This is a genomic window from Streptomyces zaehneri (genome assembly GCF_032248645.1).
In the GTDB taxonomy this organism is placed as follows: Bacteria; Actinomycetota; Actinomycetes; order Streptomycetales; family Streptomycetaceae; genus Streptomyces; species Streptomyces coriariae.
Genome location: NZ_JASTTJ010000008.1, coordinates 1 through 57671, shown reverse-complemented (window position 1 = coordinate 57671; position 57671 = coordinate 1). Strand labels below are relative to the sequence as shown.

General features: G+C 70.3%; 41 protein-coding genes and 2 tRNA genes (1 of these 43 running past the window's edge). 11 read left to right on the top strand and 32 right to left on the bottom strand.

Annotated features, from left to right (window positions below):
- Nucleotides 1–25, bottom strand: partial view of a 50S ribosomal protein L21 gene (rplU, locus tag QQM72_RS15410; RefSeq protein ID WP_007381993.1) — the beginning only. The gene continues 296 nt to the left of window position 1, outside the view; 25 of the gene's 321 nt are visible here — the first part of the coding sequence; the start codon lies at nucleotides 23–25; the stop codon falls past the left edge of the window.
- Between the two features lie 453 nt (nucleotides 26–478).
- Between rplU and QQM72_RS15405 the strand changes: the two genes are divergently transcribed.
- From QQM72_RS15405 to QQM72_RS15390, 4 genes are all read left to right on the top strand, one after another.
- Nucleotides 479–1081 (top strand): acyltransferase, encoded by a 603-nt coding sequence (locus QQM72_RS15405; RefSeq protein ID WP_314221442.1) that lies wholly within the window; start codon nucleotides 479–481, stop codon nucleotides 1079–1081.
- Between the two features lie 242 nt (nucleotides 1082–1323).
- Nucleotides 1324–2427, top strand: coding sequence for a non-hydrolyzing UDP-N-acetylglucosamine 2-epimerase (wecB, locus tag QQM72_RS15400; protein WP_314221441.1), 1104 nt, complete (start codon nucleotides 1324–1326; stop codon nucleotides 2425–2427).
- 200 nt (nucleotides 2428–2627) lie between these two features.
- Nucleotides 2628–3872, top strand: a complete 1245-nt coding sequence (locus QQM72_RS15395; protein ID WP_314221642.1) for a glycosyltransferase — start codon at nucleotides 2628–2630, stop codon at nucleotides 3870–3872.
- Nucleotides 3869–6013: a glycosyltransferase gene (locus tag QQM72_RS15390; protein ID WP_314221440.1), complete on the top strand. Its 2145-nt coding sequence runs from the start codon at nucleotides 3869–3871 to the stop codon at nucleotides 6011–6013. Before QQM72_RS15395 ends, QQM72_RS15390 begins: the two co-directional genes overlap by 4 nt.
- A gap of 81 nt (nucleotides 6014–6094) precedes the next feature.
- Here QQM72_RS15390 and galE read toward each other — a convergent pair whose 3' ends face one another.
- The 9 genes from galE to QQM72_RS15345 all read right to left on the bottom strand — a co-directional run bounded on the left by galE (nucleotide 6095) and on the right by QQM72_RS15345 (nucleotide 20481).
- Nucleotides 6095–7063 carry a UDP-glucose 4-epimerase GalE gene (gene galE, locus QQM72_RS15385; protein WP_314221439.1) on the bottom strand — a complete coding sequence of 323 codons (969 nt, stop codon included), beginning with the start codon at nucleotides 7061–7063 and terminating at the stop codon, nucleotides 6095–6097.
- Between the two features lie 72 nt (nucleotides 7064–7135).
- Nucleotides 7136–8419 carry a nucleotide sugar dehydrogenase gene (locus QQM72_RS15380; protein WP_020127806.1) on the bottom strand — a complete coding sequence of 428 codons (1284 nt, stop codon included), beginning with the start codon at nucleotides 8417–8419 and terminating at the stop codon, nucleotides 7136–7138.
- 9 nt (nucleotides 8420–8428) lie between these two features.
- Nucleotides 8429–10138 (bottom strand): glycosyltransferase family 2 protein, encoded by a 1710-nt coding sequence (locus tag QQM72_RS15375; protein ID WP_314221437.1) that lies wholly within the window; start codon nucleotides 10136–10138, stop codon nucleotides 8429–8431.
- Between the two features lie 110 nt (nucleotides 10139–10248).
- Nucleotides 10249–11274, bottom strand: coding sequence for a Gfo/Idh/MocA family protein (locus QQM72_RS15370; protein WP_314221436.1), 1026 nt, complete (start codon nucleotides 11272–11274; stop codon nucleotides 10249–10251).
- Entirely contained in the window at nucleotides 11271–12386 is a 1116-nt protein-coding gene (locus tag QQM72_RS15365) for a DegT/DnrJ/EryC1/StrS family aminotransferase (protein WP_314221435.1), read from the bottom strand. The genes QQM72_RS15370 and QQM72_RS15365 overlap by 4 nt, the downstream gene beginning before the upstream one ends.
- A 478-nt stretch (nucleotides 12387–12864) precedes the next feature.
- The gene (locus tag QQM72_RS15360; protein ID WP_314221434.1) at nucleotides 12865–17049 is read right to left on the bottom strand and encodes an Rne/Rng family ribonuclease; all 4185 of its coding nucleotides are present in this window, start codon (nucleotides 17047–17049) and stop codon (nucleotides 12865–12867) included.
- 275 nt (nucleotides 17050–17324) lie between these two features.
- Nucleotides 17325–18089 (bottom strand): TIGR03936 family radical SAM-associated protein, encoded by a 765-nt coding sequence (locus QQM72_RS15355; protein WP_314221433.1) that lies wholly within the window; start codon nucleotides 18087–18089, stop codon nucleotides 17325–17327.
- A gap of 48 nt (nucleotides 18090–18137) precedes the next feature.
- The gene (locus tag QQM72_RS15350; protein ID WP_314221432.1) at nucleotides 18138–19268 is read right to left on the bottom strand and encodes a hypothetical protein; all 1131 of its coding nucleotides are present in this window, start codon (nucleotides 19266–19268) and stop codon (nucleotides 18138–18140) included.
- Between the two features lie 61 nt (nucleotides 19269–19329).
- Nucleotides 19330–20481 carry a glycosyltransferase gene (locus QQM72_RS15345; RefSeq protein WP_314221431.1) on the bottom strand — a complete coding sequence of 384 codons (1152 nt, stop codon included), beginning with the start codon at nucleotides 20479–20481 and terminating at the stop codon, nucleotides 19330–19332.
- A 198-nt stretch (nucleotides 20482–20679) separates the two neighbouring features.
- Here QQM72_RS15345 and QQM72_RS15340 point away from each other — a divergent pair, with 198 nt between their 5' ends.
- Nucleotides 20680–21759, top strand: a complete 1080-nt coding sequence (locus QQM72_RS15340; RefSeq protein WP_314221430.1) for a hypothetical protein — start codon at nucleotides 20680–20682, stop codon at nucleotides 21757–21759.
- 93 nt (nucleotides 21760–21852) lie between these two features.
- Here QQM72_RS15340 and QQM72_RS15335 read toward each other — a convergent pair whose 3' ends face one another.
- The 11 genes from QQM72_RS15335 to QQM72_RS15285 form a co-directional block, all read right to left on the bottom strand.
- Nucleotides 21853–23805 (bottom strand): TIGR03960 family B12-binding radical SAM protein, encoded by a 1953-nt coding sequence (locus QQM72_RS15335; RefSeq protein ID WP_314221429.1) that lies wholly within the window; start codon nucleotides 23803–23805, stop codon nucleotides 21853–21855.
- Nucleotides 23806–24068: 263 nt separating this feature from the next.
- A complete protein-coding gene (locus tag QQM72_RS15330) occupies nucleotides 24069–25574 on the bottom strand; it encodes a CYTH and CHAD domain-containing protein (protein WP_314221428.1) in 1506 nt (501 codons plus the stop codon).
- A gap of 103 nt (nucleotides 25575–25677) precedes the next feature.
- The gene (gene rodA, locus QQM72_RS15325; protein ID WP_314221427.1) at nucleotides 25678–26877 is read right to left on the bottom strand and encodes a rod shape-determining protein RodA; all 1200 of its coding nucleotides are present in this window, start codon (nucleotides 26875–26877) and stop codon (nucleotides 25678–25680) included.
- A complete protein-coding gene (mrdA, locus tag QQM72_RS15320; protein ID WP_314221426.1) occupies nucleotides 26874–29123 on the bottom strand; it encodes a penicillin-binding protein 2 in 2250 nt (749 codons plus the stop codon). Before mrdA ends, rodA begins: the two co-directional genes overlap by 4 nt.
- 154 nt (nucleotides 29124–29277) lie before the next feature.
- Nucleotides 29278–29949, bottom strand: a complete 672-nt coding sequence (gene mreD / locus QQM72_RS15315) for a rod shape-determining protein MreD (RefSeq protein ID WP_314221425.1) — start codon at nucleotides 29947–29949, stop codon at nucleotides 29278–29280.
- A gap of 14 nt (nucleotides 29950–29963) precedes the next feature.
- Nucleotides 29964–30902: a rod shape-determining protein MreC gene (mreC, locus tag QQM72_RS15310; protein WP_054244924.1), complete on the bottom strand. Its 939-nt coding sequence runs from the start codon at nucleotides 30900–30902 to the stop codon at nucleotides 29964–29966.
- A 182-nt stretch (nucleotides 30903–31084) separates the two neighbouring features.
- Nucleotides 31085–32104, bottom strand: coding sequence for a rod shape-determining protein (locus QQM72_RS15305; protein WP_054244925.1), 1020 nt, complete (start codon nucleotides 32102–32104; stop codon nucleotides 31085–31087).
- A 231-nt stretch (nucleotides 32105–32335) separates the two neighbouring features.
- Nucleotides 32336–32749 carry a nucleoside-diphosphate kinase gene (ndk, locus tag QQM72_RS15300; protein ID WP_267019923.1) on the bottom strand — a complete coding sequence of 138 codons (414 nt, stop codon included), beginning with the start codon at nucleotides 32747–32749 and terminating at the stop codon, nucleotides 32336–32338.
- 83 nt (nucleotides 32750–32832) lie between these two features.
- Nucleotides 32833–33198, bottom strand: a complete 366-nt coding sequence (locus tag QQM72_RS15295; RefSeq protein WP_314221424.1) for a DUF4233 domain-containing protein — start codon at nucleotides 33196–33198, stop codon at nucleotides 32833–32835.
- A 9-nt stretch (nucleotides 33199–33207) separates the two neighbouring features.
- Nucleotides 33208–34731: a bifunctional tetrahydrofolate synthase/dihydrofolate synthase gene (gene folC / locus QQM72_RS15290; RefSeq protein ID WP_314221423.1), complete on the bottom strand. Its 1524-nt coding sequence runs from the start codon at nucleotides 34729–34731 to the stop codon at nucleotides 33208–33210.
- A 116-nt stretch (nucleotides 34732–34847) separates the two neighbouring features.
- The gene (locus QQM72_RS15285) at nucleotides 34848–37472 is read right to left on the bottom strand and encodes a valine--tRNA ligase (protein WP_314221422.1); all 2625 of its coding nucleotides are present in this window, start codon (nucleotides 37470–37472) and stop codon (nucleotides 34848–34850) included.
- Nucleotides 37473–37608: 136 nt separating this feature from the next.
- On the opposite strand from QQM72_RS15285, the gene QQM72_RS15280 reads away from it, so the two are divergent.
- Nucleotides 37609–38586, top strand: coding sequence for a hypothetical protein (locus tag QQM72_RS15280; RefSeq protein ID WP_314221421.1), 978 nt, complete (start codon nucleotides 37609–37611; stop codon nucleotides 38584–38586).
- A gap of 792 nt (nucleotides 38587–39378) precedes the next feature.
- Here QQM72_RS15280 and clpX read toward each other — a convergent pair.
- The 5 genes from clpX to QQM72_RS15255 form a co-directional block, all read right to left on the bottom strand.
- Complete coding sequence (clpX, locus tag QQM72_RS15275) at nucleotides 39379–40668, bottom strand: ATP-dependent Clp protease ATP-binding subunit ClpX (protein WP_020127826.1); 1290 nt, start codon at nucleotides 40666–40668, stop codon at nucleotides 39379–39381.
- A gap of 182 nt (nucleotides 40669–40850) precedes the next feature.
- Entirely contained in the window at nucleotides 40851–41531 is a 681-nt protein-coding gene (locus tag QQM72_RS15270; RefSeq protein ID WP_020127827.1) for an ATP-dependent Clp protease proteolytic subunit, read from the bottom strand.
- A 380-nt stretch (nucleotides 41532–41911) separates the two neighbouring features.
- The gene (locus QQM72_RS15265) at nucleotides 41912–42517 is read right to left on the bottom strand and encodes an ATP-dependent Clp protease proteolytic subunit (protein WP_028806515.1); all 606 of its coding nucleotides are present in this window, start codon (nucleotides 42515–42517) and stop codon (nucleotides 41912–41914) included.
- A gap of 791 nt (nucleotides 42518–43308) precedes the next feature.
- Complete coding sequence (tig, locus tag QQM72_RS15260; protein ID WP_314221420.1) at nucleotides 43309–44694, bottom strand: trigger factor; 1386 nt, start codon at nucleotides 44692–44694, stop codon at nucleotides 43309–43311.
- Between the two features lie 277 nt (nucleotides 44695–44971).
- A tRNA-Pro gene (locus QQM72_RS15255) sits at nucleotides 44972–45048 on the bottom strand.
- A gap of 165 nt (nucleotides 45049–45213) precedes the next feature.
- Here QQM72_RS15255 and QQM72_RS15250 point away from each other — a divergent pair.
- Nucleotides 45214–45284 (top strand) — tRNA-Gly (locus QQM72_RS15250).
- A gap of 88 nt (nucleotides 45285–45372) precedes the next feature.
- Here QQM72_RS15250 and QQM72_RS15245 read toward each other — a convergent pair.
- Nucleotides 45373–45567: a hypothetical protein gene (locus QQM72_RS15245; RefSeq protein ID WP_030779494.1), complete on the bottom strand. Its 195-nt coding sequence runs from the start codon at nucleotides 45565–45567 to the stop codon at nucleotides 45373–45375.
- Between the two features lie 403 nt (nucleotides 45568–45970).
- On the opposite strand from QQM72_RS15245, the gene QQM72_RS15240 reads away from it, so the two are divergent.
- A complete protein-coding gene (locus tag QQM72_RS15240) occupies nucleotides 45971–47206 on the top strand; it encodes an acyltransferase family protein (RefSeq protein ID WP_314221419.1) in 1236 nt (411 codons plus the stop codon).
- A gap of 173 nt (nucleotides 47207–47379) precedes the next feature.
- Here QQM72_RS15240 and QQM72_RS15235 read toward each other — a convergent pair whose 3' ends face one another.
- Nucleotides 47380–47838 carry an HD domain-containing protein gene (locus QQM72_RS15235; protein ID WP_314221418.1) on the bottom strand — a complete coding sequence of 153 codons (459 nt, stop codon included), beginning with the start codon at nucleotides 47836–47838 and terminating at the stop codon, nucleotides 47380–47382.
- 101 nt (nucleotides 47839–47939) lie between these two features.
- Nucleotides 47940–49124, bottom strand: a complete 1185-nt coding sequence (locus QQM72_RS15230; RefSeq protein WP_314221417.1) for a PP2C family protein-serine/threonine phosphatase — start codon at nucleotides 49122–49124, stop codon at nucleotides 47940–47942.
- Between the two features lie 235 nt (nucleotides 49125–49359).
- Between QQM72_RS15230 and QQM72_RS15225 the strand changes: the two genes are divergently transcribed.
- The gene (locus QQM72_RS15225) at nucleotides 49360–50595 is read left to right on the top strand and encodes a GNAT family N-acetyltransferase (protein WP_399077454.1); all 1236 of its coding nucleotides are present in this window, start codon (nucleotides 49360–49362) and stop codon (nucleotides 50593–50595) included.
- Nucleotides 50596–50774: 179 nt separating this feature from the next.
- Here QQM72_RS15225 and QQM72_RS15220 read toward each other — a convergent pair whose 3' ends face one another.
- On the bottom strand, nucleotides 50775–51581 hold the full coding sequence (locus tag QQM72_RS15220) for an Fpg/Nei family DNA glycosylase (protein WP_314221416.1): 807 nt from the start codon (nucleotides 51579–51581) through the stop codon (nucleotides 50775–50777).
- A gap of 495 nt (nucleotides 51582–52076) precedes the next feature.
- Nucleotides 52077–52562: a ribose-5-phosphate isomerase gene (locus QQM72_RS15215; protein ID WP_314221415.1), complete on the bottom strand. Its 486-nt coding sequence runs from the start codon at nucleotides 52560–52562 to the stop codon at nucleotides 52077–52079.
- A gap of 215 nt (nucleotides 52563–52777) precedes the next feature.
- Between QQM72_RS15215 and QQM72_RS15210 the strand changes: the two genes are divergently transcribed.
- On the top strand, nucleotides 52778–54343 hold the full coding sequence (locus QQM72_RS15210) for an amino acid permease (RefSeq protein ID WP_314221414.1): 1566 nt from the start codon (nucleotides 52778–52780) through the stop codon (nucleotides 54341–54343).
- A gap of 57 nt (nucleotides 54344–54400) precedes the next feature.
- On the opposite strand, the gene QQM72_RS15205 is transcribed toward QQM72_RS15210, so the two are convergent.
- The gene (locus QQM72_RS15205; protein WP_314221413.1) at nucleotides 54401–56593 is read right to left on the bottom strand and encodes a serine/threonine-protein kinase; all 2193 of its coding nucleotides are present in this window, start codon (nucleotides 56591–56593) and stop codon (nucleotides 54401–54403) included.
- Nucleotides 56594–56894: 301 nt separating this feature from the next.
- Here QQM72_RS15205 and QQM72_RS15200 point away from each other — a divergent pair, with 301 nt between their 5' ends.
- Nucleotides 56895–57617, top strand: a complete 723-nt coding sequence (locus QQM72_RS15200) for an LPXTG cell wall anchor domain-containing protein (RefSeq protein ID WP_314221412.1) — start codon at nucleotides 56895–56897, stop codon at nucleotides 57615–57617.
- The last annotated feature ends 54 nt before the right edge of the window (nucleotides 57618–57671 follow it).

Here is a 57671-nt window from a genome sequence, read left to right as displayed (position 1 = left end):
CACCGCTGCGCACGATGGCGTACACGCGGATCTCACTCTCTCGCTCTGGGACGGCATCCCCGCAGTCCAGCCACCCGGGATCGAACACGGACGGCCTCTCCCGACCACCGAGGTAACCGGCACCCGGGAGGAAGAGGGTTTACGGGGATGTGACATGTCAGCCGACACGCCGAGGGTCAAGGCTACGGGCCCCGGCTTGAGGGGTCAAACCGGGCCTGCGCCCGACATCATCCCTCTCGACGGTTCGCACGGCCGACCGGAGGGGGCGCCGCGGCAATGGCGGTCGTGGGGGCGGTGCCTTCACGGCGACGGCCACCGTCGTCCTCATACGACCGTCGTCCTCATACAAGGGGTCAACCGGGTCGCCGCCGACGGACACCCGGCGAACGCCCCCGTGCGGGCCGGGGCCGCCCTCGCCGGAGGCGCGGCCCCTGCCCGTATGCTCGCCGGGCGTAGCCAGACACCGGAAGGCGGAGAAGTGAACTACAGGGTCCAGCCCAGCGCCCAGGTCGACGCGGGTGCCGAGATCGGCGCCGGGAGCAGCGTGTGGGACCTCGCCCAGATCCGGGAGGGCGCGCGGCTCGGCGAGGGCTGCGTGGTCGGCCGTGGGGCGTACGTCGGTTCCGGTGTCCGCATGGGCGACAACTGCAAGCTCCAGAACTACGCGCTGGTCTACGAGCCGGCCGAACTCGGCGACGGCGTCTTCATCGGCCCCGCCGCCGTCCTCACCAACGACCACAACCCGCGCTCCGTGGACCCCGAGGGCAAGCAGAAGCGCGGCGGCGACTGGGAGGCCGTCGGCGTGCGCATCGCCGACGGGGCGTCCATCGGGGCGCGCGCGGTGTGTGTCGCTCCCCTGACCATCGGCCGCTGGGCGATGGTCGCCGCGGGCGCCGTCGTCACCAAGGACGTGCCGGACTTCGCGCTGGTCGTGGGCGTCCCGGCCCGCCGGGTCGGCTGGGTCGGGCGGGCCGGCGTCCGGCTGGTGGAGCGGGACGGGGAGCCCGGGGTGTGGGAGTGCCCGCAGACCGGCTCCCGCTACGACGAGAAGGACGGCACGCTGGTCGAGCGCACCGCGTAGACAACCCGTCCGCGTTGACCCGATTTACGTACCTGTAAACGCAAGGTTCACGAAATCGTTATGCGAGTGGGCCGAAGCCCGAAAGCCGTGTTCTGACCACGGCTTGGACGGACATGGACAGGACACGACAGGACCCGCTCCCCCGACAGGGCAACCCACTGCGGATCCGGCGCGTCCAACCCTTTGCCTACCATTTCCTTTGCTCGCCCCCCACCTGCCCGCCCCCAGAAGAAGAGTGCTCTGTGAAAGTCATCAGCATCGTCGGCGCCCGTCCCCAGTTGGTGAAGCTCGCCCCCATCGCGGCCGCCTTCGCCGAAACCGAGCACGAGCACGTCATCGTGCACACCGGGCAGCACTACGACGCCGACCTCTCGGACGTCTTCTTCTCCGGACTCGGCATCCCGGATCCCGATGTCCACCTCGGGGTCGGCTCGGGCAGCCACGGCGTGCAGACCGGCGCCGTCCTCTCCGCGCTCGACCCGGTCCTCGACCGTGAGCGGCCCGACTGGGTGCTCGTCTACGGCGACACCAACTCCACCATCGCCGGCGCGCTGTCGGCCGTGAAGATGCACCTGCCCGTGGCGCACCTGGAGGCGGGCCTGCGCTCCTTCAACCGGCGGATGCCGGAGGAGCACAACCGCGTCCTCACCGACCACAGCGCCGACCTGCTGCTCGCGCCCACCGAGGAGGCCATGCGCCACCTCGCGAACGAGGGCCTCGCCGACCGCGCCCGACTGGCCGGCGACGTGATGGTCGACATCTGCCTGCGCATCCGCGACCAGGTCCGTGCCGGCGAGTTCCCGGCGCCGGAGCTGCCCGAGGGCATCGACCCGACGCAGCCCTTCCTGCTGGCGACCCTGCACCGACCGGACAACACCGACGACCCCGAGCGGCTCGCCGCGATCGTCGACTCGCTCGCCAAGCTGCCGGTGCCGGTGGCGCTCGCCGCCCACCCGCGGCTCGTCGCCCGCGCCCACGAGCACGGCATCGACCTGGCCCAGGGCAACCTGCACGTCGGCCGCCCGCTGCCGTACGCGAGCCTGGTCGCCGCCGTGCTGGCCTCCGTGGGTGTGGTGACGGACTCCGGGGGGCTCCAGAAGGAGGCGTTCCTGCTGGAGCGCATCTGCACCACGATCCGCCCGGAGACCGAGTGGGTGGAAACCGTCAACACGGGCTGGAACGTCCTTGTACCCGACCCGCACACGCTGTCGCCCCAGGAATGGGCCGAGACCGTGACCCGCGCCGTGCCGACCGACGACCCCGGCATCCCGTACGGCGACGGCCGCGCGGCGCACAACGTCGTCCGTCTCATGGAGGAATGGAAGGGGGGCAGCCGGCACGCCTGACATGAGAAACGGAACAGGGGAGGGTGGCCGTCCGCCTGCGGACGGCCACATGTGACCCACAGTCCGTGCATGTCAGCGTGCTAGCGTCAACCGCTATGTCATCGTCTCCCCCGTCCGGGCCGCCTGCGGAAGGCAAGCGACCGCACGTCATCTATCTCGCCATCGGGTTCCCCCCCGCCGCCAAGAGCTCCACGTACCGGATGCGCGAGACCGCCAACCAGTTCGTGAAGGTCGGCTGGGACGTCACGGTCGTCAACATCGCCCGGGAGTCCTGGGAACTCGACTCGGGCATCGACCTCTCCCTGCTGGACCAGGTCGACCCCCGGGTGAAGATCGTCGAGCTGCCGCTGGCGCGCGAGGATCTCGAGACGGACATCCGCCTCTTCGACGAGGCGCGTGCCCTCGACCCCAACGGCTGGGTCGCCAAGCTCCGCAAGCGCCAGACCGAGAACTTCCCGGAGCCGAACTTCGGTGAGTGGCGCGGCGACCTCGAGCAGGCCGTGCTGCGCATCCACCGGGAGAACCCGGCGGACCTGCTGCTCGCCAGCTGCGTGCCGTACGTGAACCTCGCCGCGGCCTGGAAGCTGTGGGAGGAAGCGAAGGTGCCGTACGCGGTGGACTTCCGCGACGGCTGGTCCATCGACGTCATCGACGGCGTCGAGGCCTTCGCCCGCGACTCCGCCGAGGGTGTCTGGGAACAGAGGATCCTGGACCACGCGGTGTCGCTGTGGGTCGTCAACGACCCCATCGCCGAGCACTACCGGCGGCGCTACCCCGACTTCGCCGACCGCGTGCACGTCGTCCGCAACGGCTACGACGCGGACAGCTCGCCGGGCCGGGCGCACAACCCCGACGCCGAGGCGGGTCTCGTCTTCGGCTACCTCGGCACGGTCAACTTCACCGTCCCGCACCTGGAGACGGTGCTGAACGCCTGGCGCGCCGCCCGCGCCAAGGAGCCGCTGCTGGCGAACGCGCGCTTCGAGCTGCGCGGCCATCTCGGCAACGGCGCCACCCGCGGTGCGAACCGGCACGCCGAGGTCTTCAAGGAGGCCGAGGCCGACGGCGTCGTCTTCGGCGGTCCCGCGGCCAAGGCCGAGGTCTCCTCGATCTACGCCGGCTGGGACGCCATGGTGCTGATCCTCATCGGCGGCCGGTTCGTGACCTCCGGCAAGGTGTACGAGTACATGGCGACCGGCCTGCCGATCGTGTCGGCGCACGCCGTCGAGCACGACGCCTCCAACGTGCTGAGGGGCCACCCGCTGTGGACCGGCGCCCCCGGCATCGACGAGGCGGGCCTGACCGAGTCCTTCATCAAGGCCGCCCACATGGCGGTCGAGACCACCGACGAGGAGCACGCCGACGCGATGGCCCACGCCGACCAGTTCACTCGTGAGGCGCTGATGTCCGTCGCCGTCAAGAACCTTGTCGAGGAGCTCGCCAAGTGACCGAAGTCCTGCTCGTGGCGTCCGTCCGGCCGAATTTCGGCGTGCTCGCCGACACGGTGCGCAAGTTCAACGCCCAGGGCGCGCGCGTGCACCTGGCGGGCATGTTCCACCTGGAGGCCGAGGGCGTCCCGGAGGAACTCGCCCAGGTCGAGCTGGCCGGTGCGCACCAGCTGCCGCGCACCCTCAAGCACCGCAGCCAGGCCGTGCGCCGCCGGCTCGGCAAGGCCCCGCGCGGCCTGCGCAACTGGACGCAGGTGCGCAGCGACTCGTGGCTGCGCTCGCACGGCCGCAAGGCCGACGTGCTCGTCGCCCTGGACGTCGCCGCCGTGTACACGGTGTGGCGACTCGCCGAGTACAACCGCACCGCCGCGGCCAGGTTCGGGCTGGCGCCCGCGCTGAAGGCCGTCGAGGAACTCAAGGCGCAGGGCGGCGCCACGGCCCGCCACTCCACCGTCCTGCCGCCGCTGAGCGCCGTCGCCCGTGACGTGAAGCGCTCGGTCGACCGGCTGCCCGCGCAGCTGGTGCGCACCGTGACCCCGCGGCCCGTGATGCGTTCCGGCGTCGGCGCCCGCCTGTGGCGCTCGGCCGTGACCGCGCCCGGGATGCCCATAAAGGTGCGCGCCGCGACCTCGCGGTACGTCGCCGAGGGCATGCAGTGGGCGGGCCGCACCAGTGGTGCCGCGCTCACCCTCGCGGACGCCGCCTCCAAGATCCCGGACCTCCAGCTGCGGGCGGACCTCTACAACGAGGGCGTCATGCAGGAGCTGAAGAAGGGCATCAGCCCCCGCTTCCTGGGCAAGGCGGTAGCGGCCCAGCTCGCGAACGCCGACGCGCTCTTCGCCGAGGGCAAGACCGACGAGGCGGCCGAGGCGCTCAACCGCACCCTGTTCCTGCACTTCCACCGGGTGCTGCACATCGACCAGTTGTCGTCGCCGCTGGCGAAGGACGCCGAGGGCTTCGTCGCCCCGCTGCACCGCTCCAAGGCGTTCCAGGCGCTGAGCCGCCCCCGCGGCCGCAAGGTGCCCGCCGCGCCCGCCCCCACCGACCGCCCGCTGCGGCTGCTGGTGACGACGAGCGCCAACGACAACTTCCTGCACCTGATCAAGGAGCACTTCGCCGACCACCCGGGCGTCGAACTGCGCTACCTCGACCTGGCCGCGAACAAGCACCTGAAGCGGATCTCCTGGGCCGCCCCGCGCATGCTCAAGGACCGGCTGGCGGGCGACGCGAGCGACTACCAGGAAGAGGTGGAGCGCCTGATGCGCCCGCACCTCGACTGGGCCGACACCGTGTTCCTGGAGTGGGCTGCCGGTCCGGCCGGCATGCTCACCACGATCGACCCGGGCGACACCCGGATCGTCGTGCGCCTGCACAGCTACGAGGCGTTCACCCGCTGGCCGCACATGACGGACTTCTCCCGGATCGACGACCTCGTCTTCGTCGCCCCGCACGTGAAGGACCTGACGGCCTCGCTGGTGCCGACCCTGCGCGGCGAGCAGGCCCCGCGGTTCCACCTCATCGACAACGCTATGGACCTGTCGGGCTTCAACCGCACGAAGCCGGCCGACGCCCGCTTCAACCTCGGTCTGGTCGGCATCAGCCAGGTCGCCAAGGACCCGAAGTGGGCCCTGGACGTCCTGGAGCGGGTCCGCAGGCACGACGAGCGCTACCGGCTGCTCCTGGTCGGCGGCGACATGGACCCGAAGACCAGCCAGGCCACCAAGGACTACCTGGCGGAGTTCGAGGAGCTGCTGGCCCCGCTGGAGGAGTCCGGCGCGGTGGTCCGCCTCGGCCCGACGGACGACGTCCCGTCGAAGCTCGTCGAGATCGGCACGATCATCAGCTCCTCCGTGCGCGAGGGCTGCCACGTCGGTCTGATGGAGGGCGCGGCCAGCGGTGCCGTCCCCGTCGCCCGCGACTGGCCGTTCTACGCGGGCAAGCCCAACAGCGCCCGCACCCTCTACCCCGAGGGCTGGGTCGTGGCCTCCCCCGCCGAGGCGGCCGAGCGGATCCTGAAGATCACGGCCACGGAGGAGTCCTGGCGCGCGGCGGGCAAGCTCGCCACCGAGCACGCGCTGACCGTGTGGGACTGGCCCGTGGTGCGGAAGCACTTCGAGAAGCTGCTCCTCGAAGAGGGCTGACCGGCTCTTCGCCGTCTTCGCCGCATGAGTGAGGGCCCCCGGGATTCCCGGGGGCCCTCACTCATGCGCCTGCTCGTGCGCTCACGGGTGCCGCAGCCGCCACCCCGCCCACGCCGACTCCACCATCTCGCGCACGCCGCGCTCCGCGGTCCAGCCGAGCTCCTGGTGGATGAGGTCGGCGGAGGCCACGACCCGGGCCGGGTCGCCCGGACGGCGGCCAGACACGTCGGGCCCGGCCTCCGCGTGGCCGGTGACGTCCTGGATGACGCCGATCATCTCGGCGACCGAGACGCCCTCGCCACGGCCGATGTTGAGGACCAGCCGGGCCTCGGGATCGGCGGCCAGCCGTCGGGCGGCCGCGACATGCGCGGCGGCGATGTCCTCGACGTGGATGTAGTCGCGGACGCAGGTCCCGTCGGGCGTCGGATAGTCGTCACCGAAGATCCGCGGCGCCTCACCCGCCTCGAGCCGTTCGAAGACCATCGGAACGAGGTTGTAGACGCCGTCGTCGCCCAGCTCGGGCGTGGCCGCGCCCGCCACGTTGAAGTAGCGCAGCGAGGCGGTCGCCATGCCGTGCCGGGCACCTACCGCCCCGACCAGCCACTCGCCGGCGAGCTTGGTCTCGCCGTAGGGGTTGATCGGCGCGCACGGCGTCTTCTCGGTGACGAGGTCGACGTCGGGCATGCCGTACACGGCGGCGGACGAGGAGAACAGGAACCGGCCGACTCCCGCGGCGACGGCCGCGTCCAGCAGGACCCGCATGCCCTCGACGTTCTCGCGGTAGTAGTACAGCGGCCGGTCCACGGACTCGCCCACCTGCTTCTTGCCCGCGATGTGCACGATGCCGGTGATGCCGTGCTCGCGCAGCACCCGCTCGACGGTGTCGCCGTCGAGCACCGTGCCGACCTCCAGCACCACACCGTCCGGGAGGCGCTCGGCCCGGCCCGTGCTCAGGTCGTCGAGGACGACGACCGGCTCACCGGCGTCCGTCATCGCCTTCACGACATGCGAGCCGATGAAACCGGCGCCGCCCGTGATCAGCCAGGACATGGGAAAACCTTCCTGCACCAGGGCCCCGCCCCAGACTCGGGACGGGGCCATGAGGTTGTTCGCGTACGAGCGTCAGCCGCCGATGACGACGCGGCGGACGCCCTTCCAGGCCTCCGGGTCCGTCGTACGGCGACCGTCGACCAGGACCGTGACGTCCGGCAGGTCGGCCGGGGTCAGCGTGCGGTACTCGGCGTGGTCGGCCTGGAGGACCGCCGCGGTGACCTTCTCGCCCGCGTGCGGGGTGAGGCCGTGGGCGGCGAGCTCCTCGTCGGTGTACATCGGGTCCGAGACGAAGGGCACCGCGCCCCGCGCCTTGAGGGCCTCGACGGTCGGGAAGACGCCGGAGAAGGCGGTCTCCTTCACGCCACCGCGGTAGGCGGCGCCCAGCACCAGCACGTTCACGCCGGTCAGGTCGCCGTAGGCGGCGGCCAGCAGGTCGACGGCGTACTCGGGCATCGCGGCGTTCGCCTCACGGGCGGAGCGCACGACGGTCGCGGCCGGGTCGTTCCACAGGTACATCCGCGGGTAGATCGGGATGCAGTGACCGCCGACGGCGATGCCCGGCTGGTGGATGTGGCTGTAGGGCTGCGAGTTGCAGGCCTCGATGACCTTCTTGACGTCGATGCCGTTGCTGTCGGCGAAGCGAGCGAACTGGTTCGCCAGGCCGATGTTGACGTCCCGGTAGGTCGTCTCGGCGAGCTTGGCCAGCTCGGAGGCCTCGGCGGTGCCCAGGTCCCACACGCCGTTCGGCTGCGGCAGGTCGGCGCGCTCGTCGAAGTCCAGGACCTGCTCGTAGAACTCCACACCACGGGCGCTCGACGCCTCGTCGATGCCACCGACCAGCTTGGGGTAGCGGCGCAGGTCGGCGAAGACCCGGCCGGTCAGCACGCGCTCCGGGGAGAACACCAGGTGGAAGTCCTCGCCGGCGGTCAGGCCGGAGCCCTCGGCGAGCATCGGCGCCCAGCGGGTGCGGGTGGTGCCGACCGGGAGAGTCGTCTCGTACGAGACCAGCGTGCCGGGCTTGAGGCCCTGCGCGATCGCCTTCGTCGCCGAGTCCATCCAGCCGAAGTCCGGGGTGCCCTCGGCGTCCACGAACAGCGGGACGACCACGACGACGGCCTCGGACTCGGCGACGGCGGACGCGGTGTCCGTGGTCGCGCTCAGCAGCCCGGCGTCGACGGCCTGCTTCAGCTTGACGTCGAGGTCGTGCTCGCCGGGGAACGGCTCGACGCCGGCGTTGACCAGCTCGACGACCTTCTCGTTGACGTCCGCGCCGATGACCCGGTGGCCCTTGGAGGCGAACTGCACGGCGAGCGGCAGGCCGATCTTGCCGAGTGCTACTACACAGATGTTCATGGAGGGTCGCTACTTCCTTTTGGAACCGGTCGGCTTCTTGGAGCCGTTCGGCTTGGACTTCTTGGCGCCGACGGCCCGCTTCAGGCGGCCGGCCCCGGACTTCAGTTTCCGCACGAGTCTCGAGAACCCCCGGCGGAGCACCGTGATCTTCGGCGGGTACATCTGGGCCGTGTCGATCACGACACGCCCCTTGTCGTTCACCACGGCCGACGCCCGGTAGGGGTCCCCCTCCCGGCCCCACCGGCGCGCCAGTGGCATGGGCAGGTCCTTGCCCCGTACGGGAATCTCGTACGTCGAACCGGCCACGTCCAGGTATACCCGCACGCCGCGCTTCGCGGTGACGTACGCCAGCGGGACCCGGGCGTGCAGCACGGTGGCCGCGCCGTCCTCGGAAGGCTCGAGCGTGACCTCGCCCACCGGCGCCGGCAGCACGTGGTCCGCCTTCAGCCGGCGCGCGCCGGGCTTGTCGGCCGACTTGGGCATGGCCTTGTCGGCGAGCCGCAGCACCGCGCCGTCGACCTCGCCGAGCACCGGCACGCGCACGGACAGCGTGTACGTGAGCGCCTCGCCCTGCTGCTCCCAGGCGGAGGCCAGCAGCTCGGTGCCCTGGGCGAGACGGCCCGGCACCGACTCCCCGACCAGCTCGTAGACCCGGTCGGCCAGACCGATGCGCGGGTCTCGGAAACCGGCGTACCGGGCGTAGGCGCGCTCGCCCTCGAGGACGAACGGCGGCGCCCCGTGCTCCTTCTCCGAGCTGATCGCCTCGGCGAGCTCGTCGATCGCGCCGGCCCGGGCCAGGGCTATGCGCACCCGGCGCTTGACGTCCATCGCGTCACGGATGCCGTCGGTGAAGTAGACGTCGGCGAGCCGCGCGATGCCCGCGCAGATCTGCCGCTGGAGTTCACGGTCCAGGCCGGGGAAGTCGTCCTGGACGAGCTTGGCGAGCTCCCAGGTGAAGTGCCGGCGCAGCAGCGCGTCCCGCTCGGGGCCCGCCTCGACGAGACCGGCCGTGAAGTCCATGATCTCGGCGGCGGCCCGCAGCCGCGCCAGGTGGTCGGCGCGGTAGGTGATGTTGCTGGCGTCACCGCGCTTGACCGCGTAGTAGCAGGTGTAGTCGGCCACCACGGAGATCTTCTTCGCGCGGACGCACGCCTCGATGGTGAACGGCTGGTCGCTGCCCACGGGCAGGTGCTCGGGGAAGCGCAGCTTGTACTTCTCGACCAGGTCCCGCCGGAACAGCTTGGTGTTGGCCAGCGTGAAGGGCAGCGCGGAGTGGTACAGGCTGACGTCCGGGTCGTTCTGCTTGTACAGCGCCTGGTGCACGTAACGGCCGTTGGTGCCGACCATCTTGCCGACCACGACGTCGGAGCCGTGCTTGTCGGCGCAGTCCACCATCCGCTCCAGCGCCTCCTCGCCGAGGTAGTCGTCGGAGCCGATGAAGTACACGTAACGGCCGGTGGCCACCTCCAGCGCCCGGTTGCTGGGCGCGGCCGGGCCGCCGGAGTTCGGCTGGTGGAGCACCTTGACGGTGTCCGGGTACAGCGCCGCGAACCGGTCCAGCTCGCTGCCGCTGTCGTCGGTGGAGCCGTCGTCCACGGCGACGATCTCCAGGCGCTCACGGCCGATGCTCTGCCCGACGAGGGAGTTCAGGCACTCCGTCAGGTAGGGCATCGTGTTGTAGACGGCAACGATGACGCTGACGTCAGGCGCAGCAGACATGCTCCGACTCCTGGTCTCCGACAGCCGACGGCCGGCTGGGTCCTGCGGGGAAAGTCTCACAGAACATAGGAGTCCTGCCGAGCACGCACCGTTCCCCCGATGTGTGATGCTCAGCTGCCATCTGCGGCCAGGTCCTCCGGCTGAAGGGACACGCTGCGGTCGGTGTTCGCCGATTCGAGGACCGCGGCCGCCACCTCGACGGTGCGCATGCCCTGACGCAGGGTGCAGATGTCGGCGGCCTTGCCGAGCACCGCGTCCCGGAACAGCTCGTGCTCGACGAGCAGCGGCTCGCGCTTCGGGATGGCGTACCGGATCATGTCGCCCTCGGACACTCCGCGGAACGCCCGCAGGGCCTCCCACTCGGTGGTCACGGCGGCGTTGGAGTGGAACGTCAGGTCGGCGGTGAGGGTGTCGGCGATGAAGCAGCCGCGATCACCGGTGACCGAGGTGAACCGCTCCTTGAGCGGGCTCAGCCAGTTCACCAGGTGGTTGACCATGGTGCCGTCGTCGAGACGCCCCACCGCGGAGACCATGTCCTCGTGCTCACGGCCGCTCTTGGAGACGGTGTGCGCGGCGATGGACACGTACTGCCGTCCGGTCACCCAGCCGGTGAGGTCGATGTCGTGGGTGGCGAGGTCCTTGACGACGCCGACGTCCGCGATGCGGTGCGGGAAGGGGCCCTGGCGGCGGGTGACGACCTGGTAGACGTCACCGAGCTCACCGGCCTCCAGGCGGGCGCGCAGCGACATCAGCGCCGGGTTGCAGCGCTCGATGTGGCCCACGCCGGCCACCAGGCCGCGCGACTCGAAGGCCTCGACGAGACGACGGGCGCCCTCGACGGTGTCGGCGACCGGCTTCTCGACCAGCGCGCAGACGCCGGCCTCGGCGAGCGCCAGACCGACCGGCTCGTGCAGGGCGGTGGGGCAGGCCACGACGGCGTAGTCCACGCCGAGCGCGATGAGCTCCTCGACGGTGTTCAGGATCGGCGCGCCCTGGGCGGCACCGAACTTGTCGCCCATCGGGTCGACGACGCCGACGAGGTCGACGCCCTCCAGACCCGACAGGACGCGGGCGTGGTGACGCCCCATGGAACCGAGGCCGACGAGTCCCGCTCGCAGCGACTTCCCGGTACTCACAGCTGCTCCCCCAGAGCATTGACGGCGGTGACGATGCGCTCCAGGTCCTGGGCGGACAGGGCCGGGTGCACGGGCAGGGACACGACCTGGGCGGCCGCGCGGTCCGTTTCGGGCAGGTCCCAGTCACGGCCCGCCTTCTGGTCCGGCTCCCAGTACGGCTTCAGCCGGTGGATGGGAGTCGGGTAGTACACGGCGTTGCCGATGCCGGCCTCGGTCAGCTTGGCCATGGCGGCGTCGCGGTCGCCCAGGACGCGCACCGTGTACTGGTGGTAGATGTGCCGGGCGCCCTCGGCGACCTTCGGCGTGATCACGTTCGGCGCGGTGATGTGCTCGGTGAGGTACGCGGCGTTGGCGATGCGCTGCTCGGTCCAGCCGTTCAGCTTGCCGCGCTGGACGCGGCCGATGGCGGCGGACACGTCCGTCATGCGCACGTTGGCGCCGACGATCTCGTTGGCGTAGCGCTTCTCCATGCCCTGGTTGCGCAGCAGGCGCAGGGTGCGGGCGGTCTCCGCGTCGCCGGTGGAGATCATGCCGCCCTCGAGGCTGTGCATGTTCTTCGTCGGGTAGAAGCTGAAGGTGCCCGCGGCGCCGAAGGCGCCGACCGGGGTGCCGTTCAGCGCGGCCGCGTGGGCCTGGCAGGCGTCCTCGATCACGGCGAGCCCGTGCTGCTCGGCGATCGCCATGATCTTGTCCATGGCGGCCGGGTGACCGTACAGGTGCACCGGCATGATCGCGGAGGTCCGCGGCGACAGGGCGGCCTCGACGGCGGCCGGGTCGAGGCAGTACGTCTCCGGGTCGATGTCGACGAAGACCACGTCGGCGCCGACCAGCCGCACCGCGTTGGCGGAGGCGGCGAAGGAGAACGACGGCACGATGACCTCGTCGCCCGGGCCGAGGCCGAGGGCGAGGAGCGACAGGTGCAGCGCGGAGGTACCGGAGTTGACCGCGACGCAGTGACGTCCGTCGACGAGCTCCGAGAACTCCTCCTCGAAGGCGGCCACTTCGGGCCCCTGGACGACCATGCCGCTGCGCAGTACGCGCACCGCGGCCTCGATCTCCTCCTCGCCGATCACGGGCTTGGCGGCCGGTACGAACTCATGGGCGTCGGTCATCGACATCCCCTCCTCTACGGCGACCTCTAAGCCGCACCACGTCTTGCATGGTCGGGAAGAGACCGTGTCGATGCTCAGCACGGCCGCATCCCTGGTGTTGTCCGCCGATGCCGGTGAGCGGGGCGGACGGGTTGTACACAGGACCCCGCCCCCCTGAGGGCTCCTTGCGGGAAGTCAGCCGTGTCCGGTTGGAAGACCGGATGTGCTCATCGGCCGGGGTCACGGTGTGCATATCTTTGGCCACCGGGACCACAGTGCACGTTACCAGCACGCGGACAGCGATTTTCCCCAGGGTTACCACAGTGAAACTCACCGAGAGCGTGCGCTCCGTCACAGGCGAGACACAGGGTAACTCGCCGCCGAACGCGATGCGACGCGGGCACCCGGAGGATACCGGGTGCCCGCGTGACGGTCAGCCGGACTCGGTCGGCATCACGAGGAACCGGACAGAGTCGGAAGGAACCAGAAGGAACCGGAGTCACTCCTCCGTCGAGGCCGAGACCGTCGGCTGGCCCTGCTGGGCCGCCGCCGTGGTCTTCGACACCGTCTTCGCGGCCTTCTTCGCCGTCGTCTTCTTCGCGACGGTCTTCTTCGCGGCCGTCTTCTTCACCGCCGCCGTCTTCTTGGTGGCGGCCTTCTTCGCCGTGGCCTTCTTCGCCGTCTTGCGCGCGGCCGCCTTCTTCGCCGGAGCGGCCTCCGCCTCCTCGGCGGGCGCCTCGGTCTCCTCGGCGACGGTCCCCTCGACGGGGCTCTCCTCGACGGGGGTCTCCGCTGCCGAGGGCACGACCACGACGGCCGTCTCCTCGGAAGCGGTCGGCGCGGTGGCCTTGCGCACGGCACGGCGCCGCGGGCGGGCCGGAGCAGCGCTCTCGACGACGGGCTCGGCGGCCTGCTCCGCCTCCGGCTGCTCCACCGGAGCGGCCTCGGCGGCCGGGGCCGGCGCCACCGACGGCTCGGCGACCGTCAGCACGGCGGCCTCCGCCCCGGCGGGCGAACCGGCCGGCGCGGACACCTTACGGGTGGCGCGACGACGGGTGCGGCCCTTGGGCGCGGCCTCGTCGACGGGGGCCTCGGCGGCCGCGGCCTCGACGACCGGGTCCTCGACGGCGACCGGCTCGGCCTGCGCGGTGACCGCCTCGGCCGGCCGCACCGGACGCTCGGCCTCCGCCTCGGCGGTGACGTCCTGCGCGGTGGGCGCCTCGACGGACTCCTCGAGGGACTCCAGCGTGACCGGCTCGTCGGAGCCGCCCGCCCTGCGCGACGCGCCGCCCCTCGGCGCACCCGCCGGAGCGGACGCCCGACGGCTCGCCCGACGGCGACCCCGGCCACGCGTGGCAGAGGCTTCCGCCTCGGCGATGCTGCTGTACAGCTCCTCGTCCGGCGCGAACTCGGGGGCCGCGAGCGCGACCGGCTCGGCCACCTCCGCGGCGACCTCGGCCTCGCTCTCCGTCTCCTGCCCGGAGCCCACCGGCGACTCGGCGACGTCGACCGTCACCGTGTCGTGCTCGTGGTCGTGACCCTGTCCGTCGCCACCGCGGCCGCGCTTCTTGCGCTTGCCGCCGCCACCGACCGCGGTCGGCTGCTCCATGTGGACGATGACCCCGCGCCCGTTGCAGTGCACACAGGTCTCGGAGAACGACTCCAGCAGTCCCTGGCCGACCCGCTTACGGGTCATCTGCACGAGCCCCAGCGAGGTCACCTCCGCGACCTGGTGCTTCGTACGGTCGCGGCCCAGGCACTCCAGCAGGCGCCGCAGCACCAGGTCCCGGTTGGACTCCAGCACCATGTCGATGAAGTCGATCACGATGATGCCGCCGAGGTCGCGCAGCCGCAGCTGGCGCACGATCTCCTCGGCCGCCTCCAGGTTGTTCCTGGTGACCGTCTCCTCGAGGTTGCCGCCCTGACCGGTGAACTTGCCGGTGTTGACGTCGACGACGACCATCGCCTCGGTCCGGTCGATCACCAGCGAACCGCCGCTGGGCAGCCAGACCTTGCGGTCCAGCGCCTTGGCGAGCTGCTCGTCGATCCGGTACGTGGCGAAGACGTCGACCTCGGAGGTCCACCTGTTCAGGCGGTCGGCCAGGTCGGGCGCGACGTGCGAGACGTACCCGTGGATGGTCGACCAGGCCTCGTCACCGCTGACGATGACCTTGGTGAAGTCCTCGTTGAAGATGTCGCGCACGACCCGGACGGTCATGTCCGGCTCGCCGTACAGCAGCGTCGGCGCGTTGCCGCCGTTCTTCGCCTTCTTCTGGATGTCCTCCCACTGCCCCTGCAGTCGCTCGACATCGCGGCGCAGCTCGTCCTCGCTCGCGCCCTCGGCGGCGGTGCGCACGATGACGCCCGCGTCCTCGGGGACGATCTTCTTGAGGATCGTCTTCAGCCGGGCCCGCTCGGTGTCGGGCAGCTTGCGGCTGATGCCGGTCATCGAGCCCTCGGGCACGTACACGAGGTAGCGGCCCGGGAGCGAGACCTGGCTGGTCAGCCGGGCGCCCTTGTGGCCGATCGGGTCCTTCGTCACCTGGACGAGGACCGACTGACCCGACTTGAGGGCGGCCTCGATGCGACGCGGCCCGTTGGCCATGCCGAGCGCCTCGAAGTTGACCTCACCGGCGTACAGGACTGCGTTGCGCCCCTTGCCGATGTCGATGAAGGCGGCCTCCATCGACGGCAGCACGTTCTGGACCTTGCCCAGGTACACGTTGCCGACGTAGGAGGTGGCCTGCTCCTTGTTGACGTAGTGCTCGACGAGCACGTTGTCTTCCAGGACGCCGATCTGGGTGCGCTCGCCGCTCTGGCGGACGACCATCACCCGCTCGACGGCCTCGCGGCGGGCCAGGAACTCGGCCTCGGTGATGATCGGCACCCGTCGGCGGCCCTGCTCGCGGCCTTCCCGGCGGCGCTGCTTCTTGGCCTCGAGACGGGTCGAGCCCTTGATGGACTGCACCTCGTCGGACGGCTCGGAGGGCTTGCGCGGCTCACGGACCTTGACGACCGTGCGCTCCGGGTCCCCGTCGCTCTGCTCGGCGTCGGAAGAGGAGTCACCGGCACGACGCCGCCGGCGACGGCGACGACGGCTGCCTGCGGTGGAGCCGGCGGCGTCCTCGTCGGCGTCCTCCGCGTCCTCGTCCTCCTGCTCGGCGGTGTCCTCGGCGTCCTGCGCGGCCTGCTCGGCGGCGAAGTCGTCGGACTCGGCCTCCCCGGAGTCCCCCTCACCGTCGGCGGCATCGCCACGACGGCGGCGACGGCCACCACGGCGGCGACGGCGACGCGACCCGGTCTCCTCGGCGTCGTCGTCACTGTCGACGACGTCCTCGGCCTCGTCGGCCTCGTCGGCCTCGTCCGGCTCGGTCTCCGACTCGTCCGCGGCGGGGGCCGCGACGGGCGCGGCGGGCGCGACGGTCCGGCCGGTCTCGGCCTCCTCGCCGAAACCGGCGGCGCGGCGACGACGGCGACGACGCGACCCGGTCGGCTCCTCCGGAGCCTCCTGAGTGACCTCGGCCTCTTCGGGCTCCTCGGCCTCCGGCACCTCGGTCCCGGCGGCGGCGGCCTCGGCCGCGGCCCGCTGCGGGGTCTGGAACTGCGGCTCGGCGAACACGGGCGCCTGGAACACGGCGACCGCGGGCCGCGCCGGACGACGCGGCGCGTCGGCCTCCGCGCTCTCCTGCGAGGGTGCGGAGAAGCCTCCGGCGGCCCGGCGGACCACACGACGGCGCCCACGACGGGAACCGGCGTCCTCGTCGGCCTGGTCGGACTGCGCGGCCTGAGCGGTCTCGGCGGCGGGCGTGGCCTCGGCCGGGGCGGCGGGCGCCTCGGGAGCCTTCGCCTCTTCGACGGGGGCGACGGCGGAGACGACGGCCGGCTCGGCCGGCTCGGCCTCGGCGGGCGCGGTCACCCGACGGGTGGCGCGACGGCGGGTCCGGGGCGCGGGCTCGGCGGGCGCCTCGTCGGTCACGGCCGGGGCCTCCGCCTCGGCGGCGACGGCGGGCGTCTCGGCCTGCGCCTCGGCGGCGACGGCGGGCGTCTCGGCCTCCGGCGCACCGGCGGGCGCGGTCGCCCGACGGGTGGCACGGCGCCGCGTACGGGGCGCGGCCTCGGCGGGCGCCTCGTCCGCCACCTGCGCGACAGGCTCGGACGCGGGCTCGACGGTGGGCTCGACGACCTCGGCCACGGCTTCGGAGGGCGTCGCGACGCGACGCGTGGCCCGGCGACGGCTACGGCGAGGAGCGGCGTCCTCGGCGGCGGCCTCCTCGGCGGGAGCCTCCGCCACGGCGGGCACGCTCACCTCGGCGGCCACGGGCAGAACGGTCTCGGCGGCCTCGGCGGCGGCCGGAGCCCCGGCGGGCGCGGAGGCACGGCGGGTGGCACGGCGCCGGGCACGCGGCGCGGCCTCGACGGCTTCCTCGGCCTTGGTGTCGGCCGTGCCGACGTCCTGAGCGGCCTCGGTGACCTCGTCTTCGAGGTCCTCCTCCGCCAACTGCTCGGCGGACTCCACGGCCGGTATGGCCGGCGTGGTGATCTCGGCCGAGGTGTCGGCGGCGCTGACCGGCGGACCCGCCGGCCGGGAAGCGGCACGGCGTCGCCGACGCGGCGGCAGGGTGTCGCTGGGGGTGTTCGCTTCGGAGTCCGTGGCGGACTCTGCGGATTCGGTTGGCTCGAGCATGCGGGCGTTTCTCCCGTCAGGCTCCCGGGCGCCGCGCCTGGTCCGGCGTCGATCACGGGGGATCGATCGCCGTTGACGTCCGCGGCTCGCGCGATGCGCGGTGCCGCCGTCCGGGGCGCGGGCGCCGCACGGGAGCTCTCTGTGTCCTGTCTCGCCGGTTCCGTACGCCGAATGCGTACGGCCTGGCGAAAGTCTTCTGGTCGGTTGCCGCCCGACCCAGGTGGCTCCCGAGTCAGAGGGCGGCGCTACGACGTCCGTCCCTTCGCGGAACTTCCCTACGCGGGCGCCTTCGCGGCGGCAGCGGGTTCGGCCGTTGTGGGGGCCTGAGCTGCCTCGCGGTCGGGCGCGAGCGGGTCGGTCACCGTGCCGGTCTCTTCATCGAACAGCCCCTGCGCCAGCCTGGTCACCGCAGCGGGGACCGGCGGCGCCAGGTCGGCCACGGCGCGAAGACCGGACAGGACGTCGTCGGGTCGTACGGCAGGCGTCACGTGCCGAACAACCAGCCGCAGTATCGCACAGGGCTGGTCCGTCGGCCTATCAGCAGGTTCACTGTGCGTCTCGAGTTGTACGACGGCGGCGCGGGCGTCGAAGGTTCGGACGCCGTTCTTGGCCATCCGCTGGACCTCGACGGCGTCGGCCTTGTTGAAGGCCTCCACCGCGCGATCGGCGTCGGCCGGGTCCACCCCGTCCAGCCGCAGCTCCCATACGGAGGCCGTCAGCCGGTCGGCGAGGCCGGAGGTCCGGGCCTCGACCGCGTCGACGACGTCGAGCCCGGTGGGCAGCGACTCGTCGAGGAGGATTCTCAGCTTCTCCGGGTCACGCGCCGCGGTGAGCGCGATCTCCAGATACTCCGCCTCACTGCCCGTGCCGGTGGGTGCGGCATTGGCGTACGACACCTTCGGATGCGGCGTGAACCCCGCCGAGTACGCCATCGGCACCTCGGCACGGCGCAGCGCACGCTCGAAGGCGCGCTGGAAGTCACGGTGGCTGGTGAACCGGAGGCGGCCGCGCTTGGTGTAGCGCAGTCGGATGCGCTGCACCGCGGGTGCGGGCGGCGGGCCTTCGGGCTGTCGCTTGCCCAGTGTCGTTCAGTCCTTCGTGAGAGCGGTCGTACTCCTACCAAGAGTACGTGCCTCGGCCCCCGATGGTTCCCGCCGGCCGACCGCCTCCCGCTCCCGCGACTCCCCGAAGAGCATCCGGCGCACGTCCGCGCGGGCCTGCCGGGCGGTCTCCCGGGCGGCGGCCAGGGTCTGCCGGGCGGCCCGGCCCACGCCGCGCGCGGCGCGGGCGGCGGGACGCAAGCCGACGTCCCGGACGACATGCCCGACCGGTGTGAGGACGGTCCGGTACGCCCAGCGCACGGGCTTCACGAAGATCCAGCGGAAGAGGGTCCCGAGGAACCGTCCGAAGGCCCGCGAGATCCGTCCGGCGATCCGCCAGGCGTGCCCGAGGGCCTCCCCCGCCTCCCGCGCGACGACCGCCAGGAAACGGCCGACGGGGGCGAGCACCCAGCGCCACAGGACGAGGACCGGCAGCACGACCAGGATCCGGGCGGTCCAGTACAGGACCAGGCCGATCCCGGTGACGAGCAGGGTCAGGAGCCGCCACACCCCTCGTGCGCACCAGGCGATCACCCGACCGGCCGGCGCGAGGATCCACCGGTGGACCCAGCCGGCCGGAACGACGACGAGATACCGCACCAGCCACGCCACGACGGTGTACGCGCCGACGCCGACGGCCGCGAGGACGGCCCCGATCCCCTTCAGCAGCCACCGGCCCGCATGCCCGAGCGGCGTCAGCACGCGCGCGTACACCCACGCCAGCCCGGCCCCGATCCCGCGCGCCAGCCACGCGATACCGTGCCCGACCGGAGTCAGGACGTACCGGTAGAACCACACCACCGGCGCCACGAGCAGCACCTTGACGAGCCACCCGAGCGCCCTGCCCACCGGGACGACGACATACCGCCACAGCCCGATCGACGGCCAGACGAACAGCGCCTTCCCGAGCCACAGCAGGGCCCGTCCCAGCGGCCGGAGCACCGCGTCCCTCAGGAGCCGCCCCACGACGACGAGGGTGTCCCACACCATCCTCACCGGCACGACCAGCACGAGCACGACGATCCGCACGGGCAGCCGGATCGCCACCACGAGACACCCCTCGGGCGCCCGCACGGGCGGCTGCGCGGGCGGTCCGGCGGGCGGTTTCTCCAGGTCCATATCGACGTAGACGCTACAACCACCCCGGTGGATGCGCTGTTGAGGGTGCGTCAGGGGCGGGCTACTTCTTCCGGGGCCGCGCCGCCTTCCCCGCCCGGGACGCCTTCGGACGGCGTTCCGGGCCCCCCGGCCGGGGAACCGCCTGTACGTGGGGCGCGGAGAACCCGCGGTTGGTCTGCGTCTGATGGCGGACGGCATCGGGCAGGTCCGGCATCGCCAGCAGCGTGTCGCACGCCCGGACGGCGGCCTGGTGATCGCCGACCCAGTAGGCGCAGATGGCGAACTCGAAGAGCAGGCCCCACCGGTACACCCAGGACCTGGTGAACAGCAGGTCGTCGGGCTCGCTCCGGCCGACGACCGCGCCGAGCAGGGCGTACGCGGTGTGGTAGCGGCTCCGCAGGCGCAGCCGCGAGGCCAGTTCGTAGACGGCCTCGAGGCGGGCCGGGCGGGACTCCCAGGCGCGGGAGAACGCGTTCATGGCTCCGGGCCAGTCGTCCGCCTTCTCCGCCCGCAGGACCCCGGCCTCCAGCAGCGAGCAGTAGACCTCCTCGCCCCAGCCGCCGAGCTCTGCACGCCGCTCGTACAGTGCGATCGCCTCGTCCACATGGCCCAGGTCGCGTTCGGTGTTGGCGAGGTAGAAGACCGTGCGCGCGTTGGTGGGGTCGCGCTCCAACTCGCCCCGCAGCAGGCGCGCGTCGCGCTCGAACTTGTCGCTGCGACAGCCGCCGTCCGCGTGGTCCTCGATGACGAGCGCCTCCAGGTTCTCCTGCCGGTCGGGGCCGTCGGTGCACGGGTACTCGTGGGTGACGCCTTCGTAGCGCCAGGCCAGGTCGCCCCGCATGAGGTGCTTGAAGCGGTGCTGGGTGCCCGGGGTGTCGTAACGCAGCATGTACGAGCCCGCCGTCAGCCGGGGCAGCGGGGCGTCCTGGCGCATGACGTGGTCGGCGTCGAGAGTGAGCAGGTAGTCGGCCTTGCCGCGGGCGTGCCGGATGTTCAGTGTCCGGTTGTGCCCGAAGTCGACCCAGGGCTCCTCGTGGAGCTCGCCCGGAATGCCGTCGAGCACCTTGCGGATCAGGTCCTGAGTGCCGTCGGTCGAACCGGTGTCGGAGATCACCCAGTAGTCGATGAGGGACCGTACGGACTCCAGGCAGCGTTCGATCACGCGCGACTCGTCCTTGACGATCATGCACAGGCACAGGGTCTGGTTCGTCACGGGCGCCAAGGTGGCACAGGCCGGCCCCCCAGCCGCCCGCTCCACGCGGGGAGTACCCCATCAGCACGCATCTATTAGTCCGATAAGTCGATAAAAAATATCTTTTGGACCTTGTGCCTCGCGGGAACCGGTTCGCTCGGGTCAAGCTCCCCTCAGGTTCGGGAAGCGCCCCGGCCGCTCGAAGCAAGGAGCACTTGAATGCGCCCAGAGTTCGGACCGTACTCACTCCTCGGGCCGGTGGCCCGACACCGATGCAAGCGGGCCGGCATGGTGGCCTCGCTCGCCGTGATCGTGGCCGCCGGCGTGATCAGCCCGGCCGCCGCGGCGGCCCGCAGCGTCACCGACCGAGTACAGGCGGAGCTCCCCTCCGCCGGTGACAAGTGCAAGCCGGGGCACCACAAGCCGGATCACCACAAGCCGAGGGCGATCGAGGCCGGCGGCAAGGACAAGTGCAAGGGCCCGACGGGTCCCACCGGCCCCAAGGGTCCGAAGGGCCCCAAGGGCGACCACGGAGCCACCGGCGCGACCGGCCCCACGGGACCGACGGGCGCCACGGGAGCCACGGGCGCCACCGGTGCGGACGGGGTCGACGGGACCGACGGCGCGACAGGCGCGACGGGAGCCACGGGCACGGACGGCATCGACGGCGCGACGGGAGCCACGGGAGCCACGGGCACGCCGGGCGTCAACGGCGTGACCGGAGCCACGGGGGCCACCGGAGCCACCGGAGCCACGGGGGCCACAGGTGCCACCGGCACCGCGGGCACCAACGGCGTGACCGGAGCCACGGGCGCCACCGGCACCGCGGGAATCGACGGCGTTACGGGCCCCACGGGTGCCACCGGCTCGACCGGCGCGACCGGACCCTGTTCCGACATCGACGCGTTCCAGGACGCCAACGGCTTCGAGCTGAGGGTCGCGCTGACCGGCGGAGTGACGTACGGGGGCATCCACGACCTCCGCGGCGTTACGCCCCACCCGTTCCTGTGGACGGACCTCAGCACCCACCCGAACTACCCCGCCGGCGGTCTTGACCCCGACGGACGTGACGTGGGCTTCGTCTGCGGAGCCGCCGTCAACGGGCACAACGCCAACACCGGGAACCCCGTCAAGTTCGACGTCATGACCACCACCGGCCAGGTCTGGGAGACCACCTGCGTCGCGGTCGGCGTGACCAACCCGGCCACTTTGAACTGCAACGACGCCAACGGTCTGCCCAACCCCTGGACCAAGGTGACCCTCCAGCCGCTCGTCGGCGCCGTCAACGGCGGTTCTTGACGGATCCGGCACCACGCCGGAAGCGATGCCCGGAGGTCCGCCGACCGACCTCCGGGCACGTGGCACGACACCCCGCAGGGCCGCCGCGAATCCTCAGTGGCTGTGCGCCGCGCTCCCCGCCGGCTGATTCACCGTCAACGGCAGCAGCTTCTTGCCGGTCGGGCCGATCTGGATGTGGGTGTCCATCGCCGGGCACACCCCGCAGTCGAAGCAGGGCGTCCAGCGGCAGTCCTCGACCTCCGTCTCGTCGAGGGCGTCCTGCCAGTCCTCCCAGAGCCAGTCCTTGTCGAGGCCCGAGTCCAGGTGGTCCCAGGGCAGGACCTCCTCGTAGGACTTCTCGCGCGTCGTGTACCAGTCGACGTCCACGCCGAAGGCGGGCAGCGTCTTGTCCGCGCAGGCCATCCAGCGGTCGTAGGAGAAGTGCTCCCGCCAGCCGTCGAAACGGCCGCCGTCCTCGTAGACGGCGCGGATGACGGCTCCGATACGGCGGTCGCCGCGCGAGAGGAGACCCTCGACGATGCCCGGCTTGCCGTCGTGGTAGCGGAAGCCGATCGAGCGGCCGTACTTCTTGTCGCCCCGGATCTTGTCCCGGAGCTTCGTCAGACGCGCGTCGGTCTCCTCCGCGGAGAGCTGCGGCGCCCACTGGAACGGGGTGTGCGGCTTGGGCACGAACCCGCCGATAGAGACCGTGCAGCGGATGTCGTTCTGGCCGGATACCTTGCGGCCCTCGGCGATCACCTTCATCGCCATGTCGGCGATCTGGAGGACGTCCTCGTCCGTCTCCGTCGGCAGACCGCACATGAAGTACAGCTTCACCTGACGCCAGCCGTTGCCGTACGCGGTGGAGACCGTCCGGATCAGGTCCTCTTCGGAGACCATCTTGTTGATGACCTTGCGCATGCGCTCCGAGCCGCCCTCGGGAGCGAAGGTCAGGCCGGACCGGCGGCCGTTGCGGGTCAGCTCGTTCGCCAGGTCCACGTTGAAGGCGTCCACGCGGGTGGAGGGGAGGGACAGGCCGATCTTGTCCTCCTCGTAGCGGTCCGCGAGGCCCTTCGCGACCTCGCCGATCTCGCTGTGGTCGGCGCTGGACAGCGAGAGCAGGCCGACCTCCTCGAACCCGGTCGCCTTCAGGCCCTTCTCGACCATGTCACCGATACCGGTGATCGACCGCTCGCGCACCGGGCGCGTGATCATGCCGGCCTGGCAGAACCGGCAGCCGCGGGTGCAGCCGCGGAAGATCTCCACCGACATGCGCTCGTGCACCGTCTCGGCGAGCGGGACCAGCGGCTGCTTGGGGTAGGGCCACTCGTCCAGGTCCATGACCGTGTGCTTCGACACGCGCCACGGAACGCCCGACCTGTTCGGCACCACACGGGCGATCCGGCCGTCCGGGAGGTACTCCACGTCGTAGAACCGCGGGATGTACACCGCGCCCGTCTTCGCGAGACGGAAGAGGACCTCCTCGCGGCCGCCCGGCCGGCCCTCCGCCTTCCACTCACGGATGATCTTCGTCATGTCCAGCACGGCCTGCTCGCCGTCGCCGATGACCGCCGCGTCGATGAAGTCGGCGATCGGCTCGGGGTTGAAGGCCGCGTGGCCGCCCGCCAGCACGATCGGGTCGTCGAGACCGCGGTCCTCGGACGCCAGCGGGATACCCGCGAGGTCCAGCGCCGTGAGCATGTTCGTGTAGCCCAGCTCCGTGGAGAAGGACAGCCCGAACACGTCGAAGGCCTTCACCGGACGGTGGCCGTCCACGGTGAACTGCGGGACCGCGTGCTCCCGCATCAGCGCCTCCAGGTCCGGCCACACGCTGTACGTGCGCTCGGCCAGGACCCCCTCCTGCTCGTTCAGCACCTCGTAGAGGATCATGACGCCCTGGTTGGGCAGCCCGACTTCGTAGGCGTCCGGGTACATGAGCGCCCAGCGGACGTCGCAGGACTCCCAGGGCTTGACGGTGGAGTTGAGCTCGCCGCCCACGTACTGGATCGGCTTCTGCACATGCGGGAGCAAGGCTTCTAGCTGCGGGAAGACCGACTCGACAGACATCGCGGCATTACCTTCGTGAGCTGACGGGGACAGGGGTGACCATCAAGCGTAACCCGCTCGGAGGACTCCCCCGTCCGCGTAGCTCACGGCGCCAGGGCGCTTCTTTCGGATCAGCCCGGGTCCACGGCGCCCGGCACGGCACCTCGCGGCGTTGTCGCACGACCCGCGTACACCCCGTACGCGGATCATGCTCCGCCCTGCGACGCACCGCACCGGACACCGCGGCCTGATCCGACCCGATCCAAAAGAAGCGCCCTGGCTAGCTAGACCTCCATCGAACCGCTGGTCTTCTTCCACTCCGCCGGCAGGGCCTCCTCGACCCGCTCCGCGCGGCGCTCCTCACGGGCGTACAGCACGCCGTAGGTGAAGGCGCTCTCCCCCGCCGCGTGCGCCACGGCGGACAGCTCCCGCAGGGTGGTGCGGGCCATGACGCTGTCCTGGTGGTCGCCGAGCAGGCTCTGCAGCGACTTCATGGACTTGACCAGCGTCCTGGCCGTGCCACCGAGGGCCGGGCCGGCCGTCTCGGCCGCGTACCGCGTCCGCTTGGCCTTCTTGCGGGCCTCGTGCAGCGCGAGGTCGCGGTCGGTACCCGGTTCCTGCTCCATGGCCTCCTCGACCAGCGCGGACACCTTCCCGAAGTCCTTGCGTACGGCTTTGGAGAGCACCTTGTCCGGCTTCCTGCCGGCCGCCTTGAGCCTCGGCGGGTCGGCGACCACGGCGTCCAGGCTGTCGAGGAGCGTCAGATAGCGCTGGGAGTCGAGTACGCCGAGCAGCCGGCGGCGGGACCCGTGCTCCCCGGCCTTCGCCCAGGTGCGCAGCCGGTCGTGGATCGGTCCGGAGACCAGGGTGGCCGGCAGGTCACCGAGGGCCGCGTCCAGCCGTTCGGCCAGCACCTCGTGGTCGCGGCCCACGCCCAGCTCCCCGGCCAGCCATTTCAGTTCGGCGGCGATCGGGTCGGTGACCTCCCGGTCGAGGACGCTGCGGAAGGAGCGGAACGTGCTGCGCAGCCGGCGGGTGGCGACCCGCATGTCGTGGACCGACTCCTCGGTGTCCTGGCGCACGGCCGGGTCCAGCTCGACGATCGCGTCCCGCTGGGCACGGATGTACGCCAGGACGTGGTCGCCGGCGGTGACGGGCTCGGCGGGGCCCTCGTCCTTCGGCCGCGGGTGCCCGCCCTTCGTCTCCGCCAGCGCCCGCGCCAGCTTCGACGCCGACTTCGACGGCCGTACGCCCGCCTTGCGCAGCCGCTTCTCCACCTTGTCGAGCAGGACCGGATCGCCGCCGTCGGCGAGCTCCACCTCGATCTCGGTCCACTGGGCGCTGCCCTCGCCGCCGAACTGCCGGTCCGCCCGTACGGCGTCCACGCTCGCCTCGGCGAGCAGCCGGCCCTGTGCGTCGAGGAGTTCACGGATGTCCCGGCTGGAGCGCAGCCGCACCACGGGCACGAGCTGTCCCTCACGGATGCGGGAGCGGACCAGCCCGGCGAGCTCGTCGGGTACTGCGTCGGAGAGCGGGGCCCGGATCTCGTCCCGGACGCCGGGTCCCACCGGCAGCTTCAGGTGCCAGCCGGCGTCGGAGCCCCCGGTGCGGCGACGCAGGGTGATCGAGGCCGAGGCCAGGCGCAGGTCGGAGGTGTCGTAATAGGTCGCGTCCAGCTCGGTGACGCCCTTGTCGAGGACGGAGGCGACCCCGGCGACACCGGTCAGGTCGGGCAGCCCGCTCTCATCGGATTCGTACTTGCGCTCGATCTCGCGTTTCGTCTCCGTCATGAATCGAACCTAGTCGGAGTCGGGCCCGAACGGCAGGGCGCACCGGACCCGAATCACGACCCGACAGGGGGAAAACAGAAGGTCTGACGCTGTCTCGTGCCTCTCACGCCGACATGGGCCGCTGCACCCGGATGGACTGGAGCAACCCCAACGCCACCCAGACCGCGAACATCGACGTGCCGCCGTAGGAGACGAACGGCAGGGGCAGACCCGTCACCGGCATGATCCCCAGGGTCATCCCGATGTTCTCGAAGGACTGGAAGGCGAACCAGGCCACGATGCCCGCGGCGACGATCGTGCCGTACAGCTCCGTGGTCTCACGAGCTATGCGGCTGGCACGCCAGAGGATCACCCCGAGCAGGACGATGATCAGGCCCGCGCCCATGAAGCCCAGTTCCTCGCCCGCGACGGTGAAGACGAAGTCCGTCTGTTGTTCCGGGACGAACTGGCCCGTCGTCTGTGAGCCGTGGAACAGCCCGGCGCCGGTGAGGCCACCGGAGCCGATCGCGATCCGCGCCTGGTTGGTGTTGTAGCCGACGCCCGCAGGATCGAGGCTGGGGTTGGCGAAGGCGGCGAAGCGGGCGATCTGGTACTCGTCCAGGATGTGCAGCTGCCAGACGGCGATCGCGCCGGCCGCGCCCGCGCCGAGCAGTCCGAAGACCCATCGGTTGGAGGCGCCGGAGGCCAGCAGCACGCCCAGCACGATCATCACCATGACCATGACCGACCCGAGGTCGGGCATCAGCATCACGATCAGCATGGGGACGGCCGCGAGCCCGAGGGCCTGGAGCACCGTGCGGTGGTCGGGGTAGAGCTTGTCGCCCGCGTCCACCCGGGCCGCGAGCAGCATCGCCATGCCCAGGATGATCGTGATCTTCACGAACTCCGAGGGCTGGAGCGAGAAACCGCCGCCGACCACGATCCAGGAATGCGCGCCGTTGACCGTCGATCCCAGCGGTGTGAGCACCGCCAGGATCCCCATGAGCGAGAGGCCGTAGAGGACCGGCACCGCGTTGCGCAGGGTGCGGTGGCCGAGCCAGATCGTGCCGATCATCAGGCAGATGCCGATGCCGGCGTTCATGAGGTGCCGGACGAGGAAGTAGTACGGATCGCCCTGGTTGATCTCGGTGCGGTTGCGGGTCGCCGAGTAGACCAGGAGCGAGCCGATCAGCGACAGGGCGATCGCCGACATCAGTATCGGCCAGTCCAGCCGCCGGGCCAGCGAGTCACGGGCGAAGACCCGGGTCCAGCCGGCCCGCTCGGGCCCGTATCCGGAGACGGAGAAACCGTTCGCGCCGCTCATGTGCACATCCTCCGGCTGCCCCTCTTCCGCCGTCGCCTGCGGGTGTCGCGGTTGGTGCCCGTGTTCTGCTGCACGGTGGCCCCCGGCTGCGTCTCGTCCGGCTCCGGCGCGCCCTCCTGGCTGACGCGCTGCTCCTTCGCCGGGTCCTTGGAGACCTTCGGGGCCTTGATCGTGCCGTCCGCCTGGACCTTCGGCAGGCTGGTCTGCGGGGTGGGCAGCAGGGCGTTCTTCTTGTCGATCTTGCCGTCGTCGGCTACGCCGTACATCGCGTTGTAGATGTGCCGCACGGCCTCACCGGAGGCGCCGGAACCGGTACCGGCCTGCGCGATCGTCATCACGACCGTGTAGTCCTTGCTGTACGTGGCGAGCCAGGACGTCGTCTGCTTGCCGTAGACCTCCGCGGTACCGGTCTTGGCGTGCAGCGGGATCTCCTCCTGCGGCCAGCCGCCGAACTTCCAGGCGGCGGTACCGCGCGTGACCACGCCCTCCAGCGCGGCGTCCATGCCCTTGATCGTCGCCTTGTCGACCGGCAGCTTGCCCTGGACCTTGGGCTTGATCTCCTGGACGGTCTTGCCGTCGGCGCTGACGATCGCCTTGCCGATGGTCGGGGTGTACATCGTGCCGCCGTTGGCGAGCGCCCCGTAGATCACGGCCTCCTGGATCGGGGTGACGAGGGTGTCGCCCTGACCGATGGAGTAGTTGATCGAGTCGCCCTCGCGCATCTTGTTGCCCTCGAGGCAGTTCTCGTACGCGATCTTCTCGACGTAACTGCCGTCCTTCTTGCCGTACTTGCACCAGGAGTCCTTGTTGGCCTTCCAGTAGGACTCCTTCCACTGACGGTCCGGGACCCGGCCGGTGACCTCGTTGGGCAGGTCGATGCCGGTCTCCTTGCCGAGACCGAACTGGTGGGCGGCCTTGTAGAAGTAGTCCTTGGGCTCACCCTTGGCCGGGTTGATGCCGCCGTCCTTCTTCCACTCCCGGTCCGCGAGACCGTAGAAGACGGTGTCGCAGGAGACCTCCAGGGCCCGGCCGAGCGAGATCGGGCCGAAGCTCTCGCCCTCGAAGTTCTTGAAGACCTGGCCGCCCACCGAGTACGAGCTGGTGCACGGGTAGCCGCCGTCCCACTCGTAGCCCGCCTCGACCGCGGCGGCCGTGGAGACCACCTTGAAGGTCGAACCGGGCGCGGACTGACCCTGTATGGCCCGGTTCAGCAGCGGGTAGTCGGAGTTCTTCCCGGTGAGCTTCTTGTAGTCCTTGGCGGAGATGCCGCCGACCCAGACGTTCGGGTCGTAGGCCGGGGCGGACGCCATGGCGACGACACGGCCGGTCTTGGCCTCCATCACCACGACCGCTCCGGAGTCGGCCTTGTAGTTCTCGCCGGTGATCTTGTCGAACTGGGTGCGGGCGATCTTCATCGCGTTGTTCAGCTCGTACTCGGCGACCCGCTGGACGCGGGCGTCGATGCTGGTGACGAGGTTGGAGCCGGGCTGGGCCGCGTCCGCCTCGGCCTGGCCGATGACACGGCCGAGGTTGTCCACCTCGTAGCGGGTGACGCCGGCCTTCCCGCGCAGTTCCTTGTCGTACTGGCGCTCCAGGCCGCTGCGGCCGACCTGGTCGGAGCGCAGATACGGCGAGTCGGTGTCCTGGGCCTTGGTGATCTCGGCGTCCGTCACCGGGGAGAGGTAACCGAGGACCTGGGCCGTGTTGGCGTTCCCGGGGGCCGCGTAACGGCGTACGGCCTCGGGCTCGGCGGTGATGCCGGGGAAGTCCTCGGCACGCTCGCGGATCTGGAGGGCCTGCTTGGGGGTGGCCTCGTCGGTGATCGGGATCGGCTGGTAGGGCGAGCCGTTCCAACAGGGCTGCGGGGTCTTCGCGTCGCACAGCCGGACCTTCTGCTCGACGTCCTCGGGCTTCATGCCGAGGACACCCGCGAGCTTGGCCAGGACCGCCTTGCCGTCGTCCTTCTGCTTCAGCAGGTCGGTACGGGAGGCGGAGACCACGAGCCGCGTCTCGTTGTCGGCGAGGGCCACTCCGCGCGCGTCCAGGATCGAGCCGCGCACGGCGGGCTCGACGACCTGCTGGACGTGGTTGCCGGAGGCCTCCTTGGCGTACTCAGCGCCCTCCCGGATCTGGAGGTACCACAGGCGGCCGCCGAGGGTGCCGAGCAGGGAGAGGACGAGGATCTGGATCACGACGAGCCTGATCTGGACCCGTGGGGTCCGACCGGTCTCGGGAATGTTGGTCACTGCGGTGCCTCCCCCTCTCCGTACGCGGATGCGGTGCGCGATCTTGTGTGCGCGGACGAATGATGAACGATCAGCCTGTGAGGCCTCGTTCCGTCAGAACCTCCCCGTTCGGGTGATCCGTCCCCTGGCGCGCTCCGTGCGCCGACGCCCGCGCTCACAGCCGCTTGACCCCCTTGATCCGGCCGGCGCGCGCTCCGCGTGAGCGGGCCGCCTTGAGCTTCAGTCCGTTGCGCTGCCCGCCGATCCTGAGACCGGTCCCGGCGGAGAGCCAGCCGGACGAGATGTCCGGGCTGTTGGCGGCGGAGTTGGTCTCCGCCAGGGGATCGTTGTCGGCGCGCCGCGCCAGGAACATGACCGCGGGGACGACGAACGGGGCCAGCAGCAGGTCGTACAGACCGGCCGTGAACAGCAGCCCCGTGAGGCCGACATGGCGGGCGGCCGTGTCACCGACGAGGGCGCCCACCCCTGCGTACAGGAGGGTGGAGCCGATCGCGGCGCCGACGACCACGATCATCGGGCCGGTGGCCGACTTGATCTGCCCGCTCTCGGGCTTGACGAGCCCGGCGAGGTAGCCGATCACGCACAGCACGAGGGCGTACCGCCCGGCCGCGTGGTCGGCGGGCGGCGCGAGGTCGGCGAGCAGACCGGCGCCGAAGCCGATGAGGGCGCCGCCGACATGGCCGTAGACCATGGCGAGGCCCAGCACGGTGAGCAGGAGGAGGTCGGGGACGGCGCCGGGCAGGTGGAGGCGGGCGAGGACGCTCACCTGGATCACCAGGGCGACGACGACCAGCGGGACGGAGAGCAGGATCCGGTTGACGCGCATGGGGTTGTCAGCTCCTACTGCTGCTGGCCGTCTACGGGTGCGTTCGCGTTCGGAGTGACCGTCACGGTCACCGTCGGCGTGGGGACCGGTTTGGGCTTCGAGGGGAGCACGGTGTCGCGCGGATCCTTCTTCGGGGCCTCGACGACCACGCCCACGATGTCGAGCTTGGTGAAGCTGACGTACGGCGTGACGTAGAGGGTGCGGGTGAGGTCGCCGCCGGAGGGGTCGACACGGGAGACGACGCCGACGGGGACGCCGGGCACGAAGGGCTTGTCGGCCTGCGAGCCGAAGGTGACCAGCCGGTCGCCCTTCTTCACCTCGGCCTTGCCGTTGAGGAGTTCGACGCGCAGCGGCCGGTCGCCCTGTCCGGAGGCGAAGCCGAGTTCGTCGGACGCCTCCATGCGGGTGCCGACGGTGAAGTCGGGGTCGCTGGCCAGGAGGACGGTCGCGGTGTCGGGCCCGACGGTGGTGACCCGCCCGACCAGGCCGTCCCCGTTGAGGACCGTCATGTCGCGCTTGACGCCGTCGTTCGCGCCGACGTCGATGGTGATCGTCCAGGAGAAGCCCTGGGCCGCTCCTATCGCGATGACCTCGGCGCCCTTGATGCCGTACTGGCCGGTGCCGGCGATCTTCAGCATCTTGTCGAGCTGCGCCAGCCGGCTGCGGTTGCGGTCGTCGCTGCCGAGCTTCGCCTTGAGAGCCGCGTTCTCCTTCTCCAGGTCGGTGAGCCGGTCATGGCGTTCACCGGAGTCCCGGACGGCGGAGACGGCGTTGCCGACGGGATCCACCGCCGACGACACGCCGTTCTCGATCGGACCGAAGGCCGCGGCCGCGGCCTGCCGGGCACCGTCGACCGGGGAATCCTCCCCACCCCGGATGTCCACCGTGATCAGCGCGAACGCTACGGCGATCAGCAGCACCAGGAGCAGCCGGCTCTCTCGTGTGTCCCTCACGTGCGGCGGCCGTGCCCTTCCTCGAGAGAAAAACCAAGAACAGGAATCAGGAAGCAGGATCTGGAATTGGGGTAGCCCCGGGCCAAGATGACCAAGGGCGCTTTGTGGGAGCTTATGCCTCAATATCAACGATCCGCCGCACGAGAGGAGATCATCCCGTACGGCGGAATCGAAGCGTTACGTCATCTGCGGGGCGCGGCGTCCAGGACCTGCTGGAGCGCCTCGAACTCCTCGACGCACTTCCCGGAGCCGAGCGCCACGCTGTCCAGCGGGTCCTCGGCGATGTGGATGGGCATGCCGGTCTCCCGGCGCAGCCGCTCGTCCAGGCCGCGCAGCAGGGCTCCGCCGCCGGTCAGCACGATTCCTCGGTCCATGATGTCGCCGGACAGCTCCGGCGGGCACTTGTCGAGGGTGGTCTTCACGGCGTCGACGATCGCGTTGACCGGTTCCTCGATCGCCTTGCGGACTTCGGCGGCCGAGATGACGACCGTCTTGGGCAGTCCGGAGACGAGGTCCCGGCCGCGGATCTCGGTGTGCTGGTCGTCGTCGAGGTCGTACGCGGAACCGATCGTGATCTTGATCTGCTCGGCCGTCCGCTCACCGAGGAGGAGCGAGTACTCCTTCTTGATGTGCTGGATGATCGAGCTGTCCAGCTCGTCACCCGCGACACGGATCGACTGGGCGGTGACGATGCCGCCGAGCGAGATGACCGCGACCTCCGTGGTACCGCCGCCGATGTCCACCACCATGTTGCCCGTGGCCTCGTGGACCGGCAGGCCGGAGCCGATGGCCGCGGCCATGGGCTCCTCGATGATGTGCACCTGACGGGCGCCGGCCTGGGTCGACGCCTCGATGACGGCGCGGCGCTCGACGCCCGTGATGCCGGAGGGCACACAGACGACGACCCGCGGGCGAGCCAGATACCGCCGCTTGTGGATCTTCAGGATGAAGTAGCGGAGCATCCGCTCGGTGATCTCGAAGTCGGCGATCACGCCGTCCTTCAGCGGACGCACGGCAACGATGTTGCCGGGCGTGCGCCCGATCATCTTCTTCGCTTCGGCGCCGACCGCGAGGATGCCACCGGTGTTGGTGTTGATCGCGACGACGGACGGCTCGTTGAGTACGATCCCGCGACCCCTGACGTACACCAGCGTGTTGGCGGTCCCGAGGTCGACAGCCATGTCACGGCCGATGAACGACATTGAGTTCCCCATCAGGATTCGACTGGCCTTCCATGAGCTTTGAGGGCTTATCAGGTCGGCGAGGTGGGTGCTGTGACGTGAAGGCTTCCATCGTAAACGCGCCTGCACGAACACTGCGGAGCGGTCTCCGCCATTGTTTGCAGATGCTGTGAGGGTTCGCTTCTGGAGACGGGCGTTCGGGGACTCACGTTCCCTCGATCGCCCGCCTCAGGCGCTGCGGACTCCGTCGGATCAGGCGCGGCCGGGGAAGAAGATCTTCACCTCGCGCTCGGCGGACTCCTCGGAGTCGGACGCGTGGATCAGGTTCTCGCGGACGATCACACCGTAGTCGCCGCGGATGGAGCCGGGGGCCGCGGCGATCGGGTCGGTCGGACCCGCGAGCGCGCGCACGCCCTCGATGACCCGGTCCCCCTCGACGATCAGCGCGACGACCGGACCGGATGCCATGAACTCCACCAGCGGCTCGTAGAAGGGCTTGCCCTTGTGCTCGCCGTAGTGCTGCTCCAGCGTCTCCTGGTCCAGGGTCCGCAGCTCCAGCGCGGTGATCTGCCAGCCGGCCTTGCGCTCGATACGGCTGATGATCTCGCCGGTCAGGCCACGACGGACGGCGTCGGGCTTGAGCAGGACGAGGGTGCGCTGGCTCACGAGGTGACTCCTTCTACTGCCGGTGTGTTTCTCATGCCGGTGTGTGCGGTGGGATGAGGTTACAGGGCGTGTCCCGGCACCTGTTACGCAGCGTCAGCGGTACCCGGAGAGGCTGCGGCGGCCTGTGCGGCGAAGCGGGCCTTCGCCTCGTCGACCTTGCGCCCGAAGTGCACGGACGCCCACCACAGGGCCCCGAAGAGCACCCCCAGGAAGAACATGATCGGGACGAAGAAGCCGGACGCGACGAGGGCGATCTGGAGCGCCCAGCCGAGGGCGACGCCTCCGGGCCGGGTGACCATGCCGCACAGCAGCACGCTGAAGAACATGGCGATGCCGCACACCGTCCACACCGTGGCGGTGGACAGGTCGGCGTCCTTCATGGCGACCAGACCGGCGAAGCCGATGACGAAGAACTCGCCGATCAGAGTCGAGGAGCAGAGCGTACGCATGGTGGGACCTCAGCCCTTTCCTAGAAGCAGCCGGGCCTCGCCGACCGTGATGACGGAACCGGTGACCAGCACCGCGCCGCCCGCGAACTCGCCCTCCTCCTCGGCGAGCGTGACCGCCGCCTCCAGAGCGTCGGGCAGCCTCGGCTCGACCTGGACGCGGTCGTCGCCGAACACCTCGACGGCGATCGCGGCCAGTTCGTCGGCGTCCATCGCGCGATGGCTGGAGTTCTGGGTGACGACGACCTCCGCGAAGATCGGCTCGAAGGCCTCCAGGAGCCCCCGCACGTTCTTGTCGCCGCTGGCCCCGACCACACCGATCAGCCGGCTGAAGTCGAAGGCCTCACCGACGGCCTCGGCGGTGGCCCGCGCGCCGGCCGGATTGTGGGCGGCGTCGAGGACCACGGTCGGGGAACGCCGTACGACTTCGAGGCGGCCCGGCGAGGAGACGGCCGCGAAGGCCTTGCGGACCGTGTCGATGTCGAGCGGTTCGGGCCGCTGGGAGCCGACGCCGAAGAACGCCTCGACGGCGGCGAGCGCGACGGCCGCGTTGTGCGCCTGGTAGGGGCCGTGCAGGGGCAGGTACACCTCGGGGTACTCGCCGCCCAGACCACGCAGCGTCACCATTTGTCCGCCGACGGCGACCTGGCGGGCGACGACCCCGAACTCCAGCCCTTCGCGGGCCACGGTCGCGTCGACCTCGACGGCCCTCTTCAGCAGCACCTGGGCCGCGTCGACCGGCTGCTGGGCCAGGATGACGGTGGCGCCCTGCTTGATGATCCCGCCCTTCTCGGCGGCGATCTCGGCGGTCGTCTCCCCGAGCCGGTCGGTGTGGTCCAGGTCGATGGGCGTCACGACGGCGACATCACCGTCGATCACGTTGGTCGCGTCCCACGAGCCGCCCATCCCCACCTCCACGACGGCGACGTCGACCGGCGCGTCCGAGAAGGCGGCGTACGCCATGCCGGTGAGCACCTCGAAGAAGGACAGCCGGTACTCCTGCATGCCGTCGACCATCTCGACGTACGCCTTGATGTCGTCGTACGTCTCGATGAACCGCTCGGCGGAGATCGGCGCGCCGTCCAGGCTGATCCGCTCGGTGATCGACTGGACGTGCGGGGAGGTGTACCGGCCCGTGCGCAGGTCGAAGGCGCCCAGCAGGGCCTCGACCATGCGGGCGGTGGAGGTCTTGCCGTTGGTCCCGGTGATGTGGATCGAGGGGTACGACCGCTGCGGGTCCCCCAGCACGTCCATCAGCGCTGCGATGCGGTCGACCGAGGGCTCCAGCTTGGTCTCGCCCCAGCGGGTGGCCAGCTCCGCCTCGACCTCGCGCAGGGCCTTGTCGACCTCGGGGTCCTCGGGACGCGTGGGCACATCGGCCTGCGGCGCGCCGCCCAGGGTGCGCAGGGTGCGGCTGCCGGCTTCGATGACCGCGAGATCGGGGTCGCGGTCGGTCTCCTCCGCGATGATCTCGTCGAAGGGATCGAGGGGGTCGGGCAGGTCGTCTTGGTTGCCGTTCGGGGGGAGCTCGCTCACGGGGCCAGTCTACGGACGGCCGGTGACAGAGGTGGGCGAAGGCCCCCGGAACCGTAACGGTCCCGGAGGCCTTCGCGTCGGGCGTCGCCGGGCGTCGTCAGGGCGCCCCACGCCGCCTACGCCTGCGGCAGGCGCTCCAGCTGCGTCTCGATGCGGGCGATGTCCTCGTCCGCCTTGGCGAGGCGGGCGCGGATCTTCTCGACCACGTTGTCCGGGGCCTTCGCCAGGAACGCCTCGTTGCCGAGCTTGGCGTTGGCCTGGGCCTTCTCCTTCTCGGCGGCCGCCAGGTCCTTGGCGAGGCGCTTGCGCTCGGCGACCACGTCGATCGTGCCGGACAGGTCCAGCGCGACCGTGGCGCCCGCGACCGGCAGAGTCGCCGTCGCCGAGAAGGCGTCGCCCTCCGGCTGGAGGCGGAGGAGCTGACGGATGGCGGTCTCGTGGGACGCCAGCGCCGTGCCGTCGAGCGTCAGCCGGGCCGGGACCCGCTGGCCGGGCTGGAGGCCCTGGTCGGCGCGGAAGCGGCGGACCTCGGTGATCACGGACTGCAGGCTCCGGATCTCCTGCTCGGCGGCCGTGTCCCGGAAGCCGCTGTCCTCGGGCCACTCGGCGATGACGACGGACTCGCCACCGGTGAGCGTGGTCCACAGCGTCTCGGTGACGAACGGGACCACCGGGTGCAGCAGCCTGAGGGTGACGTCGAGGACCTCGCCGAGGACACGGCCGGAGACCTTCGCGGGCTCACCGCCGGCCATGAACGTCGTCTTGGACAGCTCGACGTACCAGTCGAAGACCTCGTCCCACGCGAAGTGGAACAGCGCGTCGGAGAGCTTCGCGAACTGGAAGTCCTCGTAGAGCGCGTCCACTTCGGCGACCGTCTGGTTCAGGCGGGAGAGGATCCAGCGGTCCGTCGCCCCCATCTCGGACGGGCTCGGGAGGGGACCCTCGACCGTCGCGCCGTTCATCAGCGCGAAGCGCGTGGCGTTCCAGATCTTGTTGGCGAAGTTCCGGGACGCCTGGACCCAGTCCTCGCCGATGGGGACGTCCGTACCGGGGTTGGCGCCGCGGGCCAGGGTGAAGCGGACGGCGTCGGAGCCGTACTTGTCCATCCAGTCGAGCGGGTCGACGACGTTGCCGAAGGACTTCGACATCTTCTTGCCACGCTCGTCGCGGACCAGGCCGGTGAGGGCGATGGTCTTGAAGGGGACCTCGCCGTCCATGGCGTACAGGCCGAACATCATCATCCGGGCGACCCAGAAGAAGATGATGTCGTGGCCGGTGAGCAGGACGTCCGTCGGATAGAACTTCCGCAGGTCCGCGGTCTGTTCGGGCCAGCCGAGGGTGGAGAACGGCCACAGGCCGGAGGAGAACCAGGTGTCGAGGACGTCGGTGTCCTGGCGCCAGCCCTCGCCCGTCGGCGGCTCCTCGTCGGGGCCGACGCAGACGACCTCGCCCTCGGGGCCGTACCAGACCGGGATGCGGTGGCCCCACCACAACTGGCGCGAGATGCACCAGTCGTGCATGTTGTCGACCCAGTCGAAGTACCGCTTCGACATGTCCTCGGGGTGGATCTTGACCCGGCCGTCGCGGACCGCGTCGCCGGCCTCCTTGGCCAGCGGGCCGACCTTGACCCACCACTGCAGGGACAGGCGCGGCTCGACTGTGGTCTTGCAGCGCGAGCAGTGGCCGACGCTGTGGGCGTACGGCCGCTTCTCCGCGACGATCCGGCCCTGGGAGCGCAGGGCCGCGACGATGGCGGAGCGTGCCTCGAAGCGGTCGAGTCCCTGGAACGGGCCGTGGACGGTGATGACCGCGCGCTCGTCCATGACCGTGATCGACTCCAGGCCGTGGCGCCGGCCGATCGCGAAGTCGTTGGGGTCGTGCGCCGGGGTGACCTTGACGGCACCCGTGCCGAACTCGGGGTCGACGTGGGTGTCGGCGACGACGGGGATGGCGCGGTCGGTCAGCGGCAGCTTGATGTGCTTGCCGACGAGGTGCCGGTAGCGCTCGTCGTCGGGGTGGACGGCGACGGCGGTGTCACCGAGCATCGTCTCGGCGCGGGTGGTGGCGACGACCAGCGTCTCCTCGCCCTCGCCGTACTTGATGGAGACGAGCTCGCCGTCGTCCTCCTGGTACTCGACCTCGATGTCCGAGATGGCCGTCAGACAGCGCGGACACCAGTTGATGATGCGCTCGGCGCGATAGATCAGCTCGTCGTCGTAGAGCTTCTTGAAGATGGTCTGGACGGCCTTGGACAGACCCTCGTCCATGGTGAAGCGCTCGCGGTCCCAGGCGACGCCGTCGCCGAGCCGGCGCATCTGGCCGAGGATCTTGCCGCCGTACTCTTCCTTCCACTGCCAGACCCGCTCGACGAACTCCTCGCGGCCCAGGTCGTGGCGGGACTTGCCCTCCTCGGCGAGCTGCTGCTCGACCTTGTTCTGGGTGGCGATGCCGGCGTGGTCCATGCCCGGCAGCCACAACGCCTCGTAGCCCTGCATGCGCTTGCGGCGGGTCAGGGCGTCCATGAGCGTGTGCTGGAAGGCGTGCCCGAGGTGCAGGCTGCCCGTGACGTTCGGCGGCGGGATGACGATCGTGTACGGAGGCTTCTCGCTCTTCGCGTCGGCCTCGAAGTAGCCCCGCTCTACCCAGCGCTCGTACAGCGGCCCCTCTACGTCGGCCGGCGCGTACTGGGTCGGCAGTTCGGTGTGGGGCGCTGATGGCTGCTGCTGAGCGTTCTCGGTCACGCGCCCAGTTTAGGGGTGTCACGGCGCCGTCCCGAAACGTGTTTGCTCTGTAACGGTAGGGGCCCCGCTGCCGTGCAGGTGTTGGCTTTGAGCCAGGATGTGAAAATCACATAAGCATCTGGAGGGGAACCCAGAAATGAGTCACAACCAGCCGGGCCCGTACGGCGGGCCGCCCCAGCAGCCCGGACCGTACGGCCAGCAAGGCCCGTACGGCCAGCCGCCGCAGGCGCCCCAGCCCGGCTACGGCTACCCCCAGCAGCCCCCCGCCCCGCAGCCCGGCTACGGCTACCCGCAGCAGCCCCCGCAGGGCGTCCCCCCGCAGACCCCGCCCTACGGCCAGCAGCCGACGCCTCCCTACGGCCAGCAGCCCGCCTACGGCCAGCAGCCGCCCTACGGCCAGGCCCCTTACGGCGTCCCGCAGCCCCCGGCCCCGAGCGGCGGCGGCAAGAAGGCGGGCATCGTCATCGGCGCGATCGCGGTCGTCGCCGCGATCGGCGTGGGCGCGTACTTCGTGATCGGCGGAGGCGGCGGCTCAGGCGGCCTTGAGGACGACGGGCCGCACAAGCTGACGGCTCCAGCCTCCCTGCTGGCGAGCAAGTACAAGCGGATGGGAGATGCCAAGGAGGAAAAGGCGAGCGCGAGCGACGAGAAGGACCTCGCCCAGGCCGGGGTCAGCAAGGCCACCTCCATCGGCGCCATCTACTCCACCATCGATCTGACGTCCATCGACACCACGGACCCGAGCGAGCTCGCAAAGACGGAGACGGCCGAGAACGTCACCTTCTTCGGCATCTACGGCACGGTGAAAGACCCCGAGCAGGCTCTCGACATCACCCTGACCCAGATGAAGTCGGGGTCCGACGACGACGTGAAGTTGATCGGCGACGCCGAGACGGTGACTCCCGACAGCCTCGACGGAGCCGTGATGAAGTGCCAACAGGCCGAGAGCTCGAACGAGGTCACCAAGAAGACCCAGAAAACCTACATGTGCATCTGGGCGGACTACAGCACCATGGGCGTGATCGAGCCGACCGCGGGCTCCAAGACGTATTCACTAGACGAGTCGGCGCAGATTGCAGCTGACGTTCGCAAGGAAGTCCGCGTCGGTTCCTGACAACCCCAGCGCGACAGCAAGACATCTCACAGCCGGGATTCCCGACATTCGGGGAGGGCTTCACTCAAGCCACGATGAGGTGACGCGCACCACAGTCTATGTAGGACGACTCAGGCCCGCGACGGATTTTCTACCATGGCCACGTCAATCGAACGTGCGAATGGGGACACTGTGCGCAATCGCTACTCCTTGCTCATCGCGGCATCCGTGGCGTCGCTTGCGATACCCGTCGCGGCCACTCCTGCAGCGGCTGCCAACTACGAAAGCTCGTGTCTCACCGGCGGCGTAGTCGTAGCTGGGGCAGATGGCGGAGGCAGGTGGAATTACGCCAGCCAGACCAAGCTGGACCCGATGACTCTGTTCGTCACAGACAAGAAGGCGGACGGACACAGCGTGGGGGTAAGGCTCGTCACCCGAAGGAGCAACGGCACAAACGCCTATTGGGCGTGGCACCGTCTCTACGCCGGCGCCGGAAACACTCAGAGCTGGGGGACCAACCTCACGGACTCGGCAGGTGTCCGGCAAGCCTGGACACAGGTGGCTGTGTTCGAGGGTGACGCCATCCTCCAACTTTGCGTGACGCCCACGGGGACCAACCTGCACTGGTAGCTCACAGAGCCGCTGAGCGAGGGCAAACCGCACAACATCGTGGCGTGTGGCATCAAGCTCCACCGGCGTTCTACAGCCTCCCGTGATGTGCTGGTCTTGGGGCAACAGGCGTCGCTACAAAGCAAACAAGCAGAGGGCGCCCGGTCGAGAATCACCGGGCGCCCTCTGCGATTGTCTGGCTGCCTACGCCGTCTTCTGCTCGCCCGGGCCGCGGCCGCCGCGGGCGTCGCGCGGGATCAGGGTCGGGTTGACGTTGGAGAGGACCACGTCCGCCGTGATGACCACGCGGGCCACGTCCTTGCGGGAGGGGACCTCGTACATGACCGCCTGGAGGACTTCCTCCATGATCGCGCGCAGGCCGCGGGCGCCGGTCTGGCGGAGGATGGCCTGGTCGGCGATGGCCTCCAGGGCCTCCCGCTCGAAGTCCAGCTCCACACCGTCGAGTTCGAAGAGCCGCTGGTACTGCTTCACCAGCGCGTTGCGCGGCTCGATCAGGATCTGGAGGAGCGCCTCGCGGTCCAGGTTGTGGACCGAGGTGATGACCGGGAGGCGGCCGATGAACTCCGGGATCATGCCGAACTTGACCAGGTCCTCCGGCATGACGGCCTCGAACTGGTCCTTGGACTCCAGCTCGCGCTTGGAGCGGATCGTCGCGCCGAACCCGATGCCCTTGGCGCCGGCCCGGGTCTCGATGATCTTCTCCAGGCCCGAGAAGGCACCGCCCACGATGAACAGCACGTTCGTCGTGTCGATCTGGATGAACTCCTGGTGCGGGTGCTTGCGGCCGCCCTGCGGCGGGACCGAGGCGGTGGTGCCCTCCAGGATCTTCAGCAGGGCCTGCTGCACGCCCTCGCCCGACACGTCACGGGTGATGGAGGGGTTCTCGCTCTTGCGCGCGACCTTGTCGATCTCATCGATGTAGATGATCCCGGTCTCGGCCTTCTTGACGTCGTAGTCCGCGGCCTGGATCAGCTTCAGCAGGATGTTCTCGACGTCCTCGCCGACATAGCCCGCCTCGGTCAGCGCCGTGGCGTCGGCGATCGCGAACGGGACGTTCAGCATGCGCGCCAGGGTCTGTGCCAGGAGCGTCTTGCCCGAGCCGGTGGGGCCGAGCAGGAGGATGTTGGACTTCGCCAACTCGATGGCGTCCTCGCGGCTTTGGCCGCCGCCGTTCTCACCGGCCTGGACGCGCTTGTAGTGGTTGTACACCGCTACCGACAGGGCCTTCTTGGCGGGCTCCTGGCCCACCACGTAGCCCTCGAGGAACTCGTAGATCTCGCGCGGCTTCGGGAGTTCCTCCCAGCGGACCTCGCTCGTCTCCGCGAGCTCTTCCTCGATGATCTCGTTGCAGAGGTCGATGCACTCGTCGCAGATGTACACACCGGGCCCTGCGATGAGCTTCTTGACCTGCTTCTGGCTCTTGCCGCAGAACGAGCACTTGAGCAGATCGCCGCCGTCACCGATGCGTGCCACGGTGTGCTTCCCCTTCGCCTGGGAGACGACTGGACGCTTACGAGTCCAGCGGCTCCTGGTGCTGCCTTATTCCGACGGTACCTTGCCTGGCCCCCCGTTCGGGCCCCCCTTGGCACGGTTCACTGTGACGTGGACCGTGTCACACCGCCCCGAGGGGGGCTCGAACGGGACGACCCCGTGTGTCAAACGAGCGAGTTGTTGTTCAGCTTGCGGGTGGAGATGATCTGGTCGATCAGGCCGTACGCCAGCGCGTCCTCGGCCGTGAGGATCTTGTCGCGCTCGATGTCCTCGCGGATCTTCTCGATCGGCGTGGTCGAGTGCTTGGCCAGCATGTCCTCCAGCTGCGCGCGCATCCGGAGGATCTCGTTGGCGGCGATCTCCAGGTCGGAGACCTGACCGCGGCCCGTCTCGCTGTACGGCTGGTGGATCAGCACGCGCGCGTTCGGCAGCGCCATGCGCTTGCCCGGCGTGCCGGCGGCCAGCAGGATCGCGGCGGCGGAGGCCGCCTGACCCATGCAGACCGTCTGGATGTCGGGCTTCACGAACTGCATCGTGTCGTAGATCGCGGTCAGCGCCGTGAAGGAGCCGCCCGGGCTGTTGATGTAGACCGAGATGTCCCGGTCCGGGTCCATCGACTCCAGGCACAGCAGCTGCGCCATGACGTCGTTGGCGGAGGCGTCGTCGATCTGGACGCCGAGGAAGATCACGCGCTCCTCGAAGAGCTTCGCGTACGGGTCGTACTCGCGGACGCCCTGCGAGGTGCGCTCGACGAAGCGCGGGATGACGTAGCGGGATTCGGCGCGAGGGCCGGTGTATTCGGCCTCGGTGCGGGCGTAGATGCCGCTGCCGGGGAAGTCGTTCACGGTGTCTCCTGGAAAGAGGACTGGGGCGGTGGACTGGAGGGGCTGGATGGGGCACTGACGGCTTCCGAGGCCCTCGACTACCCGGGAGGCCTCGCGGGACCCTGAGGGGCTCCGAGGGCCCTTCAGGGGCTTCCTCGGAACTCCTGGAGCTGCGGGGGCCGCCGAGGCGGCTTCCCGGAAGTCCGGGACTCCCGAAGGACCTCCGAGCCGCGGACCTCCGGGGGCCTCTGGGCGCTCCCGCGAGCTTTCGGAACTCCGGGGCCTTAGAGGGCTTTCGGATCTCCGCAGGGGTCCGGGGGCTCCCGGGAACCCCGGAAGTGGCTCAGGGATTCAGGGGGCTCCGCGGAGCGCCCTGCGTGGCCCTGCTGCCGTCAGTGGTCTCAGGCCGCCCCGGTACCGCCGCCGCCCGGCATGCCGGCGGCCGTCGGGATGACGTCGTCGATGAGGCCGTACTCCTTGGCCTCGAACGCGTCGAACCAGCGGTCGCGGTCCGAGTCGCGGGTGACCTGCTCGACCGTCTGACCGGTGTGCTGGGAGGTCAGCTCGGCCATGCGCTTCTTGGTGTGCAGCAGCCGCTCGGCGTGGATCTTGATGTCCGAGGCCGAGCCCGCCAGGCCCGCGGAGGGCTGGTGGATCAGGATCTCGGCGTTCGGCAGCGCGAAGCGCTTGCCGGGGGTGCCCGCGCTGAGCAGGAACTGGCCCATGGAGGCCGCGAGACCCATGGCGATGGTCACCACGTCGTTCTTGATGAACTGCATCGTGTCGTAGATCGCCATGCCGGCCGTGATCGAACCGCCGGGGCTGTTGATGTAAAGGTAGATGTCCTTGTCCGGATCGGCGGCAAGGAGCAGCAGCTGTGCGGTGATCTTGTTGGCGATGTCGTCGTCGACCGCCTGGCCGAGGAAGATGATCCGCTCGCCGAGCAGCCGGTTGTAGACCTGGTCGCCGAGGCCACCACCGATGGGGTCGCCGGCGGCTGTGGGCATCAGATTCGTCACGTATCCACCTGCTCGTCTTACGACGGCGCCGGGCCGTCTCACGTGTACTGCCGGGGGCAACGGAGAGTCCCCTGCCCTCGTACTCATGGACCCTAACGCGCGGGTCCCTTCGGGGAATCCCGGAGAGGAGAGTGTTCGCCGGGGGCGTAGACGTGGGGCTCTCGTCGGCGTCTCGTCCGTGGGCGGCCACGGGCCGTCCGCGGACGGTCGCGCCCCGCAACGGGACCGCGCCTTCGGGCCGCGCGGCCCGCACCGGCGCTGCCCGGGCCGCGCAGCACGGAGCGCACCCCGACCCCGGCCCGCACACCGGCCCCGCACCCCTGGACGGGCCGCCCTGCGGCCGCCGCCGCTGCCACCGCCGCCGCGAGCCCGCACCGGCGCTGCCCGGGCCGCAGCACGGAGCCACCCCGACCCCGGCCCGCACGCACACCGGCCCGCACCCCTCGGCGGACCACCTTGCGGCCGCCACCGCCACCGCCACCACCGCCGGCACCGCGAGGCCCGTACCGGCGCTGACCAGGCCACAGCACGGAGCCGGACCCTGACGCCCGGTTGTCCACCGGCCCGAGCCGCTGGGCGGTCTGCCGCCTCGGGTGGGCCGCCCTGCGGCCGGCCGGTGCGCTGTGGCAGCCCATGCGGCAGCTCGTTGACAGCCCGTGCCGCCCATGCCTGCGCGACCGCCGCCGACGGCCGGCCCTGCCGTCACATGACAGAGGGGCCCCGGAGCGCATACCGCTCCGGGGCCCCCCGTATCCGCGTCAGAGGTGACGCGAGGCCGATCAGGCCTCGGTGTTCTCCTCGGTGTTCTCCTCGGAGGTCGTCGCCTCGGCGGCGTCCTCCTCGGCCTCTTCCTCGTCGTCCAGGTCGATGACCTCGCCGTTGGTGTCCTTCACCGTGGCGGACTCGACGACCGTGGCCAGAGCCTTGCCGCGGGCGACCTCGCCGACCAGGAGCGGAACCTGGCCGCCCTCGACGACCGCCTGGGCGAACTGGTCGGGGGACATGCCGGAGGAGGCGGCACGGCGCATGAGGTGCTCGGTGAGCTCCTCCTGGTTGACGTTCAGCTTCTCGCGCTTGACGAGCTCGTCGAGCACGAACTGGGTCTTGATGCCCTTGACCGCGGCCTCACGGGTCTCGGTCTCGAACTCCTCGGCGGTCTTGCCCTGGATCTCCAGGTACTTGTCGAGGTCGAGGCCCATCTGGCCAAGCTGGTGGTGCTCCAGGTTGTGCTTGCGGGTGTTGACCTCGTCCTCGAGCAGCTTCTCGGGGACGGGCACCTCGACGAGCTCCAGCAGCTTCTCCAGGACGCGCTCCTGGGCCTGCGTGGCCTGGTCGTACTGCTTCGTGTTCTCGAGGCGCTTGCGGCTGTCGGCCTTGAGCTCCTCGAGGGTGTCGAACTCGGAGGCGAGCTGCGCGAACTCGTCGTCCAGCTCGGGAAGCTCACGGGCGGCGACCTGGGTGACCTTGACGGTGACCTCGGCCTCCTTGCCGGCCGCCGAGCCGCCCTTGAGCTCGGAGGTGAAGGTGGCCTCGCCACCGGCCTCCAGGCCCTTCACGGCCTCGTCGATGCCTTCCAGCAGCTCGCCCGAGCCGATGGTGTAGGAGACGCCGCTGGCGACGCCGTCCTCGAGGATCTCGCCGTCGACCTTGGCCTCCAGGTCGACGGTCACGACGTCGCCGTCCTCGGCGGCACGCTCGACCGGGGAGGTCGAGGCGAAGCGCTCACGGAGCTGCTCGACCGCCTTGTCGATGTCCTCCTCGGACACCTCGACGGCGTCGACCTCGACCTCGATGGAGGAGAAGTCCTCGGGGAGCTCGAGGGAGGGACGGATGTCGACCTCGGCGGTGAAGTTCAGCGTCTCGCCGTCCTTCAGCTCCGTGATGTCGACCTCGGGCTGGCCGAGGACGTCGATCTCGGCCTCGTTGACCGCCTCCGTGTAGAACTTCGGCAGCGCGTCGTTGACGGCCTCCTCCAGCACGGCGCCACGGCCGAAGCGCTGGTCGATCACCCGGGCGGGGATCTTGCCCTTGCGGAAGCCCTTCACCGTGACCTGCTGGTTGATCTTCTTGTACGCCGCGTCGAGGCTGTCCTTGAGCTCCTCGAAGGGCACCTCGATGCTGAGCCGAACCCGAGTCGGGTTCAGGGTCTCCACGGCGCTCTTCACGGTTCGGTCTCCTTGGGGGCTGACTTCTTGGTTTCTGCAGGAGCCAGACCGGCTCCCGCGGATTCGCCGCCCGGAGGACCTACCAGAGGATGAGGCACACGGGCGTGCAGCTTGCATAGTAACGGCAGCGGCGACACGCCCCAAAGGCGATCAAGCGAGGTGACCGCGCAGATGGCCGCTGACGGCCGGTGATGGCCGTTCGGTGGTCACCGATGGCCGGGTCGGTGGCCGGAGATGGCCGTTCCGGGCGTTTCGGTGGCCGCTCACGGCCGGTCGTTGGTCGGGGTGGCGGGATTTGAACCCACGGCCTTCCGCTCCCAAAGCGGACGCGCTACCAAGCTGCGCCACACCCCGTCTGGTGCGACACGTAGGGTACATGCCCGCAGGCCGCCTGACCGCCGCTTTTACCCAGCCTCGGGGCGCGCCGCGGCGGGCCCGGGGAACGGGGTGTGCGCGGCGGGGCGCCGACCCGCTACGATGCCTGCAGTGCCGCGGTCGCTGACCTGCGGCGCGTCATGTGCGGGCGTAGCTCAATGGTAGAGCACTAGTCTTCCAAACTAGCTACGCGGGTTCGATTCCCGTCGCCCGCTCTGTACGGCCCGGGCCGGGTCGGAGATCACTTCTCCGACCCGGCCCTCGTCGTGTTCCGGTGCACCCGCCCGCACGCGGGGGCGGGCCTCAGAAACTGATCGAGTTGATGGTGTCCGCGAGGGAGTCCAGGAAGCGGTTGATCGACGGGGCCATGCCGGTCGAGGCGAGGAAGAAGCCGAACAGGATCGCGACTATCGCCGGCCCCGCCTTGATCGACCCTCCCCGGATGAGCACCACCAGGATGATCGCCAACAGCAGCACCACTGACAGTGAAATGGCCACAACTGATCACACACCCTCGGTCGGTCCGCACTCCCGAGACCATCGTGCCACCAACGGGGCCTCCCCATGCGGCCCGTGACACATCATCGCGCGAACGCGTCCGGCCGGGGGTGCGCCGCACAGCAATTCGAGGCCGTACCCGGACAGGGAATTGGGGCAGTTCGTTGCCGTGTCCACACAACGCCTGCGCAGGTAATTCGAATTGTGGCCGCAGCCCGATCAACTACAGGTGCACAACCGGCGTTATGCACCTTTTAGTCGGGATGAATCGTGACATCAAGGCCGGATGCGTGCGGTAGCCACCACCTTCCGGGGTCAATACGGCGGGCAATCCGGAGGGCAATAACAAGGAATGACCTGGGGCGTTTTACGAATACGCGCGCGCGACGCTAGGGTGCCTCAAATGTTCCACGCCGCCTCGTCTCTCGTTCAGAGCCCCCGCTCGCCCCGGAACCGGAACGATCAGCACGACCAGCACGACCAGTCCAGGGACAGATCCGTCGGACGGCCGTCCCCGCGGCCCGCCGCGAAGCGCGACGCGTTCTTCGACAACGCGAAGTACCTGGCGATCGTGCTGGTGGCCATGGGACACGCCTGGGAGCCGCTGAAGGGCGACAGCCGGGTGCTCACGGCGGCGTACGTGCTGGTGTACACCTTCCACATGCCGGCCTTCATCGTCATCTCCGGCTACTTCTCCCGCAGTTTCGACGGCAGCCCCGCCAAGCTCAAGCGGCTGGTGACGGGCATCGTCGTGCCGTACGTCGTCTTCGAGACCGCCTACCCGCTCCTGAAGACGTACGTCGACGGCTCCCCCCAGGACATCAGCCTGCTCGACCCCTACTACCTGACCTGGTTCCTGTGCGCACTGTTCATCTGGCGGCTGACCACACCCATCTGGAAACTGGTCCGGTATCCACTGCCGCTCGCGCTGGGCATCGCCATGGCGGCCTCCGCCACCCCGAACATCGGTGGTGACCTGGACCTCCCGCGCGTGCTTCAGTTCCTGCCGTTCTTCGTGCTGGGACTGATCCTGAAGCCGGAGCACTTCGCGCTGGTGCGCAGGCGCTCGTTCCGGATCGCGGCGGTGCCGGTGTTCGCCTTCTCGCTGGCCTTCGCCTGGTGGGCGGTACCGCGGATGAACAGCGGATGGCTTTACCACCGCAACTCCGCGCAGGAGCTGGGCGTCCCGTGGTGGGTCGGTCCCGTCATGCAGCTCGCCCTGTTCGGCTGCTCCCTGCTGCTGACGGCCTGCTTCCTTTCCTGGGTTCCGGGTCGCACGATGTGGTTCACGGCACTCGGCGCGGGCACGCTCTACGGCTATCTGACGCACGGCCTGCTGCTCAAGACCGCCGACTACCGCGGCTGGTTCGATCACCGCGCGCTGCACCGCCCGCTCGGGGAGATCGCCGTCACGGTCGTCGTGGCCGTACTCGTCACCCTGTTGTGCACCGCGCCCGTTCGGCGGGTGCTGCGGTTCGTGGTGGAACCGAGGATGGACTGGGCCTTCAAGCGGGACGCCGCCGAACTCGCCCGCGAGCGCGAGAAGGCCGAGACCGCCGCGAAGGCCGAGCAGGCCGAGCAGCGGCAGAAGCCCGGCGTGCGGGGACAGCAGGAGCAGCCGGCGGACGTCGTGGGCTAGGGCGTTGCCTTTGGATCAGCCCGGGTCCGGGGAGCCCGGCGCGGCACCTCGCGGCGTTGTCGCACGACCCGCGTACGACCCGCGTACGACCAGCACGCGGGTCATGCTCCGGCTTGCGAAGCACCGCTCCGGACACCGCGGCCTGATCCGGCCCGATCCAGAACAAGCGCCCTCTAGACGCCCTCGTCCCGCCGGGCCGTGAGACCGAGGAGCGCGTGCATCCGTGCGTACTTCTCCGTCAGTCGCGCCCGGGTCGGTGCGTCCAGGACCGCGAGCCGCGCCGGGTCCGCGTTGTGCGCCAGGTCCGCCTCCTTCACCAGCAAGGCGCCCGGCGTGGCCAGGATGCGCCCCGCGTACGCCTCCGGCGTCTCTCCCGCCCGTTTGGTGACCGCCAGGACGACGGCCTTCGTACGGTCGCTCAGCGCCGCCGAGTCCAGCCAGGTCCCGGACAGGGCGTCGTCCTCGACGGCGTCGTGCAGCCAGGCTGCCGCGATCTGATCGGCGTCGCCGCCCCGCGCCCGTACGCCCTCCGCGACCGCCTGGAGATGCTCGGCGTAGGGCCGGCCCGCCTTGTCGGTCTGTCCCTGGTGGGCGGCGCGGGCGAGGCTCTCGACCTCGGACAGGGTGAGCATCGTGGGTGGCCCCCTCGGGGGTGTCGGGAGCCCCGGCGGAGCACAGGACGGTACGGGCGAGCTCGGAGGCTTCAGGGGAGTTCAGGACGGTACGGGAGAGCTCAGGACAGGGGGGCCGACTGGGACGTCGGGCCCTCGCGGCAGACCAGCAGCAGGGCGCGGTCGTCGTTGACGTCCTTCGCCACCGCCTCGATCAGGTGCCAGGCGGCGCCCTGGAAGCCGCCGGCCACATACCGGTCGGCCTCGCCGGTGAGGCGGTCGATGCCCTCGACGATGTCCCGGTCGGAGGTCTCCACCAGGCCGTCGGTGAAGAGCATCAGCACATCGCCGGGGCGCAGTGAACCCTTCACAGGGTCGAACTGGGCGCCGTCGTACACCCCGAGGAGGGGGCCCTCGGCGGCCTTCTCCTCCCAGCGGCCGCTGCCCGCGCTGAGCTGGAGGCCCGGCGGATGGCCGGCCGAGTAGAGCTCGTAGTCACCGGAGTCGAGGTCGAGGACCAGGTGGATGGAGGTCGCGAAGCCCTCGTCCCAGTCCTGGCGGAGCAGATAGCCGTTGGCGGCCGGGAGGAAGGCGTGCGGCGGCAGCGAGCCCAGCAGGCCGCCGAAGGCGCCCGACAGCAGCAGCGCTCGTGAACCTGCGTCCATGCCCTTGCCGGAGACGTCCGTGAGGACGACCTCCATGGTGCGGCCGCCGTTCGTCCGGGCCGCGACGACGAAGTCACCGGAGAACGACTGGCCCCCCGCGGGCCGCAGCGCCATCTCGCGGTGCCAGCCGTGCGGCAGGCTCGGCAGCTTGCTCTGCACCCGGATGCGTTCGCGCAGGTCGAAGAGCATGGTGCCGCCGCGCCGCCAGGGCACGCCGACCCGGCTGCGGAACTGGGCGATGAGCAGTCCGAAGAAACCGCATGCTGCGACGACCAGGACCACGCCGGGGGTGACTCTGGACGGGCCCTGCGTGTACGGGCCCAGTTGCACCGACTCCACGATGAGGGCCGTGGCCGCCGCGGCGTACAGGCCGAGCAGACTCGACGGGCGCAGCAGCAGTCCGCCGGCGACGATCGGCAGGACCAGGGCGGCCGGTGAGCACCACACCGAGTTGGCGAGCGTGGTGACCGCGATCAGCGGGACCGTGAGCAGCAGGAACGCCAGCGCGATCCAGTCCGAACCGTCGCCGCGGAAGTAGTCCACGGCGCTTCTGCGCAGGCCGGTGCGGACCCGGTGCATCAAGTGCTTCAACCGGGCCGTCAACGTCTCGGCTTCCGCGCGCCGCTGCCGTCCTACTGCCATTAGTTCGGGACCCTATCCATCGAACCCGCCGCTTGGCACGGGAGGTCCCACTTGTCCCCCCTCCGAGGCTCAACTTCACAGTCAACTTCACGGAAAGCGCTCGCGCCCCGAGGAGGGAGAAATTGGCTGGCTCGTCCCGCATTGGACTGCTAGGCATGAGTCCATGACGAGTGAGGCGACGGGCCGTGCGACCTCTTCCGCGGCCGAACGCCGGGAAATGCGGAAGGTGCGGGAGATGCGGGAGTCGCGGGAACCACGAGTGCTGCGCCGGGACGAATGGGATGAGTGGTACGAAACCCTGCTCCGCGCCTTCGGCGGGATCGGGGAGTCGACCGAGGAACGGGAGCTTTTCAGGGCGCTCACCTCGTACGAGCGCTCCCTGGGCGTGTGGGACGGCGACCAGTGCGTGGCCACGGCGGGGGCTTACGACTTCCGGCTGACCGTACCGGGCGGGGCCTCGGTGCCGGCGGCGGGCGTGACGATGGTCGGCGTGAGCGCGACCCACCGGCGGCGCGGGGTGCTGACGTCGATGATGCGGCGGCAGTTGGACGACGTGCGGGAGTGGGGCGAGCCGCTCGCGATCCTCACCGCCTCCGAACCGGACATCTACGGACGGTTCGGGTACGCCGCCGCAGCCTTCGGACTGCACGCCGAGATCGACACCAGTCGGGTACGGCTGTCCGTCCCGGCCGGCACGGACGACGTACGCCTGCGCTACGTCGACCCCGGCGCGGAGCTCGAGGTGTGCGAGGCGCTGTACGCCCGGACCGTGCCCATCCGGGCCGGGATGCTCGCGCGCCGGCCCGGATGGGAGCAGCTGGGGCTGCTCGATCCGGCGAGCGAGCGGAACGGGGCGTCACCGCTGCAGTGCGTGCTCGCCGAGCGGGACGGAGAGGTCACCGGGTACGTCCGCTTCCGGGTGCGGCCCGAGTGGCGGGACAGCGGGCACAACGGGCAGGTGCGGCTCCAGGACCTGGTCGGGGTCGATCCGGTGTCGGAGGCGGCGCTGTGGCGGTTCCTGTTCGGGATCGACCTCACGACCTCGCTGAAGGTGCGGGCGCGGCCGATGGACGAGGCGTGGCAGCATCTCGTCTCCGACATCCGGCGGTGCGAGCTGCGGGTGCGGGACTCGTTGTACGTGCGGCCGGTGGACGTGGGCGCGGCGCTCGAGGCGCGGACGTATCAGGCGCCGGTCGACGTGGTGTTGGACGTCCAGGACGCCTTCTGCCCCTGGAACTCGGGGCGTTGGCGGCTGTCGGGGGACGCCAAGGGCGCGGTGTGCGGGCGCACCTCCGACGCCGCCGATCTCGCGCTGTCCGTAAGGGAGTTGGGGGCGGCGTATCTCGGGGGTGTCAGTCTGGCCTCGCTGGCGGGGGCCGGGCGGGTACGGGAGCTGCGCCAGGGCGCGCTCGCGGAGGCCTCCGTCGGGTTCGGGGCGACCACGGCCCCTTGGCTGCCGCACGGGTTCTGACGGGTCCGCCTATGGCGGGTCCGCTGCTGGCGGGTCCGCCGCTGACGTGTCCGCTGCTGACGTGTCCGCTGCTGGCGGGTCCGCCGCTGACGTATCCGCTACTGGCGGGTCCGCTACTGACGGGTCCGCTACTGACGTGTCCGCGCGGTCGGCTCCGTCGGCAGGCGGGGCACCGGCGGTCAGTTCTGCTGACAGGTCGGGCACCAGAAGAGGTTGCGGGCGGCGAGGTCGGCGGTGCGGACGGCGTCGCCGCAGAGGTGGCAGGGCTGGTGGGTACGGCGGTAGACGTACACCTCGCCGCCGTGGTCGTCGACGCGCGGGGGGCGGCCCATCGCTTCCGGGGTGTGCTGCGGGCGGACCGTGTCGATGCGGTTGTTGCGGACCCCCTCGCGCATCAGGACGACCAGATCGGCCCAGATGGCGTCCCACTCGGTGGGGGTGATGTCCCTGCCCGCGCGGTACGGGTCGATGCGGTGCCGGAAGAGGACCTCTGCCCGGTAGACGTTGCCGACGCCGGCGATGATCTTCTGGTCCATGAGGAGGGCGGCGATCGTCGTACGGCTGCGGGAGAGGCGGGTGTACGCGGCCTGGGGGTCGGCGTCGGCACGGAGGGGGTCGGCCCCGAGGCGGGCGTGTATCGCCTGCTTCTCGTCACTCGTGATCAGGGCGCAGGTGGTGGGCCCTCGGAGGTCCACGTACGAGGTGGCGTCGGCGAGGCGGAGGCGGACGGTGTCCGTGGGAGGCGGCGCGGGGGCCTGGCCGAAGGTGACCTTGCCGAAGAGGCCCAGGTGGATGTGGATCCACCGGTCACCGGTGAAGCCGAGGAAGAGGTGTTTGCCGTGGGCCTCGGTACGGGTGAGGGGGACGCCGGTGAGGAGGGCGGCGGCATCGGTGAACTTGCCCTGAGGGCTGGTTACTTGGAGGGGATGGTGGGTGAAGCGGGCGTAGTCCTGCGCCAGTCGGTGAATCGTGTGCCCTTCCGGCACCGGGGTCTCCTTCTCTTTCCCACCCGCCCACCTGACTCGGTCAGGTGACAGGTCACCCACGCCGGGGCACCGCCCCGACCCCTCTCCCGCCCGCCACCCGACCCGGCCTGGTGACGGTTGGAGGTCCAGGGCTCCGCCCCGGGCCCCGCGGGAGCTCCGCCCACCGCACCCCCGACGGGGCTTCACCCCTGCACCCCCGCTGGGCTTCACCCCTGCACCCCCGGTGGGGCTTGGCCTCTCCACCCCGGCGGCGCTTCGCTCTCCGTCCGGCGGAGCCTCGCGCCCCCGGTGGAGCTCTACTCTCCGACCCCGACGGGACTTCGCCCTCCGTGCAGACGGAGCCTCGCATCTTCGCCCCGGCGGAGCCTCACTGACGCCGGCACGCCCGGCGGAACCTCGCTGCCGCCTCCACGCCCCGGCGGAACCTCACTGACGCCTCCACGCCCCGGCGGAGCCTCGCTGACGTTTCGCTGTCGGCGAGGCTCCGTCCGCGGCCTACTGCTGCGGGTGGTGGGGCGGGATCGCCGGGAGGTCGCCCGTGGTCTCGTACGACGACAGCATGTCGATGCGGCGGATGTGGCGTTCGTCCTCGGAGAACGGGGTGGCGAGGAAGGTCTCGACGAACTTCGTCGCCTCGTCCTGGGTGTGCATGCGGGAGCCGACCGCGACGACGTTGGCGTTGTTGTGCTGGCGGCCGAGGGACGCGGTCTCCTCGCTCCAGGCCAGGGCGGCACGGACGCCCTTCACCTTGTTCGCCGCGATCTGCTCGCCGTTGCCGGAGCCGCCGATCACGACGCCGAGGGACTCGGGGTCCGCGGCCGTCCGCTCCGCGGCGCGGAGGCAGAAGGGCGGGTAGTCGTCCTGGGCGTCGTAGATGTGGGGCCCGCAGTCGACCGGGTCGTGACCCGCCGCCTTGAGCCATTCGACGAGGTGGTTCTTGAGTTCGAAGCCGGCATGGTCCGAGCCGAGATACACGCGCATGGGTCGAGTGTGACACGAGTCTTGCGGGGTAGCAGCGCCGGGTGCCGCGTCCGAAATCCCTGAGCAATCCCATAGAAGCTCAGGAAAAGCTCAAGTAACGATCTGGAATCAAAGGTTCCCGAATTCAGTGGCCTCGGATTCACTGGACCGGCTCGTACGCCCCCCACGCACGACGCACTGATTCCCCTCACGCGGCGCAAAGGAAAACCATCCTCATGACTTCGCAGCCGACCCTCACCAAGGCCGACCACGGCCCCGGAGGTTCCGGAGAACCCGGAAGCGGACCCGGATCCGGGCTTCAGGCAGGGCTCAAGAACCGGCATCTGTCGATGATCGCCATCGGCGGGGTCATCGGAGCCGGATTGTTCGTCGGTTCCAGTTCCGGTATCGCCACCGCCGGGCCGGGCATTCTGCTGTCCTACGCTCTCGTCGGCACGCTCGTGGTGCTGGTGATGCGGATGCTCGGCGAGATGTCCGCGGCCAATCCGACCTCCGGTTCGTTCTCCGCGCACGCCGACCGGGCGCTCGGCCGCTGGGCCGGATTCTCCATCGGCTGGCTTTACTGGTTCTTCTGGGTCGTCGTGCTCGCGGTGGAGGCCACCGCCGGGGCCAAGATCCTCGAAGGGTGGATGCCGGGCGTACCGCAGTGGGGGTGGGCGCTCATCGTGATGGTGGTGCTGACCGCCACCAACCTCGTCTCCGTCGGGTCCTACGGCGAGTTCGAGTTCTGGTTCGCCGGGATCAAGGTCGTCGCGATCGGCGCCTTCATCGTCGTCGGTGGGCTCGCCGTCTTCGGCGTGCTGCCCGGTGTCGACAGCGACAAGGCGGGACTCGGCAACCTCACCGAACACGGCGGCTTCCTGCCCAACGGACCGGGCGCCATCCTCACCGGTGTGCTGCTCGTCGTCTTCTCCTTCATGGGCAGCGAGATCGCCACCCTCGCGGCCGGCGAGTCCGAGAACCCGCAGCGGGCCGTGACGAAGTCCACGAACAGCATCATCTGGCGTATCGGCGTCTTCTACCTCGGTTCGATCTTCGTCGTCGTGACACTGCTGCCCTGGGACGACGCGTCCATCAAGGAGCAGGGCTCCTACGTGGCCGCCCTCGACTCCCTCGGGATCGCGCACGCCGGTCAGATCATGAACTTCATCGTGCTGACGTCGGTGCTGTCCTGTCTCAACTCCGGCCTCTACACGGCCTCCCGCATGGCCTTCTCGCTCGGCGAGCGAGGTGACGCGCCGAAGATCTTCGCGCGGACGACGAACCGTGGTGTTCCTCTCGCCGCGATCGTCGCCTCGGTCACGTTCGGGTTCGTCGCCGTCTTCTTCAACTACAGGTTCCCGGACTCCGTCTTCCTCTTCCTCGTGAACTCCAGCGGCGCCGTGGCCCTGTTCGTCTGGCTCGTGATCTGCTTCTCGCAACTGCGGATGCGGAAGATCATCCAGGCCGAGTCGCCGGAGAAGCTGGTCGTGAAGATGTGGCTGTACCCGTATCTGACCTGGGCGACGGCCGCGCTGATCGTCTTCGTCCTCGGTTACATGCTGACCGACACCGAGGGGGAGAGCAGCGGGCGGACGACCGTGCTGCTGTCGCTGCTCGTCGCCGCCCTCGTGGTCGGCGTCGCCTTCCTGAAGGAGAGCCGGGTCAAGGCCAGGGCCGGGGCCGGGGCTGCTACTGCCCCTGTCTCTGGCTCTGACTCGGCCGCCGACCCGGTCTCTGGCGCGGTCTCTGGCGCCGGCACTGGCTCCGGCACTGGCACTGGCGGGCGCGAAGTCGAGTAGCTCCGCTCGGAGGTCGATGAAGGGGGTCCGCTTCGGCGGGCCCCTTTTTTCGCCGGGTCACATCACGGTGAAACTGTCCTTCACCTTCTCGTACGTCTTCAGGGCCGCCGCCTCGGCCGCGGGCTGGTACCAGGTGTTGATCTGGTACGACTTCCCGCTCTCGTCGAAGCCCAGGAGCCGGGCGTGCCAGGGGGTGCCCTGGAGCGTGAAGGTGTACTCCCAGACGACCGCCGGCCGGCCTCGGAACGTCGTCTCCTCGAGGCGGATCTTGCTGTAGTCCCGGCCCTGGTGGGCGTTCCGTTCGGAGGTCCGCCAGGTGTCCATCAGGTCGCCGCGGGCCAAGGAGGACTTGGCGACGAGCTCCTGGCTGCCGTCGGGTGACGTGTAGTGCACCTCCGCTCCCGTCTTCACATCCCGCCGCCAGCCCTTGGGTGTCGCCCACGCGAAGCCTCCGGCTTCCTGGTGCGTGCCCGGGGGCAGGCTCGGGGGCCTGAACGTCCCCTCGACGGTGGGCGACGCCGAGGGAGTCGTACCGGAGCCGGGACCGGTGCCAGAGCCGGTGCCAGAGCCGGTGGTCGAGCCGGCGACCGGGGACGACTTGGGCGAGGTGCCGCCTGCCTGGTTGTCGCCGTCGTGCGAGCCGGGAGCCGACGCCAGCACGATCGCGAGGACCGTGGCCACGACGGCGACACCGACGGCGGCGACCGCGCCGGTCCGGCGCCCCGTCCAGCCCCCCGTACGTCCCCTCTGCCCTTCACTCCCCGTAGGCCCCGTAGGCCCCGTAGGCCCCGTAGTCCCCGTAGTCCCCGTAGTCCCCGTAGTCCCCGTAGTCCCCGTAGTCCCCGTACGGTGTCCGGCGTCCCCGGGTGAACGGCGCCTGCCGGCACCGGAAGTGGCCGGGCCAGCCGGACCGGGCAGCTCACCGCCGGGTGGCGGGCCCGCTCGACGGGTCGGCGTCGAGTGCGGGGCCGGGTGCGGAGCCTGGTGCGGGGCCGGGTTGCGTTCCGTCACCGCTCGGGAGCGGGCGAGCGAGATGCCGGAGCGCGGGGCTGGCGTTCCCTGCGGGCCGGGGGACGGAGGTTCGGAGCCCGCCTCCGAGCGCATCTCCGAGGCCGCTTCGCTGGAGGCGTCGGCGGAGGCAGCGATGGGGGCACCGGCGGAGGCATCGGCGGCATCAGGGGGGTCGTCGGGCGAGTCGGGTGCGTGGGGCGAGCGGGTCGCCTTGACGGGGCTCAGGAGTATGCGGGTCGGCGATTCCCGCAGTGGCGATTCCCCCACGTCCGAGAGCGGTTCCGGCCCCCGACCCCGTGCCGTCCCCTTGGCCTCCGTGATCCCCCCAGTCCCAGCGATCCCCTCAACCCCGGCGATCCCCTCCACGCTGTCGGCATCGCCGGTCCCCGCTCCCTCCTCCACCGCCTCCACCGCCACCTCCGCCGCCGGCACCGCCTCGGCCCGCGTCGGTGTCGGCGGCGGGAAGGCTATGCGCTCGAGGCTGGATTCCAGGGCGGTGAGGGTGGGGCGGGCGGTGGGTTCCTTTGCCAGGAGGGCGGTCAGGATGTCGTACAACGGGCCCGCGGCGGAGGGAAGTCGGGGTTCCTCGTAGAGGACCGCGTGCAGGGTCGCCAGGGTGGTGTCCCGGGAGAAGGGGGAGCGGCCGGCCAGGGCGGCACAGAGCGTCGCACCCAGGGACCACACGTCGGAGGGCGGGCCCTGCGGGTGGCCCGAGATGCGCTCGGGGGCCATGTAGTCCGGGGAGCCGACCAGCATGCCGACCATGGTCAACGCCTTCGTGTCCTGGATGGCGGCGATGCCGAAGTCGGTGAGGACGATCCGTCGGACGCCGGTCCCCCCGTTGCCCGCCGCGCTGCTCATGCCTTCCACCAGCACGTTGCCCGGTTTGATGTCACGGTGCAGCACTCCCCTGGCGTGCACCTGGCGCAGTGCCGTGACCAGGCCCAGGCCGATCCGGGCGGTTTCGCGTGGACCCAGTGGGCCTTCCTCGGCCATGATCCGTTCGAGGGAGCGTCCGGCCACCAACTCCATGACGATCCAAAGGCGTTCGCCCTCGTCGACGACGTCGTAGACGCGCACCACGTTGGGATGGTCGATGCGGGCGGTGGCCCTGGCCTCGCGCAGGGTGCGTTCGCGGCGGGTGCGGGTGTCCTCCGAGTCGAGGCCGTCGATGCGCATCTCCTTCACCGCGACCTGCCGGTCGAGCACCTCGTCGGTGGCTCGCCACACGCGCCCCATTCCCCCCTGGCCGATACTCTCGACCAGCCGGTAGCGCCCCGTCACCAGTAACCCGGGGAAACCGCCACTCCCGGAATTCCCCGTGTTCCCCGCACCCCCCGCGTTCCCCGTAATCCCCGGATTCCCCGCATTCCCCGGATTCTCTGTGTTTCCCGCATTTCCCGGCAATCCGCTGCACCCCCTCCATTGCCCGGCCCCGGAACACAATAGTCACACTTACTGCCCTACCAGCATAGTGTGGAGAAATCTTGTGGTACCTCTTCCAGTACTGCGAATTCAGGCGCAGCCAAGGGGGGCGAACATGAGTTCTCGTCGCGCGAAGACCGTCGTCGGATCGCTGGTCGTGGCATCTTTCTCGGCGGTGTTGATCCTTTCCTTCCCCGCCGGGGCGGACGATCAGGGGCCGGGGAGCGGCAAGGGGGGAAAGCCCGTCGACGAGGCGCCCGCGGGCGTGAAGACGACGACGACACTGCCGGAGCGGATCTCGGTCGACAACGCTTCCGGGAAAACGGCGATCACCGCCACGGTGAAGAACGAGGGAACCAAGGACAGCGGACGGACAAGGCTTTTGATCGTCGGGTTCGACGGCCTTTCGGTCAAAAGCGTTCAGGGGTGTGATGCCATCGCGAGGAAAGATCTTCCGGAAGGATCCAACAGCGGTTTCTCCTGCCCCATCGACAACCTCGCGGCCGGAGCGTCCAAGTCGTACGCCGTCGACGCGACCTTCGACCTGAGCAAGACCGGGAAGATCTGTCTGCCCGTCCAGACCGCCGACGGGAAGAAGACGTTCTGGCAGCAGGGCCCGGTGCCGTTCGGGACGACGAACCCGTCGCCGAACGCGCCCGCCACCCCGCTGCTCCTCGGCACGGACAACACACCGGTGGGTCCCGGCGGCGACGAACTGCCCAAGACCGGTGTCGGACGGGACGTGTTGCCGCTCGGCGCGGCCGGAGCCGCACTGCTCGCGGCGGGCGCGGCCGGACTGCGGTGGTCCCAGCGGCGGCCGGAGCGGCGGGAGAGCTGACCGCGCCCCACGCGAAAGGGGTTCGCCGGGTCGGGTCGCGTGACGCGACCCGAC

Excerpts from the sequence above, each read along its gene's own strand:
- QQM72_RS15280 (WP_314221421.1), top strand. The coding sequence starts at position 37,609 with ATGAGTCACAACCAGCCGGGCCCGTACGGCGGGCCGCCCCAGCAGCCC.
- QQM72_RS15360 (WP_314221434.1), bottom strand. The coding sequence starts at position 17,049 with ATGCTCGAGCCAACCGAATCCGCAGAGTCCGCCACGGACTCCGAAGCG.
- QQM72_RS15340 (WP_314221430.1), top strand. The coding sequence starts at position 20,680 with ATGCGCCCAGAGTTCGGACCGTACTCACTCCTCGGGCCGGTGGCCCGA.
- mreD (WP_314221425.1), bottom strand. The coding sequence starts at position 29,949 with ATGCGCGTCAACCGGATCCTGCTCTCCGTCCCGCTGGTCGTCGTCGCC.
- QQM72_RS15265 (WP_028806515.1), bottom strand. The coding sequence starts at position 42,517 with ATGCCCACAGCCGCCGGCGACCCCATCGGTGGTGGCCTCGGCGACCAG.
- QQM72_RS15235 (WP_314221418.1), bottom strand. The coding sequence starts at position 47,838 with ATGCTCACCCTGTCCGAGGTCGAGAGCCTCGCCCGCGCCGCCCACCAG.
- QQM72_RS15380 (WP_020127806.1), bottom strand. The coding sequence starts at position 8,419 with ATGAACATCTGTGTAGTAGCACTCGGCAAGATCGGCCTGCCGCTCGCC.
- QQM72_RS15330 (WP_314221428.1), bottom strand. The coding sequence starts at position 25,574 with ATGACGGAGACGAAACGCGAGATCGAGCGCAAGTACGAATCCGATGAG.
- QQM72_RS15335 (WP_314221429.1), bottom strand. The coding sequence starts at position 23,805 with ATGTCTGTCGAGTCGGTCTTCCCGCAGCTAGAAGCCTTGCTCCCGCAT.
- QQM72_RS15200 (WP_314221412.1), top strand. The coding sequence starts at position 56,895 with ATGAGTTCTCGTCGCGCGAAGACCGTCGTCGGATCGCTGGTCGTGGCA.
- QQM72_RS15350 (WP_314221432.1), bottom strand. The coding sequence starts at position 19,268 with ATGGACCTGGAGAAACCGCCCGCCGGACCGCCCGCGCAGCCGCCCGTG.
- QQM72_RS15230 (WP_314221417.1), bottom strand. The coding sequence starts at position 49,124 with ATGGCAGTAGGACGGCAGCGGCGCGCGGAAGCCGAGACGTTGACGGCC.
- QQM72_RS15240 (WP_314221419.1), top strand. The coding sequence starts at position 45,971 with ATGTTCCACGCCGCCTCGTCTCTCGTTCAGAGCCCCCGCTCGCCCCGG.
- QQM72_RS15210 (WP_314221414.1), top strand. The coding sequence starts at position 52,778 with ATGACTTCGCAGCCGACCCTCACCAAGGCCGACCACGGCCCCGGAGGT.
- rodA (WP_314221427.1), bottom strand. The coding sequence starts at position 26,877 with ATGAGCGGCGCGAACGGTTTCTCCGTCTCCGGATACGGGCCCGAGCGG.
- galE (WP_314221439.1), bottom strand. The coding sequence starts at position 7,063 with ATGTCCTGGCTGATCACGGGCGGCGCCGGTTTCATCGGCTCGCATGTC.
- QQM72_RS15395 (WP_314221642.1), top strand. The coding sequence starts at position 2,628 with ATGCGCGAGACCGCCAACCAGTTCGTGAAGGTCGGCTGGGACGTCACG.
- QQM72_RS15375 (WP_314221437.1), bottom strand. The coding sequence starts at position 10,138 with ATGTCTGCTGCGCCTGACGTCAGCGTCATCGTTGCCGTCTACAACACG.
- QQM72_RS15215 (WP_314221415.1), bottom strand. The coding sequence starts at position 52,562 with ATGCGCGTGTATCTCGGCTCGGACCATGCCGGCTTCGAACTCAAGAAC.
- QQM72_RS15205 (WP_314221413.1), bottom strand. The coding sequence starts at position 56,593 with ATGGGGCGCGTGTGGCGAGCCACCGACGAGGTGCTCGACCGGCAGGTC.
- QQM72_RS15305 (WP_054244925.1), bottom strand. The coding sequence starts at position 32,104 with ATGTCGTTCATCGGCCGTGACATGGCTGTCGACCTCGGGACCGCCAAC.
- QQM72_RS15225 (WP_399077454.1), top strand. The coding sequence starts at position 49,360 with ATGCGGGAGTCGCGGGAACCACGAGTGCTGCGCCGGGACGAATGGGAT.
- QQM72_RS15365 (WP_314221435.1), bottom strand. The coding sequence starts at position 12,386 with ATGACCGACGCCCATGAGTTCGTACCGGCCGCCAAGCCCGTGATCGGC.
- QQM72_RS15295 (WP_314221424.1), bottom strand. The coding sequence starts at position 33,198 with ATGCGTACGCTCTGCTCCTCGACTCTGATCGGCGAGTTCTTCGTCATC.